The organism is Bacteroides ihuae (genome assembly GCF_900104585.1).
GTDB classification, from domain to species: Bacteria; Bacteroidota; Bacteroidia; order Bacteroidales; family Bacteroidaceae; genus Bacteroides; species Bacteroides ihuae.
Genome location: NZ_FNVX01000002.1, coordinates 1 through 57,671, shown reverse-complemented (window position 1 = coordinate 57,671; position 57,671 = coordinate 1). Strand labels below are relative to the sequence as shown.

The window sequence follows — 57,671 nt, the reverse complement described above, 5'->3', positions numbered from 1 at the left end:
TAAAGCCATCTGAGCCGTAGCATCCTGCATAGCTACACGGTCGGGACGAAAATCAACATAATCCTCTCCGCGTCTGTAAGATTGTAAAGCCGTCTCATTGTAAAGATGAGCATATAATATCTTCTCCGCAAGAGTCAGTGGACGCTTTAAAATCTGCTTTGCCTGTTCTATTTTTTTTGAATAAGAGGCATAAAAGCCCTCTAACATTTTCTCATCGTGTACCATTATTCTTCTATTTTATTGATAAACTCTATGCGTAATTAATAAATCTACATTATAACGAGCAAAAAACCTGTAATGTTTAACAAAAAGGATATTTTTTATAACTATTCATCGAATAAATAAATACCTTTGCAACTTATCCCGCACAGCATACAAGTGAATAAGAACAACAAAGACATTCGCAATTCTATCTCCGATCTGCAGCAACAGCAACTTCTTTTGCGTATGGAGTACGAGTACGAAAAAGAAGAATTCCGTCGCCAAACTCAAACCATGGGTATAGGCAGAAAAGTCAAACGAGGCCAATGTTGGTATCCTGTGTCAACTGGTCGAACTTTTTACAACTCTCTAAATCAATTGGTTATCGAGATAGAACGAAAAGAAGATAAAGACATAGAGCATTCTTTTGAATTCGGACGTCCGGTTTGCTTCTTCACGCAAGATACTTCGGGACAGATACACTATTTCAATTTCACCTCGCAGATTAGCTTTGCTGATGAAGAAAGAATGGTGGTTGTTCTTCCCAATATCTCGGCACAAATGGATATACAAGGTGCCGCTCATTTAGGCGTACAGCTCTATTTCGACGAAACGAGTTACCGAACCATGTTTGAGGCATTAGCCGATGTGCTTCGAGCAAAAAACAATCGTCTTGCCGAGTTACGTGAAACTCTCCTCGGTACTCTTCTTCCTCGTAATCGGGAATTGTTCCCTCAACGTTTTCCATGGTTGAACACCACTCAAGAGGAGGCAGTAAACAAAGTACTGAGAGCCAAAGATGTTGCTATTGTTCATGGCCCTCCCGGAACGGGAAAAACGACGACTCTCGTCGAAGCAATTTACGAGACCTTGCAACGAGAAAACCAAGTACTCGTTTGTGCCCAAAGTAACACGGCCGTCGACTGGATAGCTGAAAAACTTGTAGACAGAGGCGTACCCGTATTGCGCATCGGTAATCCAACCCGAGTGAACGATAAAATGCTATCTTTTACTTATGAACGTCGCTTCGAGAGTCATCCGGCCTACACGGAGCTATGGAGCATCCGTAAATCAGTTCGTGAAATGGGTAGCCATCTCCGCAAAGGTAGCCACTCCGAACGCGAAGGCATCCGAAACCGCGTCAATCGCTTAAAAGAACGAGCCACAGAAATAGAAATACTCATCAACGAAGATATTTTCTCTCAAACACGTGTTATTGCCTCTACATTGGTCAGCTCCAATCATCGGGTACTCACCCACCATCATTTTTCGACCCTGTTCATTGACGAAGCAGCACAAGCTTTGGAGGCAGCTTGTTGGATAGCCATCCGCAAAGCAGACCGTGTAGTGTTAGCAGGCGACCACTGTCAGTTACCGCCAACCATTAAGTGTATTGAAGCCGCCAAAGGAGGGTTAGAGAATACGTTAATGGGAAAAATTGCCCTATCAAAACCCACTGCCGTATCTTTACTGAAAATACAATATCGCATGCACGAAGCCATTATGCACTTTCCTTCCGAATGGTTCTATGGCGGAGAAATAAAAGCCGCCTCCGAAGTGCACAACCGCAGCATACTCGATTTTGATACTCCGTTGGAGTGGATTGATACCTCTGCCTGTGAGTTTTACGAAGAATTTGTAGGTGAAAGCTTCGGCCGCATCAACAAATCTGAGGCTGAACTATTACTTTTAGAGTTAGAGACATATATCAAGAAGATAGGAGAAGAGCGCGTTTTAAGTGAGCGCATCGACTTTGGCCTCATCTCACCCTACAAGGCCCAAGTGCAATATCTCCGTAACGAAGTAAAACGCAGTAACTTCTTTCGCCCCTTCCGCAGTCAAATCACTATTCACACCGTAGATGGTTTCCAAGGTCAAGAACGAGACGTCGTCTTCATTAGTCTGGTACGCGCCAACGCCGATGGACAAATTGGGTTCCTTAGCGACCTGAGACGAATGAACGTAGCCATCACCCGTGCCCGCATGAAACTCGTCATCTTAGGTGATGCTTCTACATTGAGCATGCATACTTTCTACAAAAAATTGTTTGAGTATATTGGGAGAGAAGGGAAAATTAAACACATACACAAGTAAAGAGGGTGAATGCCTCAATGATTCATCCACCCTCTTATTCTGGAATTAGGAAAATGCCTAATTTATTTCTACCTTCTAATAGTATTATTGCTTTATCATAAATGGCTTTTTGAAGTACAAGTATGTACCAAGTCTATTACTGGAAGAAGGTGGAGAAGCTGTAAATACGTACATATATATCTCATCAACAACTCTTCCAGGCCAAGAGCCATTATCAGCAAAAACAATTGTCTTATCCACTCCCGATGGAGAAGCCTCAAACTCGACTGTATTGTCCCAAGTATAAGAGCCTAACGATGAACTTCCAAGACATAAATAAATTGGATAAGATGCTGATCCATAAGTACCTGTTTTCTGCCCAGCATTAAGAACAATACATCCATTATCAAAAGTATAATTCACTGAGAAAAAGCCTGCAATGTCTCCAGTAAGAGTATTTCCATCTGCTCCAGCAATAATTGTTGCAGAATATGCTTCAAGAGCACCTGAATCATCATAACCATAGATTCCCCATGTGCCAATATAGTCATTTACAGAAGCCTGTACCACACCTATCGAATCAGTTATATTCCCCAAAGTATAGCGTAAATAACCCTTACGCGGTAATCCTGTCACATTTTCTGCAACATGTACCTTTACGCTATCTCCCACCACAGAATAGGATATCCAGGCTTTAGAAGGTTTAAAAGCAGCAGACACATTTGATTTAAACTTAATGATCAAAGAATCGGCTACATCCGTTCCAAATTTAAGATCGCCCGCATCTTTCATTAAAGATATGCCATATTGCGTAACAGCAATAATAGTAGACTTTGTCCCTGCCTTAATTGTAACATAGGTAGAACGTCCCGTCAAATTAGGATTTTCAGTAGCTGATACATTTATAACTTCACCTGATACGGAAACAGTTAGCCAACTATCGGCAGCAACGGCTCCCAATGCTTGATCGGCAACAACCGTAATAGTCCCGCTACCTCCTGCCGCCGGCAAATCTGTTTGAATAACCTTCTTGACTACTAGCTCATTATCAGCTACACTCAAACCACCATCGTCATCACATCCTGTGAAAGCCAAAAAGCAGACAAAGAAAGTTAAAGTCACATTGGCTATTTTTCTTATTGTTATCATAATAAAATCTTTTTTTAATTAACTTTTACGGCTCCGTTTATATACGGAAATTTGGCAGTTCCTCCTGAGTATATACCGAAATAAGCATCAGCAGAATCAAACAGATACAAGAGATAAGAATCTATGGTATAACCAGGCCACATACCATTATCACTAAAGGTCAAAGTTAAAGGGTTTAGAGAGGTTATTTTAGATTCCATACCAATGCCCTCATTTTTTGTAAAATAAGTAGCTTTTGCATCCCACGGACACAGTTTGACTATATATCCATTATATTCACCTACAGTTTGTGATATAACAGAAACCTTGTCGTCAGCACTATTGTAGATAGCGACAAACGGGAATGGTAACTTAGGACCACTTACAATAAATGATTGACCAGGAACCTTTTCAGAAACAAGCATAGAATACAATGTCTTGTTTATATCAACAGACCATGCTCCCAGATATTTCTTATATTCAGGAGAAATGTAGACTTTGAAACTTCCCAGAGTACCATCAACTGCTTTTCCCGAAAAAATGGTATCAGTAACATTCCATGTTAGCGACTCAAAAGAATGCCCTGCAATATCAACTGGAGTATGAAATTTTATTCCCGTAGATGAATAAATAAAACTTGGCGTCGAGGCAATAGAACCATCTACTTCAACAGACATCACATGCCAGCTGTCTGAAAAAGATAATTTAACGTTCTTATTATCCACAACTCCTTTATAGTCAATGTACGGATTCTCATCTTCTATTTTAACTATGCTATCCAAATGGGTTTCCCAATTCATTGATTCAGGCATAGGAGTCATGACCATTTTATTAGCCCATTTCTTACCCTTTAGCACAATAGAGTCTGTAGATGCGCTCATTATTACAAATTCAAAATCACCCTGATATCCGTCTAAAGAGCCGTATGATGGTGAACCAAAATAGTGAAGAATAGGATTGTAAGTATTAAAAGTAAGCACCGGTCCCTGATCACTGACCAGAGCATACGACGAATGATACACCGCATCCGGTGAAGCTATTTCTGAAGCCGCAGTGACTTTCCCGTTGGCAAATGAAACAATCGTATTATATCCTCCGTAAGAGTATCCTGTACCAGCATAGTACTTTAAGAGCCAACCATTTTTTGGCGCTTGCAAAATGTTACTATAAGTAGCCAAAGCTTCGGACATTCTTTCAGAAGCCGATTTGTCGAATACTTCTTTTTCATCATTAGCACAAGATTGAAAGCCACATGCCAAAAAGAAGCTTAGTAATGCATATATTATTTTCTTCATTATCTATTTACTTTAAGGTTTCCAAATCAAGATTTTCAATTTCGCTCTGACGTCTTTGAACAACATCGCGCAACTCATCCAAATCAATCTTCCATGACTCTTTCATATATGTTTTCACTATGGCAATTTTTTTCAAGATAATAGCCTTTCCGTCATCACCTGCTGCATCAAGTATGGCCTGCCATTGATCCTTTGAATAGGTTACATATATAGAAAGATTTTCAACAAAGTCTTCATTCGGTTCACTTTGAGCATAAGCACTCACAAATCCACGTTGATGCGCCTGTACATCAGTCGATTGATACCAGTTACCGCTAATATAAGAGGCTTCAGATATCAGTTTAAAGCTTACATCATACGGTTTCTTCTGATTTAAAATATGCCCGAATTCATGATGCATCGTTTTAAAATAATAATGATTAAGTGTCTCCGGATCTTCAATCCAGCTTTGCGTCAAATTATTCACAAGATAAAGTGTAATTTTCAGTCCACCTGCTGCTGTTCCCAGCACAATTGTATTGTTTGAGTTATAAGCAGCTGAACCTACAAGATAAATGATACGAGGTACATAAGTCTTGGTAAAAGTAACACCGGCCACTTCATCATAAGATTCAAGCCAGAGATGCTTTATAAGAATAGCAAGCTTCGCAGCTTTAGCTGAATCTGCAGGCACTAAGTTATAGTCCATGTCAGATTCAATATCTTCCATCTTATATTTAAAATCTATATTATATGGGTAAGTATAACTCTTCAGCAACCAGCGCTCCAGAGAATCTCTTACAACCACCGTAGTACCAAAAACACTATCGGAGCTTAACTCATCACCCGATTCACAGTTAGTGATCGAGAAAGAGAGAGTAAGCATTAACATTCCAAAGAATATTTTTTTTATCATAATGATTTATTTTTTTGTTTTCATCTTGGGTTAGCAGTAATACCGGCAGTAATTACATCTTGTGGCAATTGAATAGCACGACGAGGATCACTTACAACAAGTGAATCGGCTACTTCACCTACTTTCATATTAGCATTCATTGTACGACGATAAATAACCATGCCATAACGTTTTATATCTTGCCAGCGTAAACCTTCATGCAAAGTTATCAACCTTCTGAGCTGAAGAATACATTGCAAAAGAGGTTCTTGAGTTCCTGTCTCTATGGTAAAATCAGTATTAAATTTTTTCTTCACTGTTGGGCTTGTAGGAGCATAGTAAGCAATAGCAGAATAATACGCCTTTATTTCATCCAAAGTAATTCCATTAGTTGATGAAAAAACACTAAGCAAAGTATTGATATCTTCAACAGCCTTAGTATATTCTGTCTTTAGAGCATAAGCTTCTGCCCTGCAAAGCAGTGTTTCCTCAGCATTAAACACAGAATAAACAGAATGCGCATTACCTATACCACTTGAATAATCAGTATATTCAAAGTAATAGCCAATTTTACGAATTACCTCTTTCGGCAGACTCGAATTGGCAAATGCGCCGTAATAAAGAACTTTTAGATTCTCACCCCAAGGACCGGATGCGCCTATCGTTTCATTCTTAGAAATATAAGTACCATGCCCGTAACGATCGCCCATTGAGTAATTTCCACCAATGCCTCCCCACAAAGAATAAACACTTTGCAATAAGAAATTTGCCTGGACATTAGAGTCCACATAAGCATTTGGTTGGATTTGACCATTTTTAGACAAATTATTCCATGATTCCCAATCTCTCAAAATACTTTTTGGCGATTCGCCCAATGCTTTAGTTGCATAGGCTATTGCCTTATCGTATTTCTGATAATATAGATTAAACCTTGCCGCAAAAGCATATGCTGCTTTTTTATTAAAATGGTAAGAAGGCACAGAATAAGCGGCATCATCTATCAAAGACAATGCCTCTTCAATATCGGCATCTATCTTGCTATACAACTCGGCCAAAGTTCCTCTATCATATTTAGGCGAAATAGTAGTTTCTGGTTCTGTTGGATATGGAAGTCCCAACTTTTTGCTGGCCGTTAATTCCGAATAAGCATCACAGAATACATTTGCAAGCATAAAATCGGCATATGCTCTACACATCAAGGCTTCACCCTTTTCAGCCTGCAATGTAGGCGTATTTCCTAAATTAATAATTGCATCCAATGCTGTATTGGCTGTAGAAAGAGCTGTATAATAACCTTCCCAAAGATTTTGAGGAGTCTCGTCTTGACCAACCTCAGTTATATCATCCCATTGATAAGCCTGTATCTGAAATCTATCGTATGCTAAATAATTATTAGCCATATTATCTGTATTATCAGAAGCCATTTCAAATAGCATATTCGGATTATTTTGAGAATAAGCTGAAACTAACAGCTGCCCTACTTTATCTTCGGTATCAATTTCAGTTCTGTTATCCGGTAAAACATCTAGATAGTCATCGCACGAAGCAAATATAAGGATCATGCACAACAGGGCGTAGTAGTATTTATTTATTTTCATATTCATATTTTTTTATATTAAAATCCCAACTTAAGTGTCAATGTAAATTGCTTTGGAACAGGAGCCGCAACACCTCCCGACCGAAAAAATTCAGGATCTTGTCCATTCAACTTAGAATCAGCATAAATTAAAAATAAATTAGTTGCCTGCAGTTTCACCGATAAATCTGCTATTTGAGTCCTTTTTATCCAACTCTTAGGGAAATCATACATCAAAGATATTTCTTTCATTCTCACGAAATCTCCTTTTGCTACCCGTACATCAGAATAATTATAAGCATTATAGGCAACTTTCAGAGATGGATAACTTGTGTATTGTCGTCTGCTGGCAAGAACAGGCACATTAGTCTGAGTTGTATTTCCCGAAATGACCCAACGATTTTTAAACTCTTTAGTCATTGAAGTTAAATCATTATATCTAGCATCGAACACATCATCCAGACGAACTACGTTTCCGAAAGAATAGGTTACAAACACATTCAGCTTGATGTTTTTATATGAAAATATATTACCAAAACTTCCTGTAATAGTAGGATCTGTAGGACCTTCATATTTTAAAAAACTTAGTTTATTACGCTCCTGAAAATTAATATCTGTAATTGTCAAATTACCAGATTCGTTAGTAAAAGTAGGCAAACCATCTTCAGTTAACCCTCTAAAAGGTATTGAGAACAAACTTCTAACAGGATAACCTTTCATGGCAAAACCATTTCCATTCACCAAATCAATCACTCTAGACTGAGACATCAAATCGGTAACAGTGTTCTTGGTGTGTGAGAAAATAAAATTCGTAGACCATTTAAAATCCGGAGATACAATATTTTTCGTAGAAATAGTTAATTCTTCTCCATTTGAGCGCATCGAAGCAGTATTTGCATATCGAATAACGCCACCTGTTGTACCAGTAGTTATAGTAGGCCCTATCAAGTCAAAATTATCACGCTTGTACCAATCGAAGGCTACGCTAATGCGGTTGTTTAAAAAGCCGGCGTCAAAACCAATATTCAATTCATGCTTTTTCTCATAAGTCAGCTCACTATTTTCCGATTGTTCCTTCTGTAAACCTGATTCTTTTACACTGGAAAATGGTCGATACGGGATATACGCTTTGATAACAGCCGTAGAATTCGTGTATTTAAGAGGTCCTCTATCTGCAGTTAGGCTATAAGAGGCCTTAATAGTAAAATGTGACAATGTTGGTTCTAGTGATCTGAAAAAAGCCTCTTCATGCACATTCCACGAACCCGCCAAATTCCAAGTTGGCAACCAACGAGAAGAACGAGACTTACCGAGTCCGTTAGTACCCTCATAACGATAAGTGCCGTTAAAGGTATACTTACCTTTATAAGAGTAGGTTGCATTACCAAAAAAAGCAGCGTTTCTTACCCTAGTATGATCTAACGAATAATAGTTTGTGCCATCCTCAACTCCCTTCTTAAAGAACTGATACACATAAAATGGAATTTCCCCCTTAGAATATTGCATTCCCCAGCCATTAAAATAGCTCTTCTCACGATCAATACTATTCAATTCCATTCCACCAAAAAGATTCAATATATGTATTCTATTAAAAGTATGATTCCAACTAGCTGTTGTACGGAAGTCATATCCATTCATACGATTATCTGTTCTTTTATAAATGCCACCATTGGGCAGGATAGAAATAGGTAATGCATAAGGATTATCGGGATCTGTATACAATAACGGGTTATTATCACGGATGACACTGGTACTCATTGCTCTGTAAGCTTCAGCTTGGTTTGAATTATCCAACAGATTATGCTCTTGAGAAGTTGCCGAATATTTAACTGCTCCCAGCACACTTAATTCCAACTCAGGTATAACTTTCCATCTCAACTCCCCCTGAAATCTAAGGTCTGTCACGTTCAGGTCAATATAGTTAGATTGCAGTTCATGCACAATGTTAAATGGAGCATAATTACTTGTATAGTAAACAGACGGATCTAGCGCACGAGAAGAATTTAAGGCATACGAGTACGGATTTATATCAAAATCTCTCTTTACCTTACCCGAAACAGCATCCACATCCTGGCTAAGTGTACCAGGCGCTTTTTGCTTACGATACGAAGCATTAGAAATCATATTAAACGTAAGATTATCTAAAATTCTATAGTTTGCATTTAAATTGGCAGTGTATCGATTCACCTCACTCTGTTTATACCATCCAGGATCAAGCATTGCACTCAATGATGCGTAATAACTTGCTTTCTCATTTCCAGATGAAATACTCATTGAATGATTTTGCGAAATATTTTCATTAAATAACTCACTAAACCAATTTGTATTCCTCATTTCCGCACTTTTCAAATAACCATATTGGCTTTCCTTGTCGTTTCGTAATAAAAATTGACCAGTAGTTTCATCGTACGTATTCATTAGCTCGTACATTTTACCATAAACACCACTTTCAGCATAATTGGCTGTTTCAGCATAGTTTAGCCAGCCTTTCTCTTGCATCTCTTTATAAATTCCCATTTGGTCCTGAGAATTTAATATATTAAAATTCCCATAACTAGGCCTCAGGCGATAAGTCAACTCACTAGTATAGTTTATACGACTTTGCCCTGCCTTACCCTTCTTGGTAGTAATAACAATCACACCAGCCATCGCTCTTGCACCGTAAATGGAAGTAGCACTACCATCTTTTAATATCTGAAAGCTCTCTATATCATCTGAATTTAAACCAGCAATAGCAGATCCAATAAGTGTTTCGGCATCTCCGGAAGAAAGAGCATCGGCACTCACCTCACTTACATCCTCCATAATCACACCGTCAATCACCCAAAGAGGTTTAGAACTACCATATATAGATGTAGCGCCGCGCACTCTAATTTTAGGAGCAGTACCAAAAGTTCCTGAAACATTCTGCACGGAAACTCCGGCAGAGCGTCCTTCTAATGAACGACTAATATCAGGAATACCATTAAGCATAGCATCACTAGCATTCAATTTATCTGTTGCACCAGTAAACAAACGTTTGTCCATACGGGACATACCAGTTATAACAACTCCCTCAAGACTTTCTGCTGTACTTTTCATTTTCACCCTCATACCATTCTGAGCTTTTAACTCCTGACGTTCATAACCAATATATGATATGACCAAGATTTTACCCGTTGCTACAGTTAAAGTAAATCGTCCATCGACATCGGTAGTCGTGCCCGTCGTTGTACCTTTCACCAATATCGAAGCTCCTATGACTGGTTCCCCAATCTCGTCAATAATGCTACCTTTTATAGCTTTCAATTGAGCAAATGCAACGATACTTAGAAACATACAGAATAATGTAATTCCCGTTTTTTTCATAAGCGATACTCTTTTTTTATATAATACTAGAATAATAATAGTTAATTGAACAAACATATACAATACATAATATTTGCAAAAATACAAATTATTTCAACAATATTGAATAAACAAAAAGATATTAGTGAATTAATTGCAAATTAAATCAATTTTCACTTAAATTGGATAAAATGCTTTATATTTGAAATAAATATCAATTCAATTATTCTATTTTATATGAAAAATAGACAATACGAAAAAAAATCATAAGGATCATTATGACGTAAAATAAAGAAATAGAGCATCACTATCATTAATAATAGCACAAATAGCATACTATATGAATAATACATATTTAATATAATATAAAAAAATTGGTGTTACTAATTTAATAAAATACTAGAACTATTTAATGACTTAACACCGAAAACAATACAGTAAAATACGGTGAATATATAAAGATAATCTATAAGCATTCTTCTATAAGAAAGAAAAAAGCGAGAACCCCTTCTGCGTAGCTGACAAGCCATAAGAGGTAAGCTCAAGCCAAAGAAAAGGTACATTTATCTCTCAGTTCTCCTTATTATCGGATATTTCATATCAACTAAGAATATAATAGATTCACTCACATTATTCGCATGAACCTACTATTAACTACTTTAGATGTCATCATTAAACTCTTTCTCGATTAAAAACACTTCGGTTTACGGGCGTAAGCTGTTAAGATTAGGCCTATAACATTTATCACAAAAGATAAATGAATTCACATCAACTTTGCCAATACTTAGCAAGAAAACCATTAAAATACTTTCTTCATTCCCGGTATTAATCTAAACAGATGAGATATTGCAAAACAACATGGAATGCCTATAACCAGAACTAAAGCAAGTTTTGCTAAAGGTGAAGCAGAAAGTTGCTCAACTAAGAAAGTACAGCATACTACCACCATTGGGTGAATAATGTAAGCAGCGTAGCTGTCACCGGAAAGGGTGAGAATAAATTTATTCGGTCTATTGAAATATTCTTTAGAAAATGCCAATAGAAAATAGCTAATACCAACACACATCACCGGCTCCCACATGGCATAAAACAGGGCTGACAGATTAAGTCCTCCAAGGAAAGGAGTAACGTCTTCTGCCCTTGTTGCAATCATTAATATAAGAATACAAATAAGCGAAAGGGCAAACCAAGGGATAGCGCCTTTCAATGTTAATTGTTCCATCCAATTGCATCGACAAGCGATAATACCCACAAGATACATACCGATATAAAGAGAGAAAAAACCAAATTGCAAGCCAAAGAAAGAGGTACCGACCGGATAAACCATTCGAATAAGATAAGCTACAAACCCTGTTAAAATCATAAACATGAATATCCCTGTTGTTGAAGGCAATTTATCAGGAATCAATTTAGATAAAGTGCCGGCAAAGAAACGACGATAAAAAGCATAAACCGTTTCAATAAACAGAAGCGTCAACACAAACCATATGGGACCGGGTTCTGCATGGTGTGTATCCATCATCCAGACAAAGCTTACCCAAGAAGCGTCAGTTTTATCTAAATAAAGATGTATCCAATAAACAAGAGTAGGATGAATCAATGCAGTACAAACAAAAAAAGGGATGCCCCAACGGACATCCCCTACTATTTAAAATTGCTAATCAATTAATTATTTTCCGGACGCAACTTACGAACAACAGCTCCTGTTCTCCACATTTCGCTTTCGCGAAGTTGACGAAGTTCTTCATCCAACTTCTCGCGGTAATCCGGTTGAGAGTTAGAATCAATAGAACGTTGTGCTTCGTTTCCGACTTTTACTTCGTGGTAAAGTTTCTCGAATACAGGTTTTGACGCATCGTGAAATGGTCCCATCCAATCAAGAGCACCACGTTGAGCTGTAGTGGAACAGTTTGCATACATCCAATCCATACCGTTCTTTGCAAAAAGAGGCATCAATGATTGAGTCAGTTCTTCTACTGTTTCGTTGAATGCTTCAGAAGGAGTATGTCCGTTCTCACGCAATGTCTCATATTGAGCAAGCAACAATCCTTGGATAGCACCCATCAATGTACCGCGTTCTCCGGTAAGGTCTGAATAAACCTCACGTTTGAAAGTTGTCTCGAACAAGTAACCTGAACCAACACCGATACCCAATGCAACAACACGATCCCATGCGTGACCGGTTGCGTCTTGGAAGATAGCATAAGAAGAGTTCAAACCACGACCTTCGAGGAACATAGTACGAAGAGAAGTACCCGAACCTTTAGGAGCTATCAGAATAACATCTACATCAGCAGGAGGAACGATACCGGTACGTTCTTTGTATGTGATACCAAAGCCATGAGAAAAATAAAGAGCTTTTCCGGCTGTCAGGTTTTCTTTTACTGTTGGCCATACTTCAATCTGGGCAGCATCCGAAAGTAAGTATTGGATAATTGTTGCACGTTGACAAGCTTCAGCAATATCGAAAAGAGTTTCGCCTGGTACCCAACCATCGGCTACAGCTTTTTCCCATGTTTTGCCACCTTTGCGTTGGCCTACGATTACATTAAATCCATTGTCGCGCAAGTTCAGCGACTGGCCCGGACCTTGTACACCATAACCGATAACAGCAATAACTTCATCTTTCAATACCTCACGCGCTTTTTCTAACGGAAATTCTTCACGTGTTACCACATTTTCGGTAACCCCGCCAAAATTCATTTGTGCCATTTTGTTTTAGTTTTTAAGCCTTCTCTTCCGCGATAACGGATAGACGACTGATTATTAATATATTATTTAAACTTTTACTCAAATATTATTTTCGAACGACAAACGACTTCGTCTTCGTTCTTCTTCACTTCCAGATGATATTCTCCTTCAGCGACTTGTTGTTTGATGAACGATAACTCATCACCATAATAACTTTCAGCAACATAAGCCATTTCGAAACGATGGATATGTTTTGTCTTATACATTTCAATAGGAAACAGATCGAGAATATGCTCTATGTAGCGAATGCTATTGACGTGTCCATTAATATCAATATCACTATATTTTGCCACTATAACCGAGACAATCTCTTGTGTGTCAACCTTAATACGCGAAGGCTTTTCTATCGGACAAGATTCTTCGCATACATAATCAACAATACCACCTCCATGCAAAGCCAACAGATCAGCCGGTTTACGAGTGGCAAGGTTGATCATCGCCCACACCGAACGAGCATAACCTATCTTCTTTCCATCTTTATTAATAATAGCAAAGTTACGATCAGTAAAGAGGCGGTAGATATTTTCCACCCACGTCTGAATCGTAAATTCTTCGTACTGATAAGGCATCTCATCCAGTTCAATAGCTAAGCGAGATAGCACCCAAGTATAATTGTCTTCGTTAAGAGAAGCGATACCAAAGCCACGGTCAGTAGAATGAAATCCGGCACAGTTCAGCAGATGATTGCCTAATACCCCCATTGTCAGTCTACCGTTAAAATCAACATGAAAAGGTTCCGCTACAAAATGATACGTTCCAACCTTACTATGCTTACTATCTTCGTCACTCATTCTTCACAGTTCTTTTTGCACCGAATGTGCTTTTCTTCTCTTTCAGTAAGGTATTCGCTAAGTTTCTCTACACAACTTTTAGTGATAGCAATACGTCCCGAGCGTACAAACTGTAAAATGCCAATTTCTATCAGATCATCATAAAGCGACTGCGTTTCCTCCGTAGTACCCGACTTCTGAATCACCAGAAAGGTGGAGTTCACTTCAATAATGCGTGCATTATGTCTACTTACAATATATTCTATTTGATTGCTTTCCAATAATTCCTGTGTAGGAACTTTATAGAGAGCAATCTCCCGATAAAAGATTTCATCATCGGTAAAGTAATGAGCCTGTACCACATCAATACGCTTCTCTATCTGCTTAGTAACCTTCTGTATCGTATCTTCATCGGTACATAACGTAATTGTATATTTGTGGATACCTTTAATAGAAGACGCCGAGACATTCAAGCTCTCTATGTTCAACTGTCGACGGGTAAATATAGTGGTAATCTGATTTAGAATACCAGCGATATTCTCCGAATAAACGTTGAGGGTATATAATGTTTTATCCATAATCTTTCTTTATTAACCTAACAACATGTTTGTCACTGTCTCCCCGGCAGGTATCATCGGATACACCATACCATCTTTTCTTACCGCTACTTCCAAAAGGAACGATCCGGGGGTAGTAAGCATCTCTTCGATAGCTCCCGATAAATCAGCACGTTGCACCACTTTATGTCCTTTAATACCGTATGCCGCTGCAATCATAATAAAATCGGGATTTATCATTGGAGTATTTGAATATCTCTCCTGAAAGAAAAGCTCCTGCCATTGGCGCACCATTCCAAGAAAGTCGTTATTCAACAGAATAATCTTCACATTAATACCTGTCTCCATGATGGTACCGAATTCTTGTATAGTCATCTGCAAACCGCCATCACCACAGAATAAACAAACCGTTCTACCGGGTGCACCAAAAGCTGCACCAATAGCGGCCGGCAAACCAAAGCCCATTGTGCCAAGACCACCCGAGGTGACCATGCTTCTTTTCTTCGTAAAACGAAAATAGCGTGCTGCCACCATTTGGTTTTGACCTACATCGGTAACAAGTACGGCTTCATTATTAGTCGCTTCAGTCACTGCATTTACTACTTCGCCCATGGTTATTGGACCTTCTATCGGGTTGAGTTCCTTCTCTATAACCTGATTATATTCTTTTTCTTCGTGCTCCTTAAAACTATCCCGCCATTCGCGATGCGTATTCTTTTTGAGGAGTTTCGTTATAGCAGTAAGCGTTTCTTTGCAATCGCCCAACACTGCGACATCACTTTTCACATTTTTGTCTACCTCCACAGGATCAATATCGAAGTGGATAATCTTAGCTTGCTTGGCATACGTTTTAAGATTGCCCGTCACACGGTCATCGAACCGCATCCCGATACCAATCAACACATCACATTCATTCGTCTTGATATTTGGTGCTAGATTGCCATGCATACCCAACATTCCTTTATTTAAAGGATGTCCAGAAGCCAAAGCCGAGAGTCCTAACAAAGTACATCCTGCAGGTATATCAGCTTTTTCCAAGAAATCGAGTAGTTCCTCTTGCGCCCCTCCTAATTCGACTCCTTGTCCCACAAGAGCCAGTGGCCTTTTAGCCGAATTTATAAGTTCCGCAGCTTGCGCTATGGCGTCCATATTCACTTCAGGGGCAGGTACATAACTACGAATATAGTCTAACTTACAAGGTGCATACTCCACCTTTTCAAACTGTGCATTTTTAGCAAAGTCAAGTACCACAGGTCCCGGTCTTCCGCTACGAGCAATGTAAAAGGCACGAGCTACCGCCCAAGGTATATCTTCGGCGCGACGTATCTGATAGCTCCACTTTGTGATTGGTTGAGTGATGCTCACCAAATCTATTTCCTGAAAGGCATCGCTACCAAGCAAAGATGCCACTACTTGTCCGGCAATAACAACCATTGGGGTACTATCCAATATAGCATCTCCAATTCCGGTTACAGCATTCGTGGCTCCCGGTCCACTGGTTACTAAACAAACGCCCACTTCTCCCGATACTCTGGCATATCCTTGTGCGGCATGCGTAGCACCTTGTTCATGGCGCACAAGCACATGATTCAGTTTTTCTTTGTAATCGTATAAACAATCGTAAACTGGCATAATAGCTCCACCAGGATAGCCAAAAACAGTTTTTACCCCTTCATGAATCAACGAGCGAATTAATGCTTCCGACCCGGTTATGAGTTGCTTTTCCATTGTTCTATCTATTTCTTCTGTTCGTACTATATTAATCAATCAAGCGAACCGCCCCCTTATCTGCAGAACTAACCATACTTGCATAGGCTTTAAGGCTCTTCGGCACATTTCGTTCACGGGTGACGGGAGTCATCGGGCGCGCAGCCAGCTCTTCATCCGTCAGTTTCACATTAATAGTTCTCTCAGGTATATTGATTTCAATAATATCTCCATTTTGGATTTTACCAATGTTGCCTCCGGCAGCTGCCTCAGGAGATACGTGACCGATACTTAGTCCGGATGTTCCTCCACTAAAGCGTCCATCAGTAATAAGCGCACATTCTTTGCCCAAATGACGAGACTTAATATAAGAGGTGGGATAAAGCATTTCTTGCATACCCGGTCCTCCCTTAGGCCCTTCGTGAGTGATGACGACCACATCTCCACTGACGACTTTTCCTCCTAAGATTCCTTCACAAGCAGCATCTTGTGAATCGAACACTTTAGCCGGACCGATAAATTTCCAAATACTTTCGTCTACACCTGCTGTCTTCACCACACATCCATCTTGAGCGATGTTTCCTTTCAGTATAGCCAGTCCACCATCTTTAGAATAAGCGTGCTCCACATCACGAATGCAACCGGTAGCTCTATCAGTATCTAACTCCTTATAATAAACATCTTGCGAACCAAGCACAAGGTTAAACCTGCCTGCTGCAGCACTCTTATATTTTTTGATAGCTTCATCGGACACATTCGGACTGGTGATACAACACTTATCTATTGCTTCAGCCAACGTCATTCCGTCTATACGATTCACATTCGTTTCGATGAATCCGCCTTTGGCCAGTTCACCCATAATAGCCATAATACCTCCGGCACGGTTAACGTCCTGAATGTGATACTTCTGAGTATTTGGTGCCACTTTGCATAAGCACGGACTTTTACGTGAAAGCGCATCAATATCATCCATTGTAAAGTCAACTTCACCTTCGTGGGCTATCGCTAGTAGATGAAGGACTGTATTTGTTGAACCTCCCATGGCAATATCCAGCGTCATTGCGTTCAAGAAAGAGGCACGAGTAGCAATGCTTCTAGGTAATACCCTCTCATCGCCTTCATCATAATATTTAAAAGTATTTTCTACAATCAGCTTCGCAGCATCTTTAAACAACTGTGCTCTATTGGCATGCGTAGCCACAATAGTTCCGTTACCCGGAAGTGCCAAACCAATTGCCTCGTTGAGGCAGTTCATCGAGTTAGCAGTGAACATTCCCGAACAGCAGCCACACGTTGGGCAAGCATTTTGTTCGATCTTTGCCACTTCAGCATCGCTCACATTTTCGTCGGCCGACTTAACCATGGCATCAACCAAATCAAGATGCTGTCCATCAAGCTCTCCAGCCTCCATCGGTCCACCTGAAACAAAAACAGTTGGTATGTTTAGCCTCATCGCAGCCATTAACATTCCGGGAGTAATCTTATCACAATTACTAATGCATACCATTGCATCCGCTTTGTGACCGTTCACCATATATTCCACACTATCAGCAATAATGTCTCTTGAAGGAAGAGAGTAAAGCATGCCGTCATGCCCCATGGCAATACCGTCATCAATGGCAATCGTATTAAATTCAGCAGCAAAGCAGCCTAATTTTTCAATTTCGACTTTCACCTTCTGACCTATATCATGCAAATGTACATGGCCAGGCACAAATTGCGTAAATGAGTTGACTATAGCGATAATAGGTTTCCCCAATTGCTCCTTCTTCATACCGTTGGCTGCCCATAATGCCCGAGCACCTGCCATGCGGCGACCTTGTGTACTAAACGAACTGCGTAACTGCTTTTTCATTGTTTTATTCCTTTAGTTATAATTAAAAAGCCTCCCTCACATAGTGAGAAAGGCTCCAATTAATATCTCTATTGTACGAATATACATACACAAACCTTCCTCACGCTCTTGATGGGACCACCACGACGCTAATAATATCCAGCAGAGACAGGTTAATAGATGTATTTCTATTCATAATTCAACGTTTATTTTTCTAAATCGTGCTGCAAAGGTAACGGCTTTTTCATAATCTCCAAACAAATCGAAGAAAAAAAACGTTCATTAATAAATAATCGTAAGAAAACAAGGTCATAAACCCCTAGTTTATCACATAATAGTTTCATTAGCAACGATTTGAAAATTAGGTAAATAGAATATAGTAGAACGAATAAAGAGCTTAATAATCTGAAATTTAAGCTCTTATATTCTGATCAAGAATTAAATTATTTATATCTTTGCAGCCCGTATTATACGGGTATTATTAACTACATAATAAAAACAAGAAATGGAAACGGTAGCAAACAAGTATATCACTGTAGCATATGAATTATACGTTACAGATGATGGAGAAAGAGACATGGTAGAGCAAGCAACAATTGAACGCCCATTCCAGTTTATAACAGGACTGGGAACTACTTTGGAATCTTTCGAAGACCAAATTAAAGACCTTGCTGTAGGAGAAAACTTCGAGTTCACCATTCCCTTTGCAGAAGCTTATGGCGATTATGACGATGAACACGTACTTGATCTACCAAAACAAATCTTTGAAGTAGACGGGCATTTCGATTCTGAAAGAATTTATGAAGGAAACCTAGTTCCTTTGATGGATTCTGAAGGTCACCGTATAAACGGAACTGTTGTAGAGGTTAAAGACGACGTTGTAGTAATGGACATGAATCATCCTTTGGCCGGGAACGATTTGACTTTTATCGGCGAAGTAGTTGAAAACCGTGCAGCAACCAATGCCGAAATTGAAGGTATGGTGAACATGATGAGCGGTGAAGGCGGCGGATGCAGCTGTGGAAGTGATGGTTGCGGCAGTGATGGTTGTGGCGACGGCGGATGCGGATGTGGCAACAATGAAGAAAAAGAAGAAGGTGAAGCTTGTGGTTGTGGTGGAAACTGCGGATGCGGTGGACACTAAGCACTCTACATTTATAGTATAAGGGAAATGCAGCAATGAGATATTTGCTGCATTTTTTTGTTCGTCAACAAATTATTATTTACATATAGCACATCTCAAAGAGAGCTAACTAGATCAGCGCGGTGAATTAACTAGATCAGCGCGGTGAAGTAGTTAATTCACCACGCTGATCTAGTTAATTCACCAAACCCCTCCCACAAGGCTCCTGAGTGGGTTTCCTAAACATTGACAAAAGACCTTGTTTGAAGTACCTTTCGTAGAGGAATAACAAAGCAATTCTGGAAACTGAATTAGCTTTTATGTGTCATAATATCAAGAACCAGTTTATCGGTTTCATTCATTCCCTGAGAACCGATAAGGGTCAGATTGCGGATGCTGCGATCTACATCTTGGTCGATAATACCTTCTACAGAGGTCACACATTTATTCTCCATCGCCATCATAGCAGAAAGCACGGCAGTGGAAACGCCACTAGCCACCTTCAAAGCACAACTAGGCTTAGCACCATCACAGATCATGCCTGTTAAGTTAGCGATCATGTTCTGTACCGAAAAAGCTACTTGACGGAAATCGCCTCCCATCAACCAAGTGATGCCACAGCTTGAACCCGTGGCCGCCACCACACAGCCGCACAAAGCGGAAAGACGTCCAAGACTTTGCTTGATGTATATCACCGTAAGATGACTCATCATCAATGCACGAATCAACTCTTCTTCCGACTTATTATTTTCTTCAGCATAAATCACCACCGGAAGTGTAGCAGATATACCTTGATTGCCACTACCGGAGTTACTCATGACCGGAATCATCGCACCAGCCATACGAGCATCACAAGCACCGGAAGTATAAGAAAGAATGTGAGACAGTGTTCCATTGCCTAACATCTCTCGCTCTTTATTGCCTCGAAGCATTCGGCCTAGTGAGTGACCATAATTCCCTTTGAAAGAACTCTCAGCCGCTGCTTTATTCAGGCGGGCAGTTTCAAGAATGAAACGTATCTCATCCAATGGAGCTGTCAACGCAAAATCATAAACTTTAAGAAGTGTCAGGTTTAAAGAAGCCTCTTCATCCACTTCTTCTCCTGCAGACTGCTTATTAAACAAGACCTCTTCTCCACGAGAAATATAAATAAAAGAGGTATGTCCTCCGGATATTACTGCTTTTGCACTCTCTCCAGCAGATTCACAAATGGCCTCGATGTACAGCTTTTCGGTAATATCTTCTTTCAGTGAAATATGAATTCGTTTTTCATCAATGAATCGCTTACCTTCTTCTACAGCCTCAGTACTACTATCTCTCAATACCTCAAGTTGATATTCAGATTTTCCAATCAGTGCACCCAAAGCAACTGCAATAGGCAAACCAATCATACCCGTACCAGGTATGCCCACCCCCATGGCATTTTTCAGAATATTAGCACTTAAAACAACGCTTATCTTTTCAGGCTTACATCCCAATGTTTCGGCAGCCTTAGCTACACATAAAGCCACAGCAATAGGTTCTGTGCACCCAATAGCCGGAACAACTTCCAACTTTACCAAGTCTATTATTTTTTTTCTTTCCTCTTGTGTCATTTGGATATTGGTATATTTCTTGCAAAAATATGAAATATAGTCTGTCTGCACAAAAACTACCTGATAATAAATAATATACGGCCCAGATTTCTTTCACAGAAACCTGAGCCGCAACAAACCCAATTAATCTTAATAATAAAACAATTTGTAATGAAAAACGACTTTAACTTTGATGTTTCAATTTTACTTGTAACAATTAGCGAGAAACATTCAACTCTGATTTTCCTTTCAAAGGATTCTCCTCTACCAACCATTTATCAGCAACTTTCTTCAAGCAAACTGTCTTCAATAAATTGTCCGAAGGCAAACACAAGAGTCCTTCTGCCTTGTTAGTATCGGCAGCATAAACCTTAAGATCAATTTTTGACCAATCCATTTTGTCGGTACTTTGTGCCAGAGCAATGTGTGGAATTACAGCACCATCTCTCACTAATATCACAGCAGGTATATGACCGGCCTCAAGAGTATTCCAACCGGAAGAATAGACTTTATTATTTTGATAATCAATCCATTTGCCACCCGGAAGGTATACGCTTCGTTTGGTGCCTTGCTCCAACATAGGGGCTACCAAGATGTCATGTCCAAACATATATTCATCTTCTACGCTCCAGACAGCAGGATCGTTCGGAAACTCAATGCAAAGGGCGCGCACCATCGGTAGCCCTTGTTCTGTACACTGCTTGGCTTGCGCATATACATAAGGCATCAATTTATACTTCATCTCAGCACTTTCACGAAAAGCCTTCACGAAAGATTCGTTATATAGCCATGGTTCTTTGGGAGGTGCACCGTGTGCCCTACTGTGTGAAGTGAGGAAACCAAACGGTAACCAACGTCGATAAAGCTCCTCGGGAGATTTTTGCACAAAGCCACCTATATCATGACTCCAAAAGCTAAAGCCGCTCAATCCCAGAGAAAGACCACCTCGAATAGTGCCAAGCATACCTATATTGGTATTTGCAGCATCACCACCCCAATGTAACGGATAACGTTGTGAACCAGCCCAAGCGCTGCGAGCCCAAATGATGTTTTCCCCCTTAATCTGTTTCGTAATATCGGCCACGGCTTTGTTGTAGCGCAAAGGATAGAGATTGTGTTCATACAAACCACCTTTACCTGATGCATAAAAACCGTTAAGCGGTGCTGCTTCGCCGAAGTCCACTTTAATTGCGCCAACACCCATCGAAAGCAATCCTGACAACTTTTCTTGATACCAGCTGACGGTTTGCGGATTCGAGAAGTCGAGCACCGCATCTTCATAGGGAAGTCCGCCATTGGCATTCTTCACCTCTAAACCTTTATCTATAATCTCTCGAAAATATTTATTTTTCGGGGTAAAATAAGTCAGCTGCCACAGAGAGATGTGAAAACCATCTGCTAGCAAGTCTTTTACCATCTTTTGCGGATTAGAGAAACGGCTGGGAGCAAACACATAGTCGCATTGCCAATCGGTTTCGAACCATCCGGTATCAAAATGAATCACGTCAGCAGGAATCTTATATTTCCTCAGATTCTTTGCCACATCATATCCTTCTTTCTCACTAAAATAAGTTATCCGACTCATCCAGGTACCAAAGCTCCATAGCGGAGGCATAGGCGATTTTCCGGTTAGATCGGTATATTCATTCAATATCTCTTTCGGCTCTCCAAAGAACACAAATAGATCCAACGCTTCATCAGCCATAAATAGCTTATTGAGACCAATATAAGTAGAACCAAAGTCACAGGTCACAGGAGCCGAAGTGTGCATAAACATGCCATAACCACGGCTACTTAAAAAGAATGGGATAGGTTTGTACATCTGGTCCGTTTCAGGTCCTTGCGGATCACTAACAAACAAGTTCACCTTCTGCCCTACTTTATTTAAAGAAGTAAACGACTCCCCACAGCCCATAATTTTCTCTCCCGGAGAAAGGCTAAACACCGGATTGATGCTCCGTGAATTGTCAGCACCCCGTTTAATGAAATTGAACGGCAAGCTCTTTACCTGCGTGGAGTCATTGTCAGCCCAGCGCCACGTATCAGTAAGACGTCGACCATTCGCATCCAGTAAGATGATGCGCCATGGATTCTCCTCAATAATAATGCTACCAAAAGCACTTTTATATTGATGTGCTCCTTTCAAGGCTGTGTACTTCCAACTCGCATCGCTTCCGGGTGCTTTCACCAACATCAGTGAAGAAGCCTCTTTTGGCTCCACCGGAGTGGTAAGCATACGAATGCGTAATGTACGAGGAGTGATAAAGTCTATTGTGAATTTTAATTGAGGGTTATTCTCATAAGCCGAAGCAGGGAAATCGAGCATTTGCAAATCTTGTGGCAATACAGTATTGGCATTGAATGCCTGACGGGTATAAAGGGTTTTACGCCTCCACTCAATGGTACCTTGCGCAGTTGCAGGATCAAAACTAGAGAGCTTGTCGGCAAAGAAAAATAGATTGGTAAAATCAGCAAAATCCGAACTCATGTCTTTCGCCTGATTCATAAGGTAAGGCGTAGCTCCATTGGTTAGCATTTGAGCACTCATCTGCAAAGGTAGACAGACAAGGAGTAAAAGAACTTTTATTATTTTCCGATTCATAGCATTTATTTAAAATATCGTTGTTTAAGGATGGGATAAAAGTAGAACAAATACTTTGTTTACACAGTTATGAGATGTTTTATTATAGGGGGTGAAATGTTGCATTTCTTCTTTTTATTCCTTTAAAAGAAATAATCGAAGTGCAATAAAGTTTATAAAAACTAAAAGTTTTGGTTTATTCCTAAAAATCCACCGACCCAATTGCCGAAAAGTTTGTTATATTTGCATAGATAACCATTAAAACAGCAGCAATCATGTTTAATTCATTTGGTAATATTCTCAGATTAACCAGTTTCGGCGAATCACACGGTAAAGGTATAGGTGGAGTCATTGATGGATTTCCGGCAGGTATCCGTATCGACATGGATTTTGTGCAAAAAGAACTTAACCGACGTCGTCCGGGACAGTCTGCCATTACAACCTCTCGCAAGGAGACAGATGAGGTGGAGTTTCTTTCCGGAATCTTCGAAGGGAAATCAACAGGATGTCCCATCGGTTTCATTGTTTGGAATCAGAATCAACACTCCAATGATTATGATAACATGAAGGAACTTTATCGTCCCTCGCATGCTGACTATACCTACAACGTGAAATATGGTATTCGTGACCATCGTGGAGGCGGACGTTCTTCTGCACGCGAAACAATATCACGCGTAGTGAGTGGTGCTCTGGCAAAACTAGCATTAAACCAACTAGGCATTCACATTACTGCATTCACTTCGCAAGTGGGACCTATCAAATTAGAAAAGGACTATAAGGATTATGATCTGGATACTATTGAGGATAATCCGGTGAGATGCCCCGACCAAGAGAAAGCTCAAGAGATGCAAGAGCTAATATCTAAGATAAAAGGAGAAGGAGACACGATAGGTGGTGTGGTTACTTGTGTAATTAAAGGATGCCCTATCGGTTTAGGACAACCTGTTTTCGGCAAGTTGCACGCAGCACTAGCCAATGCCATGATGAGCATCAATGCTGCTAAAGCTTTTGAATACGGTGACGGATTCAAAGGATTGAAGCAAAAAGGTTCTGAACAAAATGATGTATTCTTCAATAATGATGGCATGATTGATACGCGCACCAACCACTCGGGAGGTATGCAAGGAGGTATCAGTAATGGTCAAGACATCTTCTTCCGAGTTGCTTTCAAACCGGTAGCTACCGTATTGATGGAACAGCATACTGTGAATGTTGACGGAATTGATACTACACTCAAAGCCAAAGGTCGACATGATCCTTGTGTTTTGCCTCGGGCAGTGCCCATCGTTGAAGCCATGGCAGCATTGACCATCCTCGATTTCTATCTGATAGATAGAACTACACAATTATAATTATTCTACCGAAATAGACGCAATGAGTAAAATACAAACCTATATACAAGAGAACGAAGCAAAAATAATGGATGATCTGTTTAGCCTCATCCGCATCCCCAGCATTAGTGCACTACCTGAACATAAAGATGACATGATGGCTTGTGCACAACGATGGAAGCAGTTGCTATTGGAAGCCGGAGCAGATGAAGCGATGGTTATGCCTTCAACAGGTAATCCAATAGTATTTGCACAGAAGCAGGTGAGTCCGGAAGCCAAAACGGTACTTATCTATGCGCACTATGATGTGATGCCTGCCGAACCGTTGGATCTTTGGAAAAGCCAACCTTTTGAGCCGGAAATCAGAGACGAGCACATCTGGGCTCGTGGCGCCGACGATGACAAAGGACAATCATTCATTCAGGTGAAAGCTTTCGAATACCTAGTGAAGAATGACTTGCTAAAGAATAATGTGAAATTCATCTTTGAGGGTGAAGAAGAAATTGGTTCGCCTAGCTTAGAGGCTTTTTGCGAGGAACACAAGGAGTTACTGAAAGCTGATATTATCTTGGTAAGCGACACAAGCATGCTGGGTGCCGACCTGCCATCACTCACTACAGGACTTCGTGGACTGGCTTATTGGGAGATTGAAGTAACGGGACCTAACCGTGATCTGCACTCAGGCCATTTTGGTGGAGCAGTAGCTAACCCAATCAATACCCTTTGCGGAATGATTAGCAGCGTGGTAGATGCTGATGGGCGCATTACAATACCCAGCTTCTATGACGATGTAGAAGAGGTTCCGCAAGCAGAACGAGAGATGATTGCACACATCCCCTTTGACGAGGAGAAGTACAAAACAGCCATCGGCGTTAAGGCACTCTTCGGCGAGAAAGGATATTCTACCTTAGAGCGTAATAGCTGTCGCCCCTCCTTTGATGTATGTGGCATTTGGGGTGGATACACGGGTGAAGGTTCTAAAACAGTATTACCCTCCAAAGCTTACGCCAAAGTATCTTGCCGCTTAGTAGCTCATCAAGATCATCATAAGATTTCGGATCTGTTTACCAAATATATCCATAGTATTGCCCCTGAAAGTGTGCAAGTAAAAGTGACTCCGATGCATGGCGGACAAGGATATGTATGCCCTATTTCATTGCCGGCTTATCAAGCAGCACAGAAAGGATTTGAAATCGCTTTCGGAAAAAGGCCTTTGGCTGTTCGCCGTGGAGGAAGTATTCCTATTATCTCTACCTTCGAACAAGTATTAGGACTCAAAACCATATTGATGGGTTTTGGCTTAGAATCAAACGCCATTCACTCACCCAACGAGAACCTTCCTCTGGATATTTTCCGTAAAGGTATTGAAGCAGTAGTAGAGTTCCATTTGGCTTATCAAGGTTAAGTCTTAAGTAAGATATTAATAAAAGCGGCTGCTCTTTGCATTAAGGGCAGCCGCTTTATTATCATTATCAAATTCTTAATTACTTTTGAATTTATTCTGATGCCGCAGTGCATATTTTACTAATAGAATCAAAGCAGGAACTTCGACTAACGGACCAATAACGGCAGCAAAAGCAACTCCCGAGTTAATACCAAAAACAGCTATAGAAACCGCTATAGCTAACTCGAAATTATTCCCGGATGCTGTGAAAGCAACAGAGGTTGTCTTAGCATAACCTGTTCCTATCTTCCGCATAAGCCAGAAAGAGAAAAAGAACATAATTCCAAAGTAGATGATAAGTGGTATGGCTATGAGCAACACATCATACGGAAGCTTCACTATATACTCCCCTTTGTATGAGAACATTACAACAATAGTAAAGAGCAGGGCAATTAATGTCATTGGACTAATCTTTGGAATAAACTTATTATAATACCAATCTTTACCTTTGGCTCTAACAAGAATGAACTGACTCAGGAATCCTGCAATAAAAGGAATGCCCAAATAGATGAAAACACTCTGTGCTATTGTCCCCATAGTAATGCTACTAACATCCTGAGTTATTGGCAGGCCTAGCCAAGCAGGGAAAACCGACAAGAACAAGTATGCATAAACTGAAAAAAACAGAACCTGGAAAATACTATTAAAAGCAACCAGGCCAGCAGCATACTCTGTACTTCCTTTGGCTAAATCATTCCAGACAAGTACCATTGCAATGCAACGAGCAAGACCAATCATTATCAGCCCATACATATATTCGGGATAATTGTGAAGAAAGACAATGCCCAGTATAAACATTAATATAGGTCCAACAATCCAATTTAAGACAAGTGATATCGTCAGAATCTTTCTATCGGTGAAGACTTTGCCCAATTCTTCATACTTCACTTTGGCTAAAGGTGGATACATCATTAATATAAGTCCGATAGCCAAAGGAACATTCGTAGTACCGGATTCAAATTGAGCCCAAAAACCCGCAACTCCGGGATAAAGATATCCGATGGCTACTCCAATAAACATTGCAGCAAAGATCCACAACGTCAGGTAACGATCTAAAAAAGCTAACTTTTTCATTTACACTAAAGTTTAATCATCCAATTAAGAACAACACCCTCTGCCACAACAGGTGTCCGAAGGTTGCGAAAATTGAATTTCTAATTGATAAAAATTAAAGAAACCTTCTTTTATTTCATCTCTAACACGTTCAAACTCGCTCCAGATAAACTCCGGCGAACCTTCTGCATGCGATGGATCATCAAACCCGATATGCAGCATCTTACTTACTTTGCCCGTAAACATTGGACAATTTTCTTTTGCACCACCACAAACGGTGATCACATAATCCCATTCTTGGTCCAAATATTCAGTTACACTCGTGGGAGTATGGCCACTAATATCTATTTCAACCTCTTTCATAGCCTTAACAGCCAAAGGATTCACCTGCTTCGCTATCTCCGTTCCGGCAGAATAAACTTCCAACGTTTTATCAAAAGATTGCAAAAAACCATGAGCCATCTGGCTACGGCAACTATTACCTGTACACAATATTAAAACTTTCATACTATAATCTATTTAATTCGTTCACAACAATTCTTAGGGTTACTAATCTCACCCATAAATACATCTAACAATTTCTTAAACTCCTGTATCTTCTCTATGTTCAAACAATAGAAGGTTTTCGCACCTTCTGAGTGACATTTCACTAACTCTGCATTTTTTAACTCCATCAAGTGCTGACTAACCGTAGTTCTACTTAGAGGTAATTCATCTGTAAAATCACCGGTTATACAAGTTTTGGTTTCTGCCAAGTACTTAAGAATAGCCAAACGAGCCGGATGAGCCAGCGCCTTAAATAACTCTGCACTAGCCTGGAGTTCAATTTCAAATAGTTGATTCTTTGCTTGCACCATATTCTTTGTTTCTTTATTATGTCGCAAATATACGTCATTAATTAATATAACGTATAATTACGTCGGCCTTTTTGTTTGTATAAAACAAAGACAGATTTTCTTGGGTAAAGAGAAACTTTATTGCAATTTTGTCTTCGGAATTAAGAAAAAGCAAATAGAAAGGAAGAAATTGTATGAAAAACGAATCAATACAAGCTATCGGACTAATGTCCGGCACCTCTCTGGATGGGTTGGATGTGTGCTGCTGCACCTTTAGCAGAAAGGAAAAGAAATGGAACTTCAACATTGATGCTGCCAAAGGATACTCCTACCCCGAAGAGCTAAAACAAAAATTGGGAACAGGGGCGCAACAGATGAATGCTTTGGAATTCATCACTTTTCATAGTACCTACGGAAAGTTTCTAGGCGAACGCGTCAACGAGTTTATGACTGAGTTCAAGGTAAAGCCGGATATTATAGCTTCTCATGGGCATACCATCTTTCACGAGCCGAAAAAGAAAATTATGTTTCAAATTGGTGATGGTGCCGCCATTGCTGCCGAAACCCGAATCTCTACCGTTTCTGACTTCCGCCGCCTCGACATAATGCTTGGTGGACAAGGTGCACCGCTCGTTCCTATAGGCGACCGCTTGCTCTTTGCCGACTATGACTATTGCCTCAACATTGGAGGTTTCTCAAATATCTCATTCGAGAAAAACAAAACCCGCATCGCATTCGACATCAGTCCTGTGAACTATGTGATTAACCATTACTGTCGCCAAATAGGCTTAGAATTCGATCGTGACGGAGAGATAGCCCGCAAAGGAAACATTCACCAAACGCTGCTCAATGAACTTAACTCCATGCAGTTTTATCATCAGGACGGACCTAAATCACTTGGTCGCGAATGGGTAGAAGCATTAGTTTATCCTATACTCGAGCAACACAACCTGCCCTTAGAAGATATGCTTCGCACATTCTACGAACATGCCGCCTTTCAGATTTCAAGAATAGTAAAGGGTGGAAAGCTACTTATTACCGGAGGAGGTGCTTTCAATCTATTTCTAGTAGAACGTATTCAGGCACTATGCCCTTGTGAAATAGTAATTCCCAACAAGCAAATTATTGAATACAAAGAAGCGTTGATATTTGCTTTTCTAGGTACCTTGTACATGTGCGACGAATCGAGTTGCCTCGCTTCAGTAACCGGAGCCTCGATAGATAACATAGGAGGAATGCTGTTTAAAGTATAAGGTTACAACTTAAACAGCATTCCTCAAAATTTATCGAACAAAGTTTGTATATGTTTTAGAGACTGAATTTGGGGCTACAACAGACTCTTTAGTCTGCTCCCGCATTTCAAGTAGCCAAGCCATATTTCGCCCTAACACCTGCATAATTTGCACTCCTTCAGCATCTTGCAGAACCTCACCTGCTGTTCTTCCATGTATAATGTTCCAATAATTGGAAGTAGCAAGAATCATCTCCGAGTAATTAAGATAATGATTCATACTATCAAAAGTGGAAGAACCACCTGTACGACGGACAGCAATAACAGCCGCACCAACCTTGTGACGGAATAAGTTTCCATTGCTTGAGGATACATAGAATGCCCTATCCAGAAAACTTTTCATTGTCCCTGGAATGCCAGCATAAAAAACCGGAGATGCTAAAATAATTCCATCAGCCGCCTTCATTTGCTGAATACAATCATTAACAGAATCAGTTGCCATCACACATTTTTCATCTTTGTTCTTAGCACAGCCGCCACATGCTATACAGCCTCTGATCATTTGATTGCCTACATGGATAATTTCAAAATCAATTCCATTCTCTTGCAATTGCTTTCCAACCTCAGCCAATGCGTGATAGGTATTCCCCCTTTTATGAGGACTTCCGTTGATCGCTACTACTTTCATTTCTTTTTCTCCTTTATTTTTAATTACTTTGTTACTGCAAAATTGAGATATTAATATCATTAATACAAGTACCTACCAAAAAGTAGTATAGTAACCTAAAAGAGTAAATCATGATTGATAAAGGAATTATAGATAAATATTTATTTAAAGGAAAAGAATATTTTTGTTCCTTAGAGTTAGTAATGGATATGATTGGCGGTAAATGGAAACCAATTGTACTGTTTCATCTCAAAGAAGGGACAATGCGATCTGGAGATCTTCAAAGAAGTTTAAAAGGTATTTCCAATAAGATGTTTACTCAAACCGTTAGAGAACTTGAACAAACAGGACTGGTAGAGCGCATTATTTACCCCACAGTACCTCCAAAAGTAGAATACAAACTAACTCCGATGGGAGAATCGGTCATACCGGTTATTGAAACCCTTAATCAATGGGGAAAAACATTAGTTCCTACAAAGCCTAATATAACCCAATAAAGAAAAAGTAAACTTCTCGCTCAATAAGTATTCGTTACGATTTTAGTCTATATTATTTCAATGCATAAAATGCCTATTGAACAGGCATTTTATGTCAATGTGCCGTTTATTTAAAAGAAGTCTAAACCAGCTCACAGGCACACCATACATCCACCATAATCGCCATACAAATATCGTTTTATTGCATAAATAAACATTAAAGAAGTAAAATAACACATTTTATAGTCAAAACACTTTCTTTTTGAAAAAGATGCATATCTTTGCGCAACCAGAATTATTAATATTCGTTTCAGTAAGTTAAACTTAAGATAAAAGCAAAGCGTATGAAAGAGAAAATCTTGCTATGGATAGTCTGTCTTTTGATGAGCACAGGTATGGTAATGGCTCAGAAGTCAACGGTTTCAGGAACAGTCTTTTCCGAAGATGACAACGAGCCGATTGTGGGAGCATCAATCTTGGTAAAAGGCACCTCGCTCGGTACGATAACCGATTTAGATGGTAAATTTACAATCCCGAACGTACCAAACACAGCTAAGATGCTAAAAGTATCTTATGTAGGTATGAAATCGGCAGAAGTTTCCATCAAGCCCGGAATGAAAGTGGTACTAAAATCTGATTCCGAGATGTTGGATGAAGTTATGGTTGTAGCTTATGGCACTGCAAAAAAAAGTAGCTATTCAGGCTCTGCCTCATTGGTAAAAGCTGATGCAATCAAAGATTTACCCACAACAAGTTTTGAAAATGCACTAAACGGCAAAGTTGCAGGTTTACAAATCACTAATTCTTCTGGTCAGACAGGTTCGGCTCCAAGCGTTCGTATCCGTGGTAACGGCTCAATGAATGCGAGTAATGAGCCACTCTATGTTGTAGATGGTGTGCCTGTTGTTTCGGGTGATGTCGGCCAAATGGGCGATTATACTAATACTACCAACAACGTGATGAGCTCACTTAATCCCGGAGACATTGAGTCCATTTCCGTGTTGAAAGATGCCGCCGCCTCTTCACTTTATGGCTCGCGTGCCGCCAATGGCGTTATTCTTATCACAACGAAAAAAGGGAAAGAAGGAAAGCCTGTAGTGGGACTTAAGTCTTCGATAGGCTTTACCCCAAGTTGGGCTACAGACAATTACGAGCCAGCCAGTACACAAGAACAGGTAGACATGCTCTATATGGTATTCCATGATTATCGCACTTCTAATGGGTATACCGAAGCGGCTGCCAATACATACGCCTTAAGCCAGCTAAATAAAAAGTTCAATAAACACGGTTATTCCTTCAGTACTGCCGGAACAGGCCTTTACGAGAATGTTGCCATCTCCGACTATGATAATTCCGGACGTGCCGGTAAATATTATAATTGGGATGATGCTTATTTCCGTACGGCAGTATATACAACCTATGACCTTTCGGTGAGTGGAGCTACCCCTACCACCAATTATTATAGTTCTCTCTCTTATACCAAAGATGAAGGACGCTTAAAGGTGAACAACTTCGATCGAATATCCGGACGTGTAAACCTTTCTCAGAAAGTAGGCAAATTCTTCGAATTTGCAACCAATGTAAATGTGGCAAGAACGACAAAAGAAGGCTATAATGATACACGTAGCACAGGCGACAATTACTATCTGCAGACCCGCAACCTATTGTGGGGACTTTACTGGCCTACTGATTATAAAACAGGCGCTGAGTGGACAACGCGTTATGGTAGCTATGCCTATAACGGACTTTATTACAATAAAGAATGGGAAAATAAATCCATCAACACTCGCCTTTCTGCCACCGAGACGCTAACCTTGCATCTACTTCCGGGCTTAGATGTACGTTCCATTTTTTCTTATGACAATACTGCTGTGAAAGATCACATCTATTACAGCGCCAACCATTATAATGGCTCGGCTAAGAACGGAACAGTAAGCGAGATGCGCACTACTTACGAAAAAATGGTATCTTCCACTACCGCCAATTATAACGTTACATTCGGTGCTCACACCCTTGGAGCGTTAGTTGGTTTTGAAGCAGAAAAGAATACCTCCGATTATGTACGTGCCACTGGTGATAATCTGGCTACAAGTGGGATACACACCGTTTCTACCGCAGGTACACAATCTTCAGCAGGATATAATTGGGGCAACTCGATGGTTTCTGTCCTCTCAAAGTTAGATTACAACTATAACCAACGTTACTACGCTTCAGCTTCATTTCGTCGTGATGGATCATCACGCCTAGACCCGGATTCCAGATGGGGAAACTTCTGGTCTGTCGCCGGTTCATGGAGACTTTCCAATGAAGCATTCCTGAAGGACAACCCTGTCATCAGCGATCTGCGCCTACGCACCTCTTACGGTGTGAACGGTACATTGCCCAGTAGCAATTATGGTTACATGAGCCTAATGAGCTATACTGCTAAATATATGGGAAATCCCGGTGGAACGCTGAATACAATTGCCAGTAAAAATCTCTCTTGGGAGACAAGCTATACAACAAATATCGGTTTGGATTTTGGCTTGTTCGACCAACGTTTAAGAGGAACAGTAGAATACTTTAACCGTGACTCCAAAGACCTGTTGCAAGACAAGCCTATTTCCAGTGTTATCGGCTTCAGTTCTACCTTGAGTAATATTGGCCAAATCAACAACAAAGGCATAGAAGTTGAATTGTCCGGAGATATTATTCACAACAAAAGTGGTTGGAATTGGAATGCATCTCTTAATGCAGCTTTCATCAAATCAAAAGTGACGAAACTCTATAATGGAGCGGACATCGTATGGAAAGACCCCACAGGTAGCGATGGACGTGCACAATATATTTATCGTGAAGGCGAATCCACCTTAGCTTTTTATGGCTACGAGTGGGCGGGCGTTGACAAAGCCAATGGAAAAAGCGTCTATTACGTAAATGATGCAACCAACTCTAAGACTGGTGATTTTGACTACAATGGACGAGGAGCGACTTACGATTATAGCAAAGCCAACTACAAAATTCTTGGTGACGCTATGCCTACCGTAAGCGGTGGTTTCAATACAAATGTTTCTTATAAAGGCATTGACTTAAGTCTGAATTTCATTTATAAACTAGGTGGCAAATTGTATGACGGCGCTTACAAAGACGTGGCCGACGATGGTTACTACTGGGAGCGTACCCGTGCCAAGAGCTATTATAAGAATATGTGGACGGAGAACAACCCTAATGGCACACAGCCGAAACTGGATGGAAACGATCTGATAGACGCGATGCAATACAGTTCCCGTCATTTGTGTGACGCCAGCTTTCTACGCCTAAAGAGCTTGTCATTGGGCTATACTCTGCCTAAGGATCTCCTTCGCAAAGTAATGATCAGCGATACTCGTGTATTTTTCAATGCAAGTAACCTCTGGACCCTATCTAAATATAAGGAAGCTGACCCGGAAGTGAACCAATATGGCACACGTGGTTGGGAAACCCCAATAGGAAAAACATTTGTATTCGGTATTGAATTGAAATTTTAATTAGGAGGAGGACAATAAAATGAAACATTCCATATATTCAATCGTATTTGTGATTCTCAGTGCATTAACACTGTCGTCTTGTGATGACTTTCTGAATATGCAACCCGGCAATTCGGGCAATGCAAAAGATGCCATTGCTACACCTAGTGATGCAAAAGTAGTGATAAACGGAATCATGAGTTCCATGACTTCATCCAGTTATTACGGGCGTAATTTTTTCATGTATGGTGACGCCAAAGGTGGCGATCTGACTATTTACTCTGCCGGCCGTGGTCTGGACGGACTATACTCATTCAACCACTCCGCTACCAGCGGCAACTTTTCAGGTTTCTGGACTATAGGTTATAACTGCATCATGCAAATTAACAGCTTGCTTGAAAACATCGAAAAGTTAGAGACAGCAGGGACTACCGGATTTGATTATTACAAAGGACAAGCTTTAACATTGCGGGCACTTATTTATTTCGACTTAGTTCGCCTTTATGGCCTTCCTTACAATTATGACAAAACTTCATACGGTGTGCCAATTACAACATCTACATTGGAGAGTGATGCACAACCCGCCCGTTCCACAGTAGAAGAAAATTATAAGCAGATACTTGCTGATTTAGAAGCTGGCCAGACCCTGTTGGCATCAGACAAGTCCCTACAAAAAGGTTACATTGGATATTATGCCAACATTGCCATTCAGGCACGAGCTAAACTCTACATGGAAGACTACGACGGTGCATTAAGTGCAGCAGAGGAAATAATCAAAAGCACTAAATACAAGTTGTACACCCCATCAGAATGGGCTGCTTCATGGAGCACACAGTTTGGTTCAGAGTCCATCTTTGAGTTAGGAATCTATCCAAATGAATCGGATCTAGGAACCAGTTCCTTAGGCTTCTATCTTATGCAATACAAGCAACGTTCGGGAGCTTCCGGCTATTTCTTGGCAAGTGATTATTACCTGACCCGCTTAGGCGAAGATCAAACAGATGTTCGCTGGGGAGTTATGGATAATGATGAATATTGGTATGATAATAAAGTGGAGCGCAAAGGTGCCTGTTACAAATATATGGGTGGTGTTATCCAATCCGATAAAACGTTCCCCGGTGACGGCAAAGAAACAGAAACGGCTATCAATATCAAGATTATCCGTCTTTCCGAAATTTATCTGATAGCTGCCGAAGCCGCTCTGCATGCCACAACACCGGATAGAGATCTAGCCGCAAGTTATCTAAATGAAATTCGCCAACGTGCTCCTAAGCTAACTCTTGCCACAGCTAGCACCATTACCGACGATATGATTCTGGAAGAACGTAGCAAGGAGCTTTTCTGCGAAGGACAACGCTTCTTTGATATGATTCGTTTAAACAAAACAATCGAGTTTAATGATGATTTCCAAGACGTACCTGTCAGCAAACGCACAAAGATAATTGACCGTACATTCGGTAAGATCGTTTTGCCCATTTCTCAAGATGAAATAAATGCTAATCCGGCATTGAAAGACCAACAGAATGCAGCATATAAATAGAAGTATCGCACTACATTCTATTAATTAAAAGAACATCCCCTGACTCTAAGCGTTTTCTAAAAAGAAAAAGTTTAAAGATCAGGGGATATTTACTGTATCTATCAACTGATACGGAAACACTTTAAAACTATTCTGAAGAAAATTTAAACACACTCTAAAAGAATTGATTATTCACATGCTAATCATATTCAATATTGTAGATCTGCGTTTCGATATCCTTCCCGAAAGGTTTACCGTTGATAATAGGGATCGTTATTGGTCGAATTGTTGAATCGCAATCAAATTTCAATTTAAGAATAAAGTTTATTTCATTAATTGTCTTTATTTTTTCTAACGACCAAAAGGGACACGCTTCTTCATCTTTATCAAATCTTCCTGCTCCTGAAAAACTCAGGTCTATTTCCGGATATAACATCGGACAATTCTCTACAGCACTTCGTGTTGTACTTCTTTTACTTTTTAACACAACATGGTACTGGTCACTTGCATTATAGGAGTAATTTATTTGTCCTAATGTTAATGTGTCGGGATGCGATTGGTAAGAAAAATAGAATCTTATTTTATTGTTTGGGATAAATCCTTCATATATTTTCTCTGAGCCCGAAATAATCACTCTATTGTTATAATCATAAAGTGCAACTTTAGTCAAGTCAGCACAGCAACCATATTTTATAGTCTTATAATTATCCCTAGATAAGTCTAGCTGATCACAATCCTGCTTAATATAATAAATGATTGAGTCCATTCTATCTAGTCGACAAATGGCAACTTCTATTGTCCTATTTTGACCTTCGTATGATAGATCTTTTATAGTCGTTGTTTTATATTTTGCTAGATAGTCAACCCATTTATCCCCAACTGTATTACCGTAGACTTTATAAGTGTATTCTACTGATTTATATCCCTTCATTCCATTTTGGTCAATCACCTCAAAACTAGATTTTTCACTAAGAACCTTGTTCATAGTCTGAGACAACATCTCTGTATCACGGAAAAGTAAAGTCAAAAAAATTAAGACAAGAAATCTTAATGGCGTGCATTCAAGCCGTTTTAATATATCCATTTTTTTACTTTTAAAAGAGGCACAAGGTATTCCGCAAATATATAAAAAGTACATTACAATTAATCAAATGGAACAGTCTATTTTTATAAACATAAAAAGAATACATCGAACGCCATACTTCACTTCATCGCATTACCAATCTTAACCATTTTCGTGACATCACGAAAATGGTTATCCAAGACTATTTCTTTTCATTAGTTTCCTAGTGATAAACCAAAAGTTTCCTCGTATTGAAACGAAAGGTTTAACACGTTGAAACGATTGGTTTCCAAGCGTGAAAACAAAAGTTTTATAGCACATAAAACTAATGAAACTACCGTTACCTAGTAAGCAAGATGTACTTACCAGTCGTATTCTTCTGTATAGGAATCGAAACGAGGTTCTTCGGTAATACCTTTCTGAAGGAGAAGCTGGTGGATGAAGGCTTGCTCGCTGGGATTGATGTGGCGCTCCTTACGGTAGAAGCGATAGTAGAGGTTCTTTCCGAAATGGGCAAGCATCTGCTTCTTCAGGACGTAAGCGTCTTTGTAGAGAACATTGTCAAGTAGGTGTGAGATGCCCCAAGCCACACGTATCCGTTTGAACAAATGAAAGTAAGAACAAGCGGAGGTATCGGCAGGGATACAAGCCGGATTTACAATACTGATGTAGGGTACATCGAATGTGGCATGGAGGGCTGCAAAGTGACGCATGCAACTGTCAGCTTTCGGACATTGGTGGTTGAAGCAATGGGCATAGCCATAGGGTACGGAGTTATAATCGAAATTGTTATTCATAATCTGCTGCCTTTTATGTTGTTGATATTCAGTGCAGCCCATTTGGGGTTACAAAATTTAGACAGTGCAAATATCGGACTTTTTTAATAATTGTCACGCTATTTAGTTAGAAAAGAAGTATTATGAGTAACGGTATCTCTATGGCTTATTAAAAAGTATTGCCTGCTCAATGGCGATGTCTATCAACTTTAACGTTGATAATACTTTCTCCTCCATTTTTTTAGAGAAAACGGTAGCTCCTCGCTTGCCTTCAAGCCACGAAAGCAGGGAGACTGTTTCTGTCGCACCTAGAAGAGTAAATAATGGAAGCATCTTGTGAGCCATGGAAGAGATAGCAACAACATCTCTTGCCTGCAATGCAGCATCCATTGTGGCAGCATTCTTACTTGTTTCAGCAATAAAACTTTCGATAATATTATGCGCAGCCTCTTTATCATCTTCGGAGAAAATCAGAAGTGAAGAGAAATTGAGTGCAGAAGAGGTCTCCACGTGAGGGGCGGTACGGGATGATGGCATTGCTTCCACTACAACTTCATCGCAATTAATGGCTTGCAGCAACTCTTGAATGGAAAAAGGTTTGTGTAAGCATCTTGCAAAGCCATGATCTCTAAAATAGGCTTCATTCATCTCGCTTCGGGCCGTGACAGCAATCATCGGAATAGTTCTAGCCTGTGGAATGTTGGATGCGCGAAGGAGCCTCAACAAATCAAACCCATTAATAGAAGGCATTTGCACATCCGTTAGCAGAAAATCAAACGATTCACTACGAAGATGTTCCGTCAGTTCCTCCGGTTGCTCGCAAGAAGTCACTGAAATTCCGTACTGACCTAGCATAGCAGTGGTGAGTGCTAGTTGAATTTTATCATCATCAATCAACAAGATCTTCAGGCCGGACTTTGTCGAAAAAACTTTTCCTTGGTTCAAAACCTCTTCCTCAAGTTTTGCTTTATCTTCATTTTTCACTCCTCCCACCGGAAATAGAGGCAAAGTCACCACAAAAGAGCTGCCTTTGCCTTTGGTACTGTCTACGTTGATATGTCCTTCTAATAAATGCACCAACTTGTGTACGATGGAGAGTCCCAGGCCAAATCCTTCTTCACCCTGAGCCCCCGGAAGGCGAGTAAACTCCTGAAAAATCCGTTCTTTATCTTCTTCAGCCATCCCCTTTCCTGTGTCCGAGACAGTAATGCGCAACATCGATTTCTCATAGCTTACCAGCAAACTGACGCTGCCTGTTGCAGTAAACTTCACAGCATTGGATAATAAATTATTTACTATCTGGCGAATTCGAATGGGATCACTCGCAAAATGTTCATTCAGTTCATCCGCTACCTCATACTGCAAAGCCAAACCTTTTGCTTCAGCCAAAGGTTGAAAACTTATTTTAATCTCATCAAATAGTTGCGCCGGAATAAATGTAATGCGGTTTACTTCTGCCTTATTCAGATCGAGACGATGAAAATCGAGCAAGTCATTCACCAGCCTCAATAAATGGCCTGACGAACTATTCATATTATCAAGATAAAACTTTTGCCGTTCATCGGCTACGAGCCGAGAGAGTAAATCGGTATAGCCCATAATAGAACCTAGAGGAGCTTTAAAGTCGTGCGTAATGGTGAGCATTAACTTTTCACGAGCCTCGAGCAGTTCCGCTGCCCGCCGGTTTGCTTTCTCCAGTTCTTTACGATAACGATTACTTCGAGCAATGTCTCGCCAAATCAATATAAGGAAAACGGCAGAAAGTAAAACAGCTCCTACCGCAATAGCTCCAATCGTTTTCATGGAACGCTGACTCACTTTCTGTTCAAGCTGCGCTTTTTTCATCACTCGCACAGTTGCTTCTGCATCATAACTCCTGATTAAGCTGTCAATGCGCATAGTCAAATGATTGTCCGCCTGATGAAGTAACTTGGTGTTGAGCTTATTAGCCTTGTGTGTTTTCTCTTTCTGCAGAGCGATCTTTCGTATCTTATGATGAAGAAAATCTGCCGGGTTATACTCTTGCAAAACGGTATCTGTACTAAATTCCAACGAAGTATTTAGCAATAAAGCTGTATCTTTAGATGGAGCAAAGACTTCGGCAATACGCTTAAAGAATCCTCTCTTTTTAGCAGGGGTTATTACTGAATCACGCTTCGTGATGATTCGATGCTGCACACGTTGGCGATTGATCGTTGAATCTTGTTCGGAAATTATTTTATCGAGTTCTTGGGTAGACAGCAAACTATTATTGACTGTGTTCAATACTCGCAACATGGCTACTGTATTCTCATCTTTTTCGCGCAGTAATATAAGCAAGCTGTCAGCTTTTGAGTCCAGATCCGTGTCCGACACTGAAAGCCCCTTCATCTCACTATAAATAAATATGAGTGAAAAGAAAAGTACTGCCAGCAGCAGCAGATAGCCAACGGCTATTTTCCATTTAGTCAATATTTCATTCTTTACGCTTTGCATGAATTTTGAATCTAAGCCAAAACATTATCCCGGCACTGGTAAGACCGAAAGGCAAAGCCATCCAAACGCCCATCGCTCCCCAATGAAGTACGAAGCCGAAAAAATAGCCTGCTGGCAAAGATATAATAAAATAGGAGACAAAAGCAATCCACATCATCGGTTTAACGTCCGAGATGCCTCGAAGAGCATTGGCAAAGGTAATCTGAAGACCATCGCCGAATTGATAGAGTAGCATTGGCAACATTAATGATACGACAATAGCCGACACTTCTTTACTATCAGTAAACCATCCGCCCATCTGATTCCTAAAGAGGAAAAGGATAACGGAGAGAACAAAAGCCATAATCAGAATGATGCGCAAACCTGCATAGGCTGCCTTACGAACATTTACCCAATCGTTTTGTCCACGAAAATGACTTACTCGAACTGCAACAGCGGCACCCATACCATAATACATCAAAAAAGCAAAGGTGGAAATAGTGCACATTATCTGATGCGCAGCCAGAGCATAAGTTCCTATCCACCCAATCATAATGGCACTCAGATTAAAGGAAGCTGTCTCCATGCCCATCTGTAATCCGATAGGCCAGCCCAAAGCATTCAAACGACGAAAATTAGCTCGAAGGATACCAAGTCTGAGAAAGCCTGCTCTATAAGACATAAAGCGATTGGTCCGAAAAAAGATCCATATAAATACCAGAAGCATTGCAATACGTGAGACCAAGGTACTGATGCCGGCACCAAGCAATCCAAGTTCGGGCGCACCCCACTTTCCGTAAATCAAGAAATAATTGCCGATAATATTCATTAGGTTACCACCCAGCAATACCCACATAGCAGTTTTCGTGTCTGTTATTCCATCGGCAAACTGCTTGAAAGCATTGAAGAGCATAATAAAGACCATCGACATGAGCAACACTACATAATAGGGTTTTATCAATGGCAACAGCTCTTGCGGCTGCCCGAGATGTTCTATATTCAGGTAAAGAATATAAAGGATCAACGTAACTAATAATCCTACTAAAAAGTTAGCCAGTAAACTAGCCTTTAAGGCTCGCCCCGCAGCTGCAAATTGACGTGTTCCGTACAATTCACCAACAACAGGGGTTAGCCCATAAGAAAAGCCCGTGCTAAAAATGATTCCAAGATTAAACACATTATTGACAAACGAGGAAGCACCCAGTTCAAGCGTGCTATGATGACCAATCATCAACGTGTCAGCAAAGCTAAGAAGAATGACCCCTAGTTGTCCAACAACAATAGGTATCCCTAAGAATAACAATGCTTTGTAGTGACCTCTTTCTTTTAGCTGGTGACTCGTCTCATCCATGATCTCGTTTTATCCTATTTTATTATAATGAAGTACCGAACAATTTTCGCGACGAAAAGCATTCCGGGCTACAACAGCCAACTGTTCTGATGTAACAGACCTGTATCTCTCTACTTCCTTTTCCATATCTTCGGCACAACTCAGCATTTCAAACCAAGCTAGATTCGTTGCAACATTCAGATAATTAATATTGCCGAATATCTGAGTCGATTCAAATTTGTTTTTGACCTTCTCCAACTCTTCTATCTCTACTTGTTCTATCTTAAGGCGTTCCAGTTCTTCCCAAACAGCAGCTTCAGCTTGTTCCAACGAAACACCGGCTGCCGGCTTGCCACTAAGATGGAACAAACCTGCGTCCACACTTCCTTCAATATAAGCATCAATGCTCGAAAAGATTTTCTTGTCGTGCACAAGGTTACGATTGAGCCGACTAGAGCGCCCGTTACTAAGCACATCCGATAGAATATCGTAAACATAATAATCAGGATGCAAGCGGTCGGGCATGTGAAATGCCATAAAGAGAGAGTCAAGCGGCACATTACGCTCTACCACCAATCGCCTTTCTTCAGTCTGAATTGGTTCAACCGGCAACTTCCTTTCACGCAGTTCTCTGCGAGGAATAGGTGCAAACCACTTATCGCTCAGACGCATCGTTTCTTCAAAAGAAATATTTCCGGTCACAGCCAGCACAGCATTGTTCGGTGCATAAAAACTGAAAAAGAAACTTTTCACTTCATCCAATGTAGCGTTGGCCACATGCTCGGGCACTTTGCCGATAGTAGGCCACTGATAAGGATGAACTTTGTAAGCCAAGGGTCTAAGCAGGTGGCTGACATCTCCATAAGGCTGATTCAGACAACGCTGTTTGAACTCTTCTATCACCACACCCCGTTGCACTTCCAAACTCTTTGAGTTAAAATCGAGGCTAAGCATGCGATCGGATTCCAACCAAAAGCCTATTTCAGCGTTTTGTTTAGGAACCGTAAGATAATAGTTCGTTATATCATTGTTAGTCCAGGCATTATTATCTCCACCAGCTAACTGCAAAGGAGCATCAAAGTCGGCAATATTCACTGATCCGCCAAACATCAAATGCTCAAATAGATGCGCAAACCCAGTATGTTCTGAGTCTTCATCTTTCGCTCCCACATTATAAAGAATGTTGAGGGCAACCATCTGAGTGCTCGTATCTTGCGAATGCACCAACTTCAATCCATTCGAGAAGACATGTTTGTTTATCGTCAACATATTAATCGATAACAGAAACCTTGATTATCTTCACGTCATCTACCGGACGATCGCTACGGTCTGTTTTCACTTGTTGAATCTTGTCAACCACATCCATGCCTTCAACCACTTCGCCAAAAACAGTATATTGATTATCCAGATGAGGTGTTCCGCCCACAGTTGTATAAGCTTTTACTTGCTCAGGAGTGAAATGAAAATCGGGTTGTTTAGCTGCTTCAGCCTCAGCCTGTGCATAGATCTTCTCTTGCAATTGATAAAGACCTTCCTGATCATTGGCTTTACGCATCTTATAGATCTCCTTCATTTGTTTTTGTGCCAAAGCATTGAAGATAGAAGTAAGTTTACCCTCATTCATCTTCTGCTCCATGCCAAGAAGAGTAGAGTCACTGTACACTTTACCGGTAACAATATAGAATTGGCAACCAGATGATTCTTTCTTCGGATTCACATCATCGCCTTGACGAGCAGCCGAGAGCACACCTTTTTTATGGAAATATTTTGGGTAAACAAACTCAGCAGGAATCGTATAGCCCACATCACCCGATCCAAGCATTTTTCCTTTAGGTGCGTCTTTTGAATCCGGATCTCCAGCTTGAATCATGAAGTCCTTGATGACCCGGTGGAACAACGTTCCTTCGTATGTAGACTCTTTGGCTAACTTGATGAAATTATCTCTGTGCTTGGGCGTTTCATCATATAACTTCACGATAATATCACCCATGCTTGTCTCAATCTTTAACATAGTTCCTTGTTTATTTTCCATCTTTCCATCTTTCTTTTGTCCTGAACGGCATGCTGTAAAACTGCCTATCAGTATAATTAATAGTAATACTAAATTCTTTTTCATAACATAGCAAAATTTTAAACTGATGCAAAAGTACAACTTTAGTACGCTTTGTACCAACAAAACTTCTTAATAATAGCTATCTGGCATACAAGTTAGCCTAAAACCGTTTAACTTTGTGATTCCATCAAATGCATCAAAAGTAACAAAATGACAAAAGCCATATTAATCATTGAAGATGACATCACATTCGGAATGATGCTAAAAACCTGGCTGGAGAAAAAAGGATTTCAGGTATCTTCCGTTAGCAACATTGCTCGTGCACAGAAGCAGATAGATACGCAAAACGTGGATCTAATCTTATCCGATCTTCGTCTGCCCGATCATGATGGGATCCACTTGCTACAATGGATGATAGAAAAGAAAATAAAAACTCCGCTCATCATTATGACCGGATATGCCGATATACAATCGGCCGTGCAGGCCATTAAACTTGGCGCGAAAGACTACATTGCCAAGCCTGTTAATCCGGAAGAACTTCTCAGAAAAATCAATGAGGCTTTACTCGATAAAAAGGCGCCGAAAGAACAGTCACCTACTTCACCATCCGATACAAAGAACAAGCAGAACTTTCTTGAAGGGGAGAGCGATGCAGCTAAACAATTGTATAATTATGTAGGCCTAGTGGCTCCAACCAATATGTCCGTGCTCATCATAGGTGCCAGCGGCACAGGAAAAGAATATGTAGCACAGCGCATTCATCAGCTAAGTAAACGCAATCAAGGCCCTTTTATTGCTATTGATTGCGGCGCTATACCCAAAGAATTGGCTGCATCCGAGTTCTTTGGCCATATAAAGGGTTCCTTTACCGGAGCTATAGCCGACAAAGATGGAGCGTTTGTTGCGGCCAATGGCGGAACACTGTTCCTTGATGAAATAGGTAACCTCAGTTATGAAACGCAAGTGCAATTGCTTCGTGCCTTACAGGAACGAAAAATACGCCCAATGGGGTCTAATGAAGAAATAACCGTAGACATACGCTTGGTAGCTGCTACAAACGAGAATCTTGAAGAAGCTATTGAGACAGGAAACTTTCGAGAAGACCTTTTTCACCGAATAAATGAGTTTACACTACGTATCCCTAATCTAAAGGATCGCAAAGAAGATATCCTTCTATTTGCCAATTTCTTCCTAGACCGTGCCAACAAGGAGTTGAATAAGCAACTTATCGGATTCGATGCCAAAGCCTCTTCGACATTACAAGATTATCACTGGCCGGGAAACCTGAGACAGATGAAGAATGTAATCAAACGCGCGACTCTACTTGCACAAGGAAACTTCATCACTCCTGCGGAACTAGCTAGCGAACTTTCGGAGACTTCAACATCTGCTCCTACGCTTTCTCTCCACAATGAGGAAAATGAAAAAGAACGAATACTTGAAGCCCTAAGGCAAAGTAGTAACAATAAAAGTAAAGCGGCGCAGATGCTCGGAGTTGACCGTAAAACGTTATATAATAAACTGAAACTATACGATATCAAATTATGAACTTCACCGACAGAAAGTATGTATTGATGGATTTGGATGGAACAATTACCGATCCTGCCATAGGAATCACTAAATCGGTGCAATACGCACTGAGCCATTTCGGTATTTTTGTTGAGGACAGAACCCTACTCTATCCATTCATCGGGCCTCCTCTAAAAGAATCATTCATGGAATATTACCACCTTACAGAAGAGCAAGCGACTATTGCCATCAATAAGTACAGAGAGTACTTTGCCGATAAAGGTATTTATGAGAATGAGGTATATGATGGAATGAAGATGTTTCTACAAACATGCTGCGAACAAGGGAAAATATTGCTCGTGGCTACTTCTAAGCCCACTCCTTTTGCCGAGAAAATTCTGGAACATTTCCACCTCAGACACTATTTTAAGGCAGTGTATGGCAGCAATCTAGATGGCACCTGTTCGGCAAAAGAAGAAGTTATTCGATATGCCCTTTCCTCTCAACAGATTAAGGACATGAGCAAGGCGGTAATGATTGGAGACCGTAAACATGATATAGAAGGGGCAAAAAAAAATGAGCTAAACTCCATAGGAGTGCTTTATGGCTATGGAAGCCGCGAAGAATTAGCAAAAGCAGGTGCAGATAGCATCGTAAACGATATAGCAACATTACAGCAAAGAATAGTAGGCTAAACGTTCTAACCACTGCAGAGTGTAGAATAGTTCTACACTATCGCCACAACTTCTACACTTTTACACAGACTTTAAAAAGGCCTATACTAGCATAGAACACTGATAATCAAATCATTAAATATAGAATAGCTTTCTGGCATGCCGTTTGCACATAGTTATACATCAATGGTTCCGCAACAAGAACTAAAGTCGATTTCAACAACTATAGTATAAACAGTTTAAAAGCAAATGATTATGAAAAAGTTAGTATTAGCCATGATGGTATTTCTTTGTGGTAGTTCATTTTTTGCACTCGCACAAGATCCAGTAAAAAAGCCTCAGACTCCAACAGAACAGAAAGATTCTACAAAGGCTGAGCCTGTGAAAGAAGAATCTCAACCGGTAGAACCGGGTACAGAGACTCCGGATTCCACAAAGATACCCACTCAGTTTGCCGAACAATAGTAAGCATACTTATTGAATAAAAAGACCGTTCCTCCTTTTGTCTATTCAGGGAACGGTCTTTTTTATGTAAAGTTACAGCATATCGAATCCAGCCCATAAATTTCCATCAGGCACAGGAGCAGTCAGTACAATCTCCTCTTTAGAAACTGGATGGAGAAAGCGAATATGACGGGCATGAAGACAAATACTTCCATCAGGATTAGAGCGAGGAGAGCCGTATTTCAAATCACCTTTAATGGAACAGCCCATTTTTGCAAGCTGACAACGTATCTGGTGATGTCTTCCTGTTTTCAAATCAACCTCAAGCAAGTGGTAATTCTGAGAATGCCCGATAAGCTTATAATGAAGAATCGCTTTTTTTGAATTTGGCACTTCTTTATCATAAGCATAACTCTTGTTTTGCTTTTCATTGCGGAGCAGATAATGTACCAGCTCACCCTCCGGCATCTTCGGACATTCCTTAACCACCGCCCAATAAGTCTTCTTCACCTCGCTATTCTTAAACATTTCGTTCAGACGAGAAAGAGCTTTGCTGGTTTTTGCAAAAACAACAAGACCGCTCACCGGACGATCCAAGCGATGAGTAACACCGACAAAAACATTCCCGGGCTTCTGATACTTGTCTTTCAAATACTGCTTGACAATTTCTGAAAGTGGAGTATCACCCGTCTTGTCTCCCTGAACGATCTCGGAGCTAGTCTTATTGACTACAATAATATGATTATCTTCGTAAACAACAGTCATGTATTACATATTCATACCACCACAGCAGTGAATAACCTGTCCGGTAACATAAGAAGATAAATCAGATGCCAGAAAAGTAGCAACGTTAGCCACGTCTTCAGGCGTACCACCACGGCGCAAAGGAATCTGCTTTGCCCATTCAGCTTTCACCTCTTCAGAAAGAACAGCCGTCATCTCAGTGATGATGAAGCCCGGAGCAATTGCATTGGCGCGAATATCACGAGGCCCGAGTTCTTTAGCGATAGATTTAGCCAAAGCAATCATACCCGCCTTAGAAGCAGAGTAATTAGCTTGTCCCGCATTGCCGGAAACCCCGACTACAGAAGCCATATTAATAATGCTACCTGACTTTTGTTTATTCATTATTGGTTGAACAGCTTTGATGAAGTTGAACGCAGACTTTAGATTTACATTAATAACCAAATCCCACTGTTCCTCAGTCATTCGTTTGAACGAAGCATCACGAGTAATGCCGGCATTGTTTACCAATACGTCTACCCGGCCAAAGTCTTTCACTATTTCGTCAACGACTGCCATCGTATCTGCATAGTTTGCAGCATTTGAAGCATATCCTTTTACTTTCACCCCTAAAGCTTCAATTTCCTTTTCTGTATTATGTGCATTTTCGTCTATTGCCAGATCGGTAAATGCAATATCAGCTCCTTCAGAAGCGAATTTTAACGCAATAGCCTTACCAATGCCGCGTGCAGCACCAGTCACAATGGCTGTTTTTCCACTTAATAATCCCATACTAAATTTCTTATTTATTACTATCAGTTCTACGTAGTGCACCAAACACAATATTGGCCACATATTTCTTGCGTGTAATCACATCCAGATTAGATCCAACATTACCGCGAATATAAGGTACTTCAATACCTTTGACACAATAATGAATTACTATGGCTGTCATTTCCACACTATCAATTACAAATACCCCTTTGTCTTTTCCTTCTTGCAATACTGCTCTAAATAGTTGAATCTCTTTTGCGTCAAATCTTTTACGCACTTTTTCAACCTTCCATATATCACGAAAGAAGTTTGCCCGAAGTGTTCCGTTCCTATAAACAACCTCTTTCACTGCCTCTAGACGGGTATAAATCATTTCTATAATCTTTTCATCTGGCGAAACATGCTTTTCGGCAACTTGCTTCATCATATCCGAAAGAATTTCTAATTCGGATTCGACCACAGCCAGATAAATATCCTCTTTGCTCTTAAAATAAGTATAAAGAGTCCTTCTCCCTTTTTTAGAAGCAATCGCAATGTCATTCATAGTGGTATTCTCCACTCCCATCTTCGCAAAGAGCTGACGGGCAACGTCTACTAATTTAGCCCTGGTTTTTGATACTGTCATAGATAAATTGCACATTGCTGAATTATTTGAGCAAAAGTAATCGTTTTACTTATATCACACAAGAAAAAAAGCAGATTATTCACCACTCTACGATGCAACAGAATGATTACGAATACTATTCAATCAAGATTCATCGAAAAAAGATAACTAGCTACACACCTAATTATCAAGTAATTGTGGATATATGAAGAAAATATATAGAAAAAAAGCAAAGAAATATTTGTTTATTAGTTCAGAAACTGTACCTTTGCACTCAGAAAATATCGCGGAGTGGAGCAGTTGGTAGCTCGTTGGGCTCATAACCCAAAGGTCGTCTGTTCGAGTCAGGCCTCCGCAACTAAGAAGAGTGGATTAAGAAGCTAATTTAGTAACTTAATCCACTCTTCATTTATAAATAGCCGACCTAAGAAATTCTAATAAATTTCTTAGGTCGGCTATTATTTACGAGGATTAATGAAGGAATCCTTAGAGAAATGAAACACTTGTTTCTCCATCCAAAACAACTGATAATTTCGCCTCAATTGTCTTTGGCTGCCACACAATCTTGTTACACTCCCCTTTTGCCCAAGTATGCGCACTTTCACTTCTTTCTCCTGAGATATATTCGGTAACAATATGGCTATTCTCAATCGTCCAATTCAAATCATCCGCCTTCATATATAAATTAGAAATATTACTTTTTCTAATTTTCAATTTTGTATATGAATAGTATGCTCCGGAAAATGCAACTGAACGAAAAGAACATGAATCAGCAGACATGTGCCCTCGGAAACTAAAAGACATTGTATCTCGCTTCAACCCCAAAACCTTCAAATTCAAGCCATCCACACTGCTCGATATAATTTTCAAAGTGGAGTCCGCCGCTACACGAAAGTTTATGCCTCTAGGAAAGAAAACGTCCTTATTAACAAGCTCTTTAGGCAAAACATCCTTCGAAAAATTTATATTGAGAGTTAACGTATCACCGCTTGTTGTTGCTGTCATGTATTTGCTTAAGTCCTTCGAGTAATATAAGCTATTCTCATCTGTTGCCAGAGGCGAAACAACTTGCACTGTGCCATCCATAAAGCCTCTCTGATTTTCATCTGTCCTTAATATACGAAGAACCCGTATGCCTGAGATATTCTTCTCTGTCAGTACTTTCGAAAACCTTAATTCAGAATAGTTCCAATACCCTCCCGACCAAGAGTAGTAAATAGCTGCGAGCATCACTATCATAAAAAAGAAAAGTGTCCCAATAATAATATAAGTAGTACGTTTCATAATTCGTTCTTTCTATGTTGTTTCTTAATAAATTCACCAAACATCCCTCCTATTTCATCTATAGAGATATCAAGCATATAGAGTTGTTTAAAGAAATAGGCAATTTCTTCTTTCAGAAATGCATCTCGACGTAATGAAAGGATCAGTTCTCTCGCACCTGGAGCTACGAAATAACCAATGCCACGTTTATTATAGATGATGCATTGAATTTGGAGATAGTCAAATGAACGCATAACTGTATTGGCATTTACCTCTACAATAGCCGCATACTCGCGCACTGAAGGGATACGTTCCTCTTCCTTATATTGCAACAAAAGTATTTCATCACAGATTCGTTCTGCTATTTGCAAATAAATTGCTTTACTTTCTTTAAAGTTCATGATCAAATTCTATTAATAATTTCAGCTTCTTTGAAACGAAAATAAGCGAGCGTCCAGTTAAACAAAGCTAAACAAGCCAAGCAAATTGAAGCAATTGGAGCAATTCTTTCCTCTGATAAATCCAGAGCAGCATTAGAAAGATGCGAATCTCCCAGAAGCAGCATAGTTAAACCGACACCTACTAAAGAATATGTAATAACCAAAAAAATACCGGCTACAAAAGTTTTCAAGAAAGCATTCTTAGGCCATATAGAGCTTCCCAAAACAAAACACGATTGAAAAAACAGATATCCGGATATCAATAGAAAAAGTGATCTTGTTGAATTGCAAAGGCTCAAATTAGAATTATTATCAACAAGCACATACTTCAGTTCTGTAGCCTTAATTGTATCAATTTCAGGAAATGAAAGCATGCAAATAAGCACTCTTGTATAATCAGCTAACAGAAATGTAATTAAGAAAACGAGCATAAAGACAACAGTAAACACAACCCATCTAGAGAAGAATTTCTCAAACGAAGTAGCCGGAGTCATTAAAGCAGATAAGCGACTCGTTTTTGTTTTCATTTTTTCCATTATAAACGATGCACTTAAGCAACCAAATATAAAGCCAAACCAGACAAAGGCAATTAGCGAAGAAGTCTGAATTTCACGAGCTTCCGCCTGAGGAGAAGTCGAAGACGAAGAGTAGGTCATGAAACCAATGAACAAAAGGATGATTGTTATAGCTCCATACATCAGCGCAATGCGCAATACATTGACTTTCCAACTTTCAACCATTTCTTTTCGGCAAAGCGTCTTAAAACGGTACATATTAAAAAAAGTATCTTTTAACATAATCTATTTTCAATTATTTATGAAACAATCCGGTTATTACATCAGTGGAAGCCAAAGTAGCATTAAATAGTAGCTCAAGGTTAATCTCAGATTCCGTTCCATTCATATTCGGTAAAATCATACTATTACCCTGAATTGTAGGAGAAGCATATATCGCTTGTTCTGCTAATTCACGATTATCATTCTCCTGAAACAATAGGTTTCGAGAGATATCCATCATGGATGCATTCAATAATATGCGGGTATTATCCATTATCAACACATGATCTAGCACCTTATCAACATCTCTAACTTGATGAGTTGAAATGAGGATTGTCTTTTCATCGGACATCCCGGAAGCAATAAATTTTCGGAATTGACTCTTCCCGGGAATATCTAATCCATTGGTCGGTTCGTCCATCACTAACAAAGAAGTATTGGTTGCCAAAGCAAAACTCATAAAGACTTTCTTTTTTTGACCCATAGATAGTGCAGCAAGATTAACATCCAAACTCATTTCGAAGCAATTCAAATACTTCACCATGTCTTCTTTACTAAAGAGCGGATAGAGAGGTCCATTTAATTCAATAAAACTAATTAAAGAAACAGATGGAAGTTCAAACTCTTCAGGTATTAAAAACATGTCTTGTAATGTAATCGGCAAACGTTTACGTACATTCGTTTTGTGAAATAGAACTTGCCCCCTCTTTGGTGTAAGCAAACCTGCCATCAGATATAAAAGAGTCGATTTTCCTACTCCATTTTTCCCTAGCAATCCGTAAACTTTTCCTTTTTCCAATCTCAGAGAAAAATCGCGAATAACCTCATGCTTTGATTTACGATAACAAAATGCAAGATTCTCAATTGTAACCATATTATTATAGATTTAAAAGTATACAGATGATAAAACAACCCGCCTGTTTGTGTATTAGAATACTAATACACTGCAAATATATACATACTGTTCAAATAATGCAATAAATAAGAGAAAAAATATTACCTGCTAGATATATATGAGAGAATTTAGTCACATTACAGACAAAAGCAATCATTAAGAAGGTTGAATAGAGACACCTCAAAAGGTGAAGTGGAGTAGAAAAAGGAACAAAACAAGATAAAAAAAGGAGTAAAGTTTCCTTTACTCCTCAACAACGATATACAATTAAAACTATTTAATACCTGCTAATGCCTTCTTCGCTGTAGCATTTTCAGGATCTATAGATAATATCTTATGCCAGTATTCCTTAGATTGAGGCATAAGATTCTGTAACAGATAATAATAGCCCAAATAGCTATAACACTCAATTATAACTGGGTTATAACGTGGATCATTCTTTGTTAGCAACATCGACACTACAGCCTCATAATAAGGTTTCGCCAATCCCTGAGTCGTTTCGGGATCCAAAGCAGAATTGGTACGTGCTCGCCAGAAAGAACCTAAATAACTATCCGGAGCTTTCTCTGCTATAACAGAGAAGACCGAATCTGCTTCAAGGAGAGAGGCCTTCTTTGCAGCCGGATCAATCAAAGGTGATGATGTTCCCTCAGCATAATACAGTTTTCCTAATCGAAACATTAAATCAGGCGTTTGTTTTTCAACCTCAAGCGAAGCAATATATTTTTTATAAGAATCAATTGCATCGACATAATTGTTCAAATTCTCATAAGCGTCCGATATCTCACCCCACAAATTTGTTTTCAAACTATCTAAATCAAGAGCCTTCTTATATTCGACTATTGCTTCATCATATTTCTTTGATGAACTTAGTAAATGACCGTAATACATATAATCTAGGTAAGAGAAATCCTGCTTATCAGAATTATGAAAGAAAGTATCGGCTGCTTTCAGACCCTCTTCGTAACGTTTAAGATCGGTATAATTGTACATCAACAAGCGATTAAAGGCAGCATGACGATTATTTCTTTGAGCACCCATTTGAGCTATTTCTAATGATTTAGCAAAATCATGATTCAAAAACAGAGCAAAAGCATACTTCATTAAATCGTCTTCTGTCACTTCTGAAGTATTCACAAAGTGAGCATACTCTTCAATGGCCTTATCAAAGTGGTTATTTCTATAATATACATCGGCCAATTCTTTATTAGCAGGAAGATAATCAGGAGCAAGTTCCTTCAATCGCAAAAGCATTTCTATGGCTTGCTCAGGACTTGCATCCCTATAAACCTGAGCGTATTTTAGATATGCCTCTTTGCAATTTGGATCAAAATAAATAGCTTGTTCGTAAAGTTGGCAAGCAGTACCGGCATCTTTGTTCAATACAGCAATATCTCCTTCCAATAAATAAATACCGGGATACTTATTATTCACTTTTTTTGCTTGTTGTAAATAAATATCTGCATCAGAATTTTTTCCTGCATCAAAATAGACACGAGCTACAGCAATTAATATCTCAGAGTCTTTCTTGTTTTTCCCCTTAAGTAATTGGTTTACCTCTTCTGAAGCTTGTTGGGTATTGGTTCCCACAAGTTCTTTTATTCGAGCTATTCGCTCTTGCCATTCAGTGTTGGCTGACTGAGCCAGAAGCGGACCAACAGCTACAAACATTACTAAAATCAACAGTTGAATTCGTTTCATTACAATCTATATTATTAAATTATTATTTGTCTTTGACATCTACTACACGCACAGGCTGAGTAGCCGGAACCAGCCCTGACTTTAGAATAATTCTTTGTCCTCTATCAGAAGTGAGGAACGAGGTAAAACCCCAAGGCAAAGCATTACGAGGATCATTGAGCAAAACATAAATGCTCCGCACCAACGGGTAATCACCATAAAACAAATAAGCTTGATATGGCTTATAACTATTGCTCGGTGTGGCTATATTTTCCGCACTTACAGCCATAACTCTAATTTCATTTCGAAAAGAAAGATTAGTAGTATCACTACGATTTCCTAACCAGTTAACACCAATTACACCAATAGCTTGAGGTGTACGAGCAACGTAGTTTATTACGTCCTGGTTATTTTTTAGAGCCTTTAAATCAGTAGATAAAGGTTTACCTTTACACAGCGAGTCAGCCGCAAAACGAACTGTACTCGAATTCTTATTATCAAAAACTAATTGAATGTCACCTAGTTGAGATTTAGGATATATCTCTATCCATTTCTTTATCTCACCAGTAAGTATTCTCTTTATGTCACGCACACTAATAATCGAATCAGAATTCTTCTGATTCACGATAAGCGCTAAGCCATCCGTAGCTAATTTAATTTCGCGAGGGAAAAATTTGCGACTATGGAATGAGTTCATTTCTTCTGAAGTAAGCGTACGCGTAGCAATAGCCACACGTACGCTATCCTTCAAAAGCAAATTAATTGCATTCACTTCAGTTGTATAACGAGGAACAATTCCCGCCAACGGATAAACTCCTTCAAACACATCTACTTCTTCCTGAACAATAGGTTGGAAACTCTCATCAGCAGCGATAGCTATTACCCCCGACGTATAAGTATCCGTCATTCCATCTTTAGGTTTTTGATTACAGGCAGAAAGTGTAGCCAAAGACAGCAAAACTATTAGCAAAAACTGTTTCATCATTATTATTGCAATCTAAATGTTATAGGCACTGTATATTTCACAGTCACAGGTTTACCGTTCTGTTTTCCGGGAATCCATCGAGGCATTGAACGAATAACGCGTATAGCTTCCTTGTCACAATAAGGATCAAGAGACTTAACAACTTGCACATCTCTTACTGTACCGTCTTTCCCAACAATGAATTGACAAATCACACGTCCTTGTGTACCATTCTCCTGAGCAATAGTCGGATATTTCAGGTTTTTCCCTATAAAAGAGAGCAATTCTGCTTGACCTCCGGGAAAAGTAGGCATTTGCTCTACCATATCAAAGACTTTGTCTTCTTCAACAGGAGCTTGCGTCACCACTTGTTTTAAGTCTGCAATATCCTTCCCATTTGCCTCATCATTTCCTTTCACATCAGCAATAGAGATAGAAACTTTCGTTTGGGTCAGCTCTTGCTGACTCTTGATCTCGTCATCTTCATTAACCTCAGAATCCTTTTTGATAACAGGAGCAGTAAACTTAATAGTGCTTTTCAATGCTGGAGGAGGAGGAGCTACAGGTTGAACTTTCTTCATCTCATCAGGGACCTCCGGTTCTTCCAATTGTGATAATGCAGTAACTTCGGTCATCACTTCTTTCTGCTTTGGAGTAGCCAATTTAATAAGTGTAGGTATACTAAAACCTACCAAAGCAATAACAAGGACAATCAGCATTGCCAAATTGTGACGTTTGGCAGACTCTCCACGCATCTTATATGCACCATAAGCCTTATTCTTGCCTTTAAAAATCAGCTCACACCACTCTAAAGATGTCAAATCTATTTTTGCCATTTATATATTTTTTAGGTGTTAATTACTGCTCGGCAATATCTTTGGAAAGGCCGCCTTGAGTTTCAAAATTCTTCAGTAAGAATTTATCCGCATCGACAATATCCACAATTACATATTTACCTATATTGCATATTTGCATTTCATCCAGAGCATCTATCAGATTCTTATACGTAGATTCGTCAGTCGCCTTGATTATAACAACAGGTGTGTCTTTCCCATTTTTAATTTCAGCAACCTGCTTATTATATTCATCTGCAGATATTTTCAGATTCAGCTTTTGCTGCTTCAAGTCATTTACTTTCAGAACAGCTTCTCTGTTACGTTTAAGAAGTAAAGCCCTCAAACCATCCGGTTTATAGGTCGTTTGTTTCAAAGAAGAATAATCTTTGTAGTCAGGTTCTCCTTCGTAATAATACAATTTATCTTCACTTCCCAACAGTAAAGTGATAGCTTGTGAAGCTTTTACTTTAGTTTGCTGTTCTTCTGTTATATCCTTATCGTTACTCGGCATACTTATTTCCATCGTCTGAGGTTTGCTCAACGAGGTACAAAGCATAAAGAAAGTGATAAGTAGCATGTTCATATCCACCATCGGCGTAAAATCCACACGAACGGTCATTTTCTTCTGCTTCCCTTTTCCACCTTTCTTATTGCCGCTTTCTTGTACTTCAGCACTCATAATTTATTCGTTTTATTAATTTTCAGAAGTCGTTCTCAGCGAAGTAATCAGGTTATAGCGGTTCTCCCTAAGATCCTGAAGTGAAGCCATCACATTCTTGATAATAGAATAAGGAGTAGACTGGTCAGCTTTAATTGCTATACGTAAGTCAGCATTTACAGCACGAGCATTTCTGACCCACGCCTTAAACTGGTTGTCAACACTATCACAAGGGATGCCTTCATTCTTTAGAACGGCATCTTGTTTATCAGTCGGTAGGTCCAAATAAGTTTTCATACTTTTGATAGGTACACCGAATGTAGCTGAAAGCATGAATTTTTTTATCTGTTCAGGAGTAAAAGTTACTCCATATTCTTTTCCCACACCCTCCAACGTTGCTCTCAAGTCAGACTGCTTATCCAAGCTCATAAAGACCTTTCCACTCGGATCGATCAATATCTGCAAGATATTAGTTTCCGGAATCTTAATTTCAGAAACAGATGCCGGAGTGGTAACCTCTACTGGTTCCTTTTTTACGAACGTAGACGTCAACATAAAAAAGGTTAATAGTAGTACGGTAACGTCACTCATTGCAGTCATATCAATGAATGTACTCTTTTTTTTGATTTTTGCTCTACCCATAATTATAAGCGTTTTATTTTTAACCTCTTATTATTTATGAGTTGCAGCAAAAGTTTGTACGATTGAAAATCCAACTTCATCAAGGCTATAAGTCAATTTGTCTATTTTATTAGTGTAGTAGTTATAAGAGATAACTGCTAAAGCACCTGTAAGGATACCAAAAGCAGTGTTGATCAATGCTTCTGAAATACCTTGAGAAAGAGCCATTGAATCGGCGTTTCCACCTGCTGCCAAAGCTGCAAAAGAACGAATCATACCAATTACAGTACCTAACAATCCCATCAAAGTACCCAATGTAGTAATAGTTCCGATTATAGGTAAGTTTTGTTCCATCATAGGCAATTCCAATGCAGTCGCTTCTTCAAGTTCCTTTTGGATCGCTAATACCTTTTGCTCTTTAGAGAGAGCCCCGTCATGCTGCATTTCATCATATTTCAAAAGAGTTGACGTAACAACATTTGCTACAGAGCCTTGTTGCTTGTCACAAATAGCTTGCGCTTTTTTAAGATCGCCAGCAGTTAAAGCTTCCTTGATGTTCTTAACAAACTTAGCCAATGATCCTTTACCAAAAGCAGTACGAAGAGCAAAATAGCGTTCAATACTCAATGCAAGAACTGTAAGCAACAAAGTCTGAATAATAGGAACGATAAAACCACCTTTGTAGATTGTTCCTAAGAAGTCTCCCGGAAGTGGATGATTATTAGGGTCATTGTTCATAAAGTGAGATGGGTCACCTAATAAGAATTTGTAGATACACACTGCAATTACGAAACAGCAGATTATCACCAATCCAGCTGATCTAATACCTGTAAACGAAAAAGACTTTTTTTGATTAGTTTCCATAATGTTTTTAAAAAAAATGTTATTTAATTAGAGTAAATACAGACATAGGAGGACTGAGAACTCATTAATTCATCAGTTCCCAATCGTATAAAACAGTATATAAAAGATTTTTCTAAATTTGAATGCGCTGCAAGGCAAGAATGTAAGAATCACAAGTCATCATACATGATAAGAAGTTATTGGAGTAAAGAGCCCTACGCCTGCCTAGAACGGACGAAGTATCCATATTAGAAAGATACTTAATAATGCTTTTAATCATAGCATTAGAAGAGTCTGATATTTTACGTAAACGGAAACCTATAGATAAAGAAATCGATTTTACAGATGGATTTAAGGCCAACACTGCATATAAAATAGAATTGTCTATGCTGCTATTGGAGGGCAACATCGAAACATGTTCATCCGAAGACTCAGACGAAGAATAGGAAGAATCTGAAATAAAGCATATAGAATTTGCTTTCATGCTTGAAGACAAAAGTAACAGCAGGAAAAACGCTACAAACTTCACCGACATATTCATTTTATTATTCATTATATTCTATTGATAGAAATCTGCGGCAAAAATAATAAGTAATTCAATACCATATTACTAATTCACATCTTTTAATCTCAATACAGCCAGATTATTTTCATATTTCCTATTACCGAAGACAAAGCATGACATTATCGTTTCTATTATTCTTTCAAGCTTTCAAATAGCTATAAACACAAAAGCCCCCGTAGATATTTGTATCCACGGGGGCTTTCTTCAAAACGGCGACTACCTACTCTCCCACTGTTACGCAGTACCATCGGCGTGATCAGGCTTAACTTCTCTGTTCGGAATGGGAAGAGGTGGAACCCTGATGCTATAGTCA

At 39.7% G+C, this 57,671-nt stretch carries 49 protein-coding genes, 1 tRNA gene and 1 rRNA gene (1 of these 51 running past the window's edge); 13 read left to right on the top strand and 38 right to left on the bottom strand.

Going from position 1 to position 57,671, the window contains the following annotated elements; translation table 11 throughout:
* Window positions 1-225: the beginning of an aconitate hydratase gene (locus tag BQ5338_RS00275; protein WP_071144831.1), read on the bottom strand. The gene continues 2,019 nt to the left of window position 1, outside the view; only the first 225 of its 2,244 coding nucleotides appear in the window; the start codon lies at window positions 223-225; the stop codon falls past the left edge of the window.
* A 153-nt stretch (window positions 226-378) separates the two neighbouring features.
* Here BQ5338_RS00275 and BQ5338_RS00270 point away from each other — a divergent pair, with 153 nt between their 5' ends.
* On the top strand, window positions 379-2,295 hold the full coding sequence (locus BQ5338_RS00270) for an AAA domain-containing protein (protein ID WP_235816349.1): 1,917 nt from the start codon (window positions 379-381) through the stop codon (window positions 2,293-2,295).
* Window positions 2,296-2,379: 84 nt separating this feature from the next.
* Here BQ5338_RS00270 and BQ5338_RS00265 read toward each other — a convergent pair whose 3' ends face one another.
* The 11 genes from BQ5338_RS00265 to ilvD all read right to left on the bottom strand — a co-directional run bounded on the left by BQ5338_RS00265 (window position 2,380) and on the right by ilvD (window position 18,114).
* On the bottom strand, window positions 2,380-3,423 hold the full coding sequence (locus BQ5338_RS00265; protein WP_071144830.1) for a BACON domain-containing protein: 1,044 nt from the start codon (window positions 3,421-3,423) through the stop codon (window positions 2,380-2,382).
* A 14-nt stretch (window positions 3,424-3,437) separates the two neighbouring features.
* Window positions 3,438-4,697, bottom strand: coding sequence for a DUF4302 domain-containing protein (locus BQ5338_RS00260; protein ID WP_071144829.1), 1,260 nt, complete (start codon window positions 4,695-4,697; stop codon window positions 3,438-3,440).
* A gap of 7 nt (window positions 4,698-4,704) precedes the next feature.
* Complete coding sequence (locus tag BQ5338_RS00255) at window positions 4,705-5,592, bottom strand: zinc-binding metallopeptidase (protein ID WP_205409921.1); 888 nt, start codon at window positions 5,590-5,592, stop codon at window positions 4,705-4,707.
* A gap of 20 nt (window positions 5,593-5,612) precedes the next feature.
* Window positions 5,613-7,175, bottom strand: coding sequence for a RagB/SusD family nutrient uptake outer membrane protein (locus BQ5338_RS00250; RefSeq protein WP_071144828.1), 1,563 nt, complete (start codon window positions 7,173-7,175; stop codon window positions 5,613-5,615).
* Between the two features lie 11 nt (window positions 7,176-7,186).
* Window positions 7,187-10,495 carry a SusC/RagA family TonB-linked outer membrane protein gene (locus BQ5338_RS00245; protein ID WP_078063337.1) on the bottom strand — a complete coding sequence of 1,103 codons (3,309 nt, stop codon included), beginning with the start codon at window positions 10,493-10,495 and terminating at the stop codon, window positions 7,187-7,189.
* Between the two features lie 778 nt (window positions 10,496-11,273).
* Entirely contained in the window at window positions 11,274-12,098 is an 825-nt protein-coding gene (locus tag BQ5338_RS00240; protein WP_394331118.1) for an acyltransferase family protein, read from the bottom strand.
* A 41-nt stretch (window positions 12,099-12,139) separates the two neighbouring features.
* Window positions 12,140-13,186, bottom strand: coding sequence for a ketol-acid reductoisomerase (gene ilvC / locus BQ5338_RS00235; protein WP_071144825.1), 1,047 nt, complete (start codon window positions 13,184-13,186; stop codon window positions 12,140-12,142).
* 74 nt (window positions 13,187-13,260) lie between these two features.
* On the bottom strand, window positions 13,261-14,016 hold the full coding sequence (locus BQ5338_RS00230) for an acyl-[acyl-carrier-protein] thioesterase (RefSeq protein ID WP_071144824.1): 756 nt from the start codon (window positions 14,014-14,016) through the stop codon (window positions 13,261-13,263).
* A complete protein-coding gene (gene ilvN / locus BQ5338_RS00225; RefSeq protein ID WP_071144823.1) occupies window positions 14,013-14,573 on the bottom strand; it encodes an acetolactate synthase small subunit in 561 nt (186 codons plus the stop codon). Before ilvN ends, BQ5338_RS00230 begins: the two co-directional genes overlap by 4 nt.
* Window positions 14,574-14,585: 12 nt before the next feature.
* Window positions 14,586-16,280: a biosynthetic-type acetolactate synthase large subunit gene (ilvB, locus tag BQ5338_RS00220; RefSeq protein ID WP_071144856.1), complete on the bottom strand. Its 1,695-nt coding sequence runs from the start codon at window positions 16,278-16,280 to the stop codon at window positions 14,586-14,588.
* A gap of 31 nt (window positions 16,281-16,311) precedes the next feature.
* Window positions 16,312-18,114 carry a dihydroxy-acid dehydratase gene (ilvD, locus tag BQ5338_RS00215; protein WP_071144822.1) on the bottom strand — a complete coding sequence of 601 codons (1,803 nt, stop codon included), beginning with the start codon at window positions 18,112-18,114 and terminating at the stop codon, window positions 16,312-16,314.
* A gap of 484 nt (window positions 18,115-18,598) precedes the next feature.
* On the opposite strand from ilvD, the gene BQ5338_RS00210 reads away from it, so the two are divergent.
* Window positions 18,599-19,237 carry an FKBP-type peptidyl-prolyl cis-trans isomerase gene (locus BQ5338_RS00210; protein ID WP_071144821.1) on the top strand — a complete coding sequence of 213 codons (639 nt, stop codon included), beginning with the start codon at window positions 18,599-18,601 and terminating at the stop codon, window positions 19,235-19,237.
* Between the two features lie 290 nt (window positions 19,238-19,527).
* Here the strand turns inward: BQ5338_RS00210 and BQ5338_RS00205 are convergent, their stop codons facing one another.
* The gene (locus BQ5338_RS00205; protein WP_071144820.1) at window positions 19,528-20,811 is read right to left on the bottom strand and encodes an L-cysteine desulfidase family protein; all 1,284 of its coding nucleotides are present in this window, start codon (window positions 20,809-20,811) and stop codon (window positions 19,528-19,530) included.
* A gap of 196 nt (window positions 20,812-21,007) precedes the next feature.
* Complete coding sequence (locus BQ5338_RS00200) at window positions 21,008-23,392, bottom strand: glycoside hydrolase family 31 protein (RefSeq protein ID WP_071144819.1); 2,385 nt, start codon at window positions 23,390-23,392, stop codon at window positions 21,008-21,010.
* Window positions 23,393-23,646: 254 nt separating this feature from the next.
* Here BQ5338_RS00200 and aroC point away from each other — a divergent pair, with 254 nt between their 5' ends.
* On the top strand, window positions 23,647-24,723 hold the full coding sequence (gene aroC / locus BQ5338_RS00195) for a chorismate synthase (RefSeq protein ID WP_071144818.1): 1,077 nt from the start codon (window positions 23,647-23,649) through the stop codon (window positions 24,721-24,723).
* A 22-nt stretch (window positions 24,724-24,745) separates the two neighbouring features.
* Window positions 24,746-26,107: a dipeptidase gene (locus BQ5338_RS00190; protein WP_071144817.1), complete on the top strand. Its 1,362-nt coding sequence runs from the start codon at window positions 24,746-24,748 to the stop codon at window positions 26,105-26,107.
* Between the two features lie 75 nt (window positions 26,108-26,182).
* Here BQ5338_RS00190 and arsB read toward each other — a convergent pair whose 3' ends face one another.
* From arsB to BQ5338_RS00175, 3 genes are read right to left on the bottom strand one after another with little or no spacing between them, the layout of a single operon-like run.
* A complete protein-coding gene (gene arsB / locus BQ5338_RS00185; RefSeq protein WP_071144816.1) occupies window positions 26,183-27,220 on the bottom strand; it encodes an ACR3 family arsenite efflux transporter in 1,038 nt (345 codons plus the stop codon).
* 24 nt (window positions 27,221-27,244) lie between these two features.
* Window positions 27,245-27,706: an arsenate reductase ArsC gene (locus BQ5338_RS00180; protein WP_078063335.1), complete on the bottom strand. Its 462-nt coding sequence runs from the start codon at window positions 27,704-27,706 to the stop codon at window positions 27,245-27,247.
* A gap of 8 nt (window positions 27,707-27,714) precedes the next feature.
* Entirely contained in the window at window positions 27,715-28,056 is a 342-nt protein-coding gene (locus BQ5338_RS00175) for an ArsR/SmtB family transcription factor (protein WP_071144814.1), read from the bottom strand.
* A gap of 173 nt (window positions 28,057-28,229) precedes the next feature.
* On the opposite strand from BQ5338_RS00175, the gene BQ5338_RS00170 reads away from it, so the two are divergent.
* The gene (locus tag BQ5338_RS00170) at window positions 28,230-29,288 is read left to right on the top strand and encodes an anhydro-N-acetylmuramic acid kinase (RefSeq protein WP_071144813.1); all 1,059 of its coding nucleotides are present in this window, start codon (window positions 28,230-28,232) and stop codon (window positions 29,286-29,288) included.
* A 30-nt stretch (window positions 29,289-29,318) separates the two neighbouring features.
* Here the strand turns inward: BQ5338_RS00170 and BQ5338_RS00165 are convergent, their stop codons facing one another.
* Window positions 29,319-29,954 (bottom strand): flavodoxin family protein, encoded by a 636-nt coding sequence (locus BQ5338_RS00165; RefSeq protein ID WP_071144855.1) that lies wholly within the window; start codon window positions 29,952-29,954, stop codon window positions 29,319-29,321.
* A gap of 110 nt (window positions 29,955-30,064) precedes the next feature.
* Between BQ5338_RS00165 and BQ5338_RS00160 the strand changes: the two genes are divergently transcribed.
* The 3 genes from BQ5338_RS00160 (at window position 30,065) to BQ5338_RS00150 (ending at window position 35,434) form a co-directional block, all read left to right on the top strand.
* Window positions 30,065-30,430 carry a winged helix-turn-helix transcriptional regulator gene (locus BQ5338_RS00160; protein WP_071144812.1) on the top strand — a complete coding sequence of 122 codons (366 nt, stop codon included), beginning with the start codon at window positions 30,065-30,067 and terminating at the stop codon, window positions 30,428-30,430.
* A gap of 323 nt (window positions 30,431-30,753) precedes the next feature.
* Window positions 30,754-33,915: a SusC/RagA family TonB-linked outer membrane protein gene (locus tag BQ5338_RS00155; protein ID WP_071144811.1), complete on the top strand. Its 3,162-nt coding sequence runs from the start codon at window positions 30,754-30,756 to the stop codon at window positions 33,913-33,915.
* Between the two features lie 19 nt (window positions 33,916-33,934).
* Complete coding sequence (locus BQ5338_RS00150; protein ID WP_071144810.1) at window positions 33,935-35,434, top strand: RagB/SusD family nutrient uptake outer membrane protein; 1,500 nt, start codon at window positions 33,935-33,937, stop codon at window positions 35,432-35,434.
* A 178-nt stretch (window positions 35,435-35,612) separates the two neighbouring features.
* Here the strand turns inward: BQ5338_RS00150 and BQ5338_RS00145 are convergent, their stop codons facing one another.
* From BQ5338_RS00145 to BQ5338_RS00120, 6 genes are all read right to left on the bottom strand, one after another.
* Window positions 35,613-36,497, bottom strand: coding sequence for a hypothetical protein (locus BQ5338_RS00145; protein ID WP_071144809.1), 885 nt, complete (start codon window positions 36,495-36,497; stop codon window positions 35,613-35,615).
* 341 nt (window positions 36,498-36,838) lie between these two features.
* Window positions 36,839-37,273 carry a DUF6078 family protein gene (locus BQ5338_RS00140; RefSeq protein WP_071144854.1) on the bottom strand — a complete coding sequence of 145 codons (435 nt, stop codon included), beginning with the start codon at window positions 37,271-37,273 and terminating at the stop codon, window positions 36,839-36,841.
* Window positions 37,274-37,411: 138 nt separating this feature from the next.
* Window positions 37,412-39,727, bottom strand: coding sequence for an ATP-binding response regulator (locus tag BQ5338_RS00135; protein ID WP_071144808.1), 2,316 nt, complete (start codon window positions 39,725-39,727; stop codon window positions 37,412-37,414).
* On the bottom strand, window positions 39,708-41,057 hold the full coding sequence (locus BQ5338_RS00130; RefSeq protein ID WP_071144807.1) for an MATE family efflux transporter: 1,350 nt from the start codon (window positions 41,055-41,057) through the stop codon (window positions 39,708-39,710). Before BQ5338_RS00130 ends, BQ5338_RS00135 begins: the two co-directional genes overlap by 20 nt.
* Before the next feature lie 9 nt (window positions 41,058-41,066).
* The gene (locus BQ5338_RS00125; protein WP_071144806.1) at window positions 41,067-42,305 is read right to left on the bottom strand and encodes a M16 family metallopeptidase; all 1,239 of its coding nucleotides are present in this window, start codon (window positions 42,303-42,305) and stop codon (window positions 41,067-41,069) included.
* Between the two features lies 1 nt (window position 42,306).
* On the bottom strand, window positions 42,307-43,152 hold the full coding sequence (locus BQ5338_RS00120) for a peptidylprolyl isomerase (protein WP_071144805.1): 846 nt from the start codon (window positions 43,150-43,152) through the stop codon (window positions 42,307-42,309).
* A 147-nt stretch (window positions 43,153-43,299) separates the two neighbouring features.
* Here BQ5338_RS00120 and BQ5338_RS00115 point away from each other — a divergent pair, with 147 nt between their 5' ends.
* The 3 genes from BQ5338_RS00115 (at window position 43,300) to BQ5338_RS00105 (ending at window position 45,737) form a co-directional block, all read left to right on the top strand.
* Window positions 43,300-44,637 carry a sigma-54-dependent transcriptional regulator gene (locus tag BQ5338_RS00115; RefSeq protein ID WP_071144804.1) on the top strand — a complete coding sequence of 446 codons (1,338 nt, stop codon included), beginning with the start codon at window positions 43,300-43,302 and terminating at the stop codon, window positions 44,635-44,637.
* On the top strand, window positions 44,634-45,293 hold the full coding sequence (locus BQ5338_RS00110) for an HAD family hydrolase (RefSeq protein ID WP_071144803.1): 660 nt from the start codon (window positions 44,634-44,636) through the stop codon (window positions 45,291-45,293). The genes BQ5338_RS00115 and BQ5338_RS00110 overlap by 4 nt, the downstream gene beginning before the upstream one ends.
* 234 nt (window positions 45,294-45,527) lie before the next feature.
* Window positions 45,528-45,737: a hypothetical protein gene (locus BQ5338_RS00105; protein ID WP_071144853.1), complete on the top strand. Its 210-nt coding sequence runs from the start codon at window positions 45,528-45,530 to the stop codon at window positions 45,735-45,737.
* 72 nt (window positions 45,738-45,809) lie between these two features.
* Here the strand turns inward: BQ5338_RS00105 and BQ5338_RS00100 are convergent, their stop codons facing one another.
* Genes BQ5338_RS00100 through BQ5338_RS00090 form a run of 3 tightly spaced genes read right to left on the bottom strand, consistent with a single transcriptional unit; the run spans window position 45,810 to window position 47,838 of the window.
* Window positions 45,810-46,481, bottom strand: a complete 672-nt coding sequence (locus BQ5338_RS00100; protein WP_071144802.1) for an RluA family pseudouridine synthase — start codon at window positions 46,479-46,481, stop codon at window positions 45,810-45,812.
* Window positions 46,482-46,484: 3 nt separating this feature from the next.
* Window positions 46,485-47,231, bottom strand: coding sequence for a 3-oxoacyl-[acyl-carrier-protein] reductase (fabG, locus tag BQ5338_RS00095; RefSeq protein ID WP_071144801.1), 747 nt, complete (start codon window positions 47,229-47,231; stop codon window positions 46,485-46,487).
* Window positions 47,232-47,241: 10 nt separating this feature from the next.
* Window positions 47,242-47,838 (bottom strand): TetR/AcrR family transcriptional regulator, encoded by a 597-nt coding sequence (locus tag BQ5338_RS00090; protein WP_071144800.1) that lies wholly within the window; start codon window positions 47,836-47,838, stop codon window positions 47,242-47,244.
* A 264-nt stretch (window positions 47,839-48,102) separates the two neighbouring features.
* Between BQ5338_RS00090 and BQ5338_RS00085 the strand changes: the two genes are divergently transcribed.
* Window positions 48,103-48,175, top strand: a tRNA-Met gene (locus tag BQ5338_RS00085).
* A 128-nt stretch (window positions 48,176-48,303) separates the two neighbouring features.
* Here BQ5338_RS00085 and BQ5338_RS00080 read toward each other — a convergent pair.
* The 10 genes from BQ5338_RS00080 to BQ5338_RS00035 all read right to left on the bottom strand — a co-directional run bounded on the left by BQ5338_RS00080 (window position 48,304) and on the right by BQ5338_RS00035 (window position 56,814).
* On the bottom strand, window positions 48,304-49,101 hold the full coding sequence (locus BQ5338_RS00080; protein WP_071144799.1) for a hypothetical protein: 798 nt from the start codon (window positions 49,099-49,101) through the stop codon (window positions 48,304-48,306).
* Window positions 49,098-49,481 (bottom strand): GntR family transcriptional regulator, encoded by a 384-nt coding sequence (locus BQ5338_RS00075; protein WP_071144798.1) that lies wholly within the window; start codon window positions 49,479-49,481, stop codon window positions 49,098-49,100. Before BQ5338_RS00075 ends, BQ5338_RS00080 begins: the two co-directional genes overlap by 4 nt.
* Window positions 49,482-49,483: 2 nt before the next feature.
* Complete coding sequence (locus BQ5338_RS00070; protein WP_071144797.1) at window positions 49,484-50,317, bottom strand: hypothetical protein; 834 nt, start codon at window positions 50,315-50,317, stop codon at window positions 49,484-49,486.
* A gap of 13 nt (window positions 50,318-50,330) precedes the next feature.
* The gene (locus tag BQ5338_RS00065) at window positions 50,331-51,170 is read right to left on the bottom strand and encodes an ABC transporter ATP-binding protein (RefSeq protein ID WP_071144796.1); all 840 of its coding nucleotides are present in this window, start codon (window positions 51,168-51,170) and stop codon (window positions 50,331-50,333) included.
* Window positions 51,171-51,464: 294 nt separating this feature from the next.
* Window positions 51,465-52,892 carry a tetratricopeptide repeat protein gene (locus BQ5338_RS00060; protein WP_071144795.1) on the bottom strand — a complete coding sequence of 476 codons (1,428 nt, stop codon included), beginning with the start codon at window positions 52,890-52,892 and terminating at the stop codon, window positions 51,465-51,467.
* A gap of 22 nt (window positions 52,893-52,914) precedes the next feature.
* Window positions 52,915-53,859, bottom strand: a complete 945-nt coding sequence (locus BQ5338_RS00055; protein ID WP_071144794.1) for a PstS family phosphate ABC transporter substrate-binding protein — start codon at window positions 53,857-53,859, stop codon at window positions 52,915-52,917.
* Window positions 53,859-54,671: an energy transducer TonB gene (locus BQ5338_RS00050; protein ID WP_071144793.1), complete on the bottom strand. Its 813-nt coding sequence runs from the start codon at window positions 54,669-54,671 to the stop codon at window positions 53,859-53,861. The genes BQ5338_RS00055 and BQ5338_RS00050 overlap by 1 nt, the downstream gene beginning before the upstream one ends.
* A 22-nt stretch (window positions 54,672-54,693) precedes the next feature.
* Entirely contained in the window at window positions 54,694-55,350 is a 657-nt protein-coding gene (locus BQ5338_RS00045) for an ExbD/TolR family protein (RefSeq protein WP_071144792.1), read from the bottom strand.
* A gap of 15 nt (window positions 55,351-55,365) precedes the next feature.
* The gene (locus tag BQ5338_RS00040; RefSeq protein WP_071144791.1) at window positions 55,366-55,971 is read right to left on the bottom strand and encodes an ExbD/TolR family protein; all 606 of its coding nucleotides are present in this window, start codon (window positions 55,969-55,971) and stop codon (window positions 55,366-55,368) included.
* A 30-nt stretch (window positions 55,972-56,001) separates the two neighbouring features.
* Entirely contained in the window at window positions 56,002-56,814 is an 813-nt protein-coding gene (locus BQ5338_RS00035; protein WP_071144790.1) for a MotA/TolQ/ExbB proton channel family protein, read from the bottom strand.
* 245 nt (window positions 56,815-57,059) lie between these two features.
* Here BQ5338_RS00035 and BQ5338_RS16610 point away from each other — a divergent pair, with 245 nt between their 5' ends.
* Window positions 57,060-57,239, top strand: a complete 180-nt coding sequence (locus BQ5338_RS16610; RefSeq protein ID WP_139265136.1) for a hypothetical protein — start codon at window positions 57,060-57,062, stop codon at window positions 57,237-57,239.
* 326 nt (window positions 57,240-57,565) lie between these two features.
* Here BQ5338_RS16610 and rrf read toward each other — a convergent pair.
* Window positions 57,566-57,671: ribosomal RNA gene (rrf, locus tag BQ5338_RS00025) — 5S ribosomal RNA — on the bottom strand; the annotation flags it as partial.

What these genes read in the sequence shown, in the direction of transcription:
- BQ5338_RS00100 (WP_071144802.1), bottom strand. Translation starts at nt 46,481, where the DNA reads ATGACTGTTGTTTACGAAGATAATCATATTATTGTAGTCAATAAGACT.
- BQ5338_RS00130 (WP_071144807.1), bottom strand. Translation starts at nt 41,057, where the DNA reads ATGGATGAGACGAGTCACCAGCTAAAAGAAAGAGGTCACTACAAAGCA.
- fabG (WP_071144801.1), bottom strand. Translation starts at nt 47,231, where the DNA reads ATGGGATTATTAAGTGGAAAAACAGCCATTGTGACTGGTGCTGCACGC.
- BQ5338_RS00090 (WP_071144800.1), bottom strand. Translation starts at nt 47,838, where the DNA reads ATGACAGTATCAAAAACCAGGGCTAAATTAGTAGACGTTGCCCGTCAG.
- BQ5338_RS00190 (WP_071144817.1), top strand. Translation starts at nt 24,746, where the DNA reads ATGAGTAAAATACAAACCTATATACAAGAGAACGAAGCAAAAATAATG.
- BQ5338_RS00035 (WP_071144790.1), bottom strand. Translation starts at nt 56,814, where the DNA reads ATGGAAACTAATCAAAAAAAGTCTTTTTCGTTTACAGGTATTAGATCA.
- BQ5338_RS00160 (WP_071144812.1), top strand. Translation starts at nt 30,065, where the DNA reads ATGATTGATAAAGGAATTATAGATAAATATTTATTTAAAGGAAAAGAA.
- BQ5338_RS00120 (WP_071144805.1), bottom strand. Translation starts at nt 43,152, where the DNA reads ATGAAAAAGAATTTAGTATTACTATTAATTATACTGATAGGCAGTTTT.
- BQ5338_RS00255 (WP_205409921.1), bottom strand. Translation starts at nt 5,592, where the DNA reads ATGATAAAAAAAATATTCTTTGGAATGTTAATGCTTACTCTCTCTTTC.
- BQ5338_RS00150 (WP_071144810.1), top strand. Translation starts at nt 33,935, where the DNA reads ATGAAACATTCCATATATTCAATCGTATTTGTGATTCTCAGTGCATTA.
- BQ5338_RS00200 (WP_071144819.1), bottom strand. Translation starts at nt 23,392, where the DNA reads ATGAATCGGAAAATAATAAAAGTTCTTTTACTCCTTGTCTGTCTACCT.
- BQ5338_RS00230 (WP_071144824.1), bottom strand. Translation starts at nt 14,016, where the DNA reads ATGAGTGACGAAGATAGTAAGCATAGTAAGGTTGGAACGTATCATTTT.
- BQ5338_RS00245 (WP_078063337.1), bottom strand. Translation starts at nt 10,495, where the DNA reads ATGAAAAAAACGGGAATTACATTATTCTGTATGTTTCTAAGTATCGTT.
- BQ5338_RS00265 (WP_071144830.1), bottom strand. Translation starts at nt 3,423, where the DNA reads ATGATAACAATAAGAAAAATAGCCAATGTGACTTTAACTTTCTTTGTC.
- BQ5338_RS00050 (WP_071144793.1), bottom strand. Translation starts at nt 54,671, where the DNA reads ATGGCAAAAATAGATTTGACATCTTTAGAGTGGTGTGAGCTGATTTTT.
- arsB (WP_071144816.1), bottom strand. Translation starts at nt 27,220, where the DNA reads ATGAAAAAGTTAGCTTTTTTAGATCGTTACCTGACGTTGTGGATCTTT.
- BQ5338_RS00170 (WP_071144813.1), top strand. Translation starts at nt 28,230, where the DNA reads ATGAAAAACGAATCAATACAAGCTATCGGACTAATGTCCGGCACCTCT.
- BQ5338_RS00175 (WP_071144814.1), bottom strand. Translation starts at nt 28,056, where the DNA reads ATGGTGCAAGCAAAGAATCAACTATTTGAAATTGAACTCCAGGCTAGT.
- ilvN (WP_071144823.1), bottom strand. Translation starts at nt 14,573, where the DNA reads ATGGATAAAACATTATATACCCTCAACGTTTATTCGGAGAATATCGCT.
- BQ5338_RS00040 (WP_071144791.1), bottom strand. Translation starts at nt 55,971, where the DNA reads ATGGGTAGAGCAAAAATCAAAAAAAAGAGTACATTCATTGATATGACT.
- BQ5338_RS00155 (WP_071144811.1), top strand. Translation starts at nt 30,754, where the DNA reads ATGAAAGAGAAAATCTTGCTATGGATAGTCTGTCTTTTGATGAGCACA.
- BQ5338_RS00115 (WP_071144804.1), top strand. Translation starts at nt 43,300, where the DNA reads ATGACAAAAGCCATATTAATCATTGAAGATGACATCACATTCGGAATG.
- BQ5338_RS00205 (WP_071144820.1), bottom strand. Translation starts at nt 20,811, where the DNA reads ATGACACAAGAGGAAAGAAAAAAAATAATAGACTTGGTAAAGTTGGAA.
- BQ5338_RS00080 (WP_071144799.1), bottom strand. Translation starts at nt 49,101, where the DNA reads ATGAAACGTACTACTTATATTATTATTGGGACACTTTTCTTTTTTATG.
- BQ5338_RS00145 (WP_071144809.1), bottom strand. Translation starts at nt 36,497, where the DNA reads ATGGATATATTAAAACGGCTTGAATGCACGCCATTAAGATTTCTTGTC.
- BQ5338_RS00070 (WP_071144797.1), bottom strand. Translation starts at nt 50,317, where the DNA reads ATGTTAAAAGATACTTTTTTTAATATGTACCGTTTTAAGACGCTTTGC.
- BQ5338_RS00140 (WP_071144854.1), bottom strand. Translation starts at nt 37,273, where the DNA reads ATGAATAACAATTTCGATTATAACTCCGTACCCTATGGCTATGCCCAT.
- aroC (WP_071144818.1), top strand. Translation starts at nt 23,647, where the DNA reads ATGTTTAATTCATTTGGTAATATTCTCAGATTAACCAGTTTCGGCGAA.
- ilvD (WP_071144822.1), bottom strand. Translation starts at nt 18,114, where the DNA reads ATGAAAAAGCAGTTACGCAGTTCGTTTAGTACACAAGGTCGCCGCATG.
- BQ5338_RS00180 (WP_078063335.1), bottom strand. Translation starts at nt 27,706, where the DNA reads ATGAAAGTTTTAATATTGTGTACAGGTAATAGTTGCCGTAGCCAGATG.
- BQ5338_RS00105 (WP_071144853.1), top strand. Translation starts at nt 45,528, where the DNA reads ATGAAAAAGTTAGTATTAGCCATGATGGTATTTCTTTGTGGTAGTTCA.
- BQ5338_RS00060 (WP_071144795.1), bottom strand. Translation starts at nt 52,892, where the DNA reads ATGAAACGAATTCAACTGTTGATTTTAGTAATGTTTGTAGCTGTTGGT.
- ilvB (WP_071144856.1), bottom strand. Translation starts at nt 16,280, where the DNA reads ATGGAAAAGCAACTCATAACCGGGTCGGAAGCATTAATTCGCTCGTTG.
- ilvC (WP_071144825.1), bottom strand. Translation starts at nt 13,186, where the DNA reads ATGGCACAAATGAATTTTGGCGGGGTTACCGAAAATGTGGTAACACGT.
- BQ5338_RS00045 (WP_071144792.1), bottom strand. Translation starts at nt 55,350, where the DNA reads ATGAGTGCTGAAGTACAAGAAAGCGGCAATAAGAAAGGTGGAAAAGGG.
- BQ5338_RS00065 (WP_071144796.1), bottom strand. Translation starts at nt 51,170, where the DNA reads ATGGTTACAATTGAGAATCTTGCATTTTGTTATCGTAAATCAAAGCAT.
- BQ5338_RS00125 (WP_071144806.1), bottom strand. Translation starts at nt 42,305, where the DNA reads ATGTTGACGATAAACAAACATGTCTTCTCGAATGGATTGAAGTTGGTG.
- BQ5338_RS16610 (WP_139265136.1), top strand. Translation starts at nt 57,060, where the DNA reads ATGCTTTTAATCATAGCATTAGAAGAGTCTGATATTTTACGTAAACGG.
- BQ5338_RS00165 (WP_071144855.1), bottom strand. Translation starts at nt 29,954, where the DNA reads ATGAAAGTAGTAGCGATCAACGGAAGTCCTCATAAAAGGGGGAATACC.
- BQ5338_RS00250 (WP_071144828.1), bottom strand. Translation starts at nt 7,175, where the DNA reads ATGAATATGAAAATAAATAAATACTACTACGCCCTGTTGTGCATGATC.
- BQ5338_RS00110 (WP_071144803.1), top strand. Translation starts at nt 44,634, where the DNA reads ATGAACTTCACCGACAGAAAGTATGTATTGATGGATTTGGATGGAACA.
- BQ5338_RS00260 (WP_071144829.1), bottom strand. Translation starts at nt 4,697, where the DNA reads ATGAAGAAAATAATATATGCATTACTAAGCTTCTTTTTGGCATGTGGC.
- BQ5338_RS00210 (WP_071144821.1), top strand. Translation starts at nt 18,599, where the DNA reads ATGGAAACGGTAGCAAACAAGTATATCACTGTAGCATATGAATTATAC.
- BQ5338_RS00075 (WP_071144798.1), bottom strand. Translation starts at nt 49,481, where the DNA reads ATGAACTTTAAAGAAAGTAAAGCAATTTATTTGCAAATAGCAGAACGA.
- BQ5338_RS00135 (WP_071144808.1), bottom strand. Translation starts at nt 39,727, where the DNA reads ATGCAAAGCGTAAAGAATGAAATATTGACTAAATGGAAAATAGCCGTT.